The sequence below is a fragment of the Brevibacillus sp. AF8 genome (genome assembly GCF_021270385.1).
In the GTDB taxonomy this organism is placed as follows: Bacteria; Bacillota; Bacilli; order Brevibacillales; family Brevibacillaceae; genus Brevibacillus.
Map to the genome: position 1 here is coordinate 115,343 of NZ_JAGQDN010000013.1, position 51,948 is coordinate 167,290.

Sequence of the window (51,948 nt, forward strand, 5' to 3'; positions counted from 1 at the left end):
GTATTGCGGACGGCTGGCGAAGCAGAAATTGTGCAACAGATCAGGGATGGTTATCTCGATTTCGGGATCATTTTCGATCGCCCTTGTACAGACCCTGAGTTAATCACCCACGTCATTCGTGAGGAAGAATTGGTGATCGTCATCCCACCCACCCATCGATTCACAACAGCAACTGTACTCACTGTCCATGACTTGAGCGGGGAGTCGCTTGTATTGACCGAAGAAGGCTGTACGTATCGGGGCATGCTGCTGGAGGCTTTTGGTGAGGTTGGGATGACCCAACGAATCGCCTGCCAATTCAGCAATCCGGAAGCGATCAAGCAGTGTGTACGCTGTGGTTTGGGTGTGGCATTGCTGCCGCTCATGGCGGTCAAGAGAGAGCTAACAGAAGGGGTGCTCAGAGCCATCCCGTTTCAGTCAAATAAGGCGCCGTTTTCCATTCAGCTTGTTTATCATAAAAAGAAATGGCTATCACCTTCCATGGTGACGCTTGTGGATACGATTACGAGATCACAGAGAGAGGAATCGTGAGCAGGATGCAGCTAGATACTTCACCATTTGTCGCATGTACACCTGAGGAGACAGTCCATCAGGGAGTGCGGCTCTATACCGTTAGCTACTATAGTCAAGACTTGCTGGTAAAAGCTGCATTGGCTGTGCCGGAGGTTTATTTTCAGGAGGGAGCATGTCTGCCGGCTCTCTTGTATTGCCGAGGCGGGATTAAAGGTGTAGGGCGCGTCAGACCAGAGAGAATCAGTCAGATGGCTGCTTTTGGCTACGTGATTCTCGCTCCTCATTACCGTGGCAACGAAGGCGGAGAGGGCCGGGATGAATTCGGTGGGGCAGACAGGCATGATGTGTTTGCCGCATTTGAATTGCTCCGCAGCATGGAGAAGGTGGACGAGGAGCGAATCAGCGTCTACGGCTTTTCACGAGGTGGCATCATGGCCTTGTTTGCCGCAATGGAGTGCAAGGGCATGCTGTCTTGCGTCGTATGGAGTGGTGTCAGCGACATGTTTTTGACCTACGAGGAGCGGGTTGATCTGAGAAGGATGCTGCGCAGAATCATCGGTCATCCGCGAAAGCAGGAGGATGCTTACCGCTATCGGACACCTTTGTATCGGATGGACGAGATTTCTTGCCCTGTGCTGATCATACATGGAACGGAAGATGAGAATGTGGGGGTGGAGCATGCTCATAAATTGGCAGATGCGCTGACACGGGCAGGCAAACCGTATGAAAAATGGCTGGCGCAAGGGGCCAGCCATCTGTTTGTCGGGGAAGATATGGAGATGTATACGCGCAAAATGTTTGCTTGGCTGGATGCGCAAGTCTAATCTTCTTTTGGTGTAAGCGGCAGCGTAATGATGATATCCGTTCCTTTCCCCAGCTTGCTGTTCACGTGCAACTCCCCACCGTGGTTTTCGACCATTCGTCGGGAAATCGGCAGCCCCAGTCCTGTCCCATCCTCTTTTAAGGAGAAAAACGGATCGAATATCCGCACCAGATATTCTTGGGGAATGCCTTCTCCTGTGTCTCTGATATGAATATGGACAGCTTGATTATCCAGGCGGCTTTCAATGGAGAGAATGCCGCCGTCTTTCATGGCTTCAATGCTGTTTTTCATTAAATTAAGCAGGATTTGCTTTAATTGCTCGACATCGACATGAATGCGAATGCCGGGATCACAGCGATCTACGATTTCAATCCCATGCAGCATAGCCTCGGCATTCATCAAGGGAAGAATCGAATGAATGACACCAGTTAGCGCAACCTCGCGATAATCGGGCTTGGATGGTTTGGAGAGCATCAGCAACTCCGTCACGATGCGGTTGACCCGTTCAATTTCCTGCAAGATTAAGGGCAAATAGTACAAATCGCGCTCTTGATTCGATAAACGCTGTTCAAGAAGCTGAATAAAGCCGTAGATGACTGTTAGCGGATTGCGAATTTCATGAGCGGCCCCCGCTGCCAGCTGACCGACCATGGCCAGCTTCTCGGATTGATTCAAGTACTCTTGAATTTGCTCCTGCTCCGTAATGTCCAAGAAGGCGACCATCCACCCGGTTTCCTGATCGTGGTGATGATTGTGTAAAGGGATGTAAGAGACCAGAGCAATGAATGGTGTGTCGTCTTTTTTGTACAAAGTCATTTTGCGATTGACGAACCAGGGAGTCGGCTCATTGCCTGTGGGTGCTTCAAAGGAATCCTTGGACACGGGGTAGCCGTGATCGTCGAGCTTGACCAAATGCTGTGCCAACTGGTTTACATGAAGACCGACTGTCGCGTGGGAGCGAGTAATGATTCCAACAGGCAGAGAGTTTAAGATTTGCTCCCGGATGTTTTTTTCTTCGGTCAAAATTTGCCGTTGCCTTTCATCTTGTGCGAATAGATTGGCGATGCTACTCGACATTTTATTGAACTCCTGGGCCAACTCTAGGAATTCATCTTGATGGGTATAGACAATTTGCTGACCGAATGTTCCCTTCGATACTTCACGAGCTTGTTGCATCAGAGACTGGATCGGGCGCAAAAGCTCATTGCGGAAGTAAAACGTGCAGAATAGCCCAAACAAGATAGAGGCTACGGAAACCGTATACGTCAGGATCAACGAAACCTTGATGCTCTCATTCGAATTCTGAAACTCTTTATTCGTCTGATACTCCAGCTGATTGAGTGAAAAAGACAGATCTCGTTCCAACCGATCGAGCAATGGCTGTACTTCATTGGAAAGGACATAGCTGACGGCAGGAACATTCCCTGCTTGCAGCAACGGATTGATTTTGTTCAAAAAAATAAAGTCTAGTTTTGATATCGATTCAATAATGGTAAACAAGCCACTGTTCGCCTCGGTTTTGGGAAGCGAGGAAAAGCGAGCCGTATCGATCAGATTTGTATAGTACTGGTCCAGGTAAGACTCGTCGCGTGTCAATGTATACATGTTCAACGCATAGGTCTTGGTGTATATCTGGTTTTTGACTTCCAACAAGGCACTCGTTTGCGGTAAGAGGTTTTGCGTCAAATACACTTCATCAGAGGTGACCTTTGTCATTTGATAACTGAACAGGGTCGTTACGCAGCCGATGAGAAGCATCATTACGAGATAGCTGAGCATGATTTTTTTCTGAAATCCGAGATTGCTGAAAAGGGGCATGCTGATTAACCTCCATACGAGCCACGGGAAGGAATGAGATTTTGCAGTTCCCGTTCTAAATCTTCACGTACATCATCTGGAACCATGTGTCCGAATTGACTGAGACGGTTGACCCCTTCTGCAAGGCCGTACATGACTTTTCCATTGGGGAGATCCCCTTGAATAAACTGTTCCATGATGATGCGGTAGCACTGACGAACATCCTGCATCATGGAGGCCAGCACGTATTCCGGAGCGATATAGCGTTGATCGGCAATATATCCGATGGTAAATACTCCTGCCCGCTGCGCTTCTGTAATCACTTCGAGATTGAAGCTGTCGCCTGTGGTGTAGATGACATCCACCCCTTGTGAAATCATGTCGCGAGTCGTGCGAATGGCCCCCGCAATATCATTAAAATCAGGAACCTTTCCCACAACGATAGTGGTTTTAGGCGATGCCTTTTTCACTCCTTCGATAAAGCCTTCTACTTGAGTTAACTCTGTGGGCTTATCTACCATGATGTATCCGACTTTATCCGATTTCGTCATTTTCGCGGCTAGGATACCGACAAGCTTGCCGGCAGGCTTCATATCGTAACGAATCGTCGTCTGATTTGGATGCGGAGCCTCTCCATTAAAGGAAACAAAATGTGATTTCGGATAGCGAAGCGCCACGTCTGTAAAAGGATCAGAGAAGATGAGGCCATGACCGAGTATGAGATCATAGTCGTTGGCTGCATATTTCTCAGCCACCTTTTTGATCTGCTCCGGTTTTATATTATTGGCGATTTCGAGTGAAAAGTTAAATCTTTTTTGCAGTTCTGTCATACTCTCCAGTGCACTGCTGTTCCAGCCCTGATCATAAGTGGGGCCCTCCAGCAATAGGGCGACACGCACTTTGTCAGAAGAATGGCTGCTTTTATTCATGACTTTATCGAGATGCTTCATGCTTGTAACGAATTGACTGGTAATGAGCAGAAGCAGCCCGACTACCAAACCGGTAAATAAGACGGGAAATGGCAGCAGCTTTGGCATGCGGGATTCCTCCATAGAAAAAAAGCATAATCCACTTGAAAATATAGATACACGTCATGCCTATTATATCGGTTCTCTCAGGGTTGTGCATGGAAAAAAGGGATACGGACAGGCTAAGCATATGGAGAACATATCCCCCTACCAAGAGGGAACAGAAGGGAGGCGTAGAAGCGATGGAAAACGATATGGTGGAAATCCCCCAGATTCATATTCCTGATGAGGTTACACAGGTCGATCGACCGGAGATTGGAGAGACCACTCCACACCCAAAACCAGATAGCCCTTTGGCGTCGATCGGGACAGCCGACCCCGCCAACGACAGCGGTTCGAATGAGAGCAGCGAGCGAATCGGATTTATTTCATAATGCCGATCGGATTTGGCGCTATTCGACAAAAGAAGTCATTTTCTCTCGTGGACAAGACTTGCGATTTCTGCAAAAGTAGGAAGTAGAATAGCAAGCGAGATGCGAGGGGATAAGACTGCATGGCCCGATTGCTGATAGTAGATGACGCAGCCTTCACGAGAAGGGTGCTGACGGATATGTTAGGCGAGCAACATGAAGTTTGTGGAGAAGCGAGCAATGGTTTGGAGGCAATTGAAAAGTACAAGGAACTCAAGCCAGATATTGTGACCATGGATATTACCATGCCGCACATGCACGGGATTGAAGCCATGCGTCACATCCTGGATTTTGACTGTGATGCCAAAATTTTGATCTGCTCAGCAGTCGGGCATCGGCAGAAGGTGCTGGAAGCGATGAGGACAGGAGCGAGTGATTTCGTCGTAAAGCCTTTTCAAAAAGAGCAGATTCTCGATGCAATCGCACGACTTTTGTAAACAGGAAAAAGCAAACAGCCGCCAAATCCCGGGTGGGAGGGTGGCTGTTTTTCTGTAAGTCATGATATTTACAAGCTGATTTCTGTTCCAATGCCGTTGGCTTTCGCCCGTTCAAAGACCGTTTTGGCAACCGCTGTGTCCAAATAGGCAATCCCCACAGATTTGTACAGCGTGATTTCTTCATCGTTTTCTCGGCCAGGCTTTTTCCCAATCAGAATGTCCCCCAGCTCAGCGTGCATTTGTTCAAAGCTCCATTCTCCGCGTTCGATCGGAATGAGCAGATCGCCTGCTTCGTGCCGAGCTCCCTCCAGTGTATCCACCACAACTTTGCTGTTTTGTACGGTAGTCAAGTCGACCTCTTGCATATGAGGAAGAAAAGCACCGATGGCATTGATATGCGTACCGGGACGCAAGTGTGTTCCATCAAACAACGGGCTGGTAGCCTTGGTGCTGCAAATCACGATTTCGGCATTTGCCACCGCTTCATTGGCATCATCCATAACCGTGACTTCGCCTTGCCACTCCGGGTAGAGGGAGAGGAGTGTTTGTTTCATTTCGTCTGCTTTCTCACGAGTGCGGTTATAGAGATAAATGTTTGTCAGCGCACGGACCTCCATGACGGCTTGAATCTGTCCGATCGATTGTGCCCCGCAGCCCAATACAGCGCAGCTTTGCGCATTTTTTTTTGCCAAGTATTTGGTGGCAACGCCACTGCTTGCACCTGTGCGCATAATCGTTAACAGGCTTGCGTCCATCATCGCTACATGCTGCCCTGTTTTTGCTTCGGTCAACACGATCACGCTTTGGAGGGCTTTGATATCGTGCTTGTAATTCTCGGGGAAAATGCTGATGATTTTTACCGCTACATAATCGTCCGTTTCCAAATAGGACGGCATATATAGACTGGTTGCTCCGTATTTCGGATGGTCAATGGCAGTACGAACAGGGGTGGTGACGTTCCCCAGCATATGCTCACGGAAGACCTGCTCCACATCTTCCAAGCAATCTTTCATCGTGTAAATTTGTTCAATGTTTTCACGGCTTAATACGAGCATGACATTCTTCCTTTCCATCAGGATTCGTCCAAATCCAAGTCCTTTGTTTCCTTCGTAGCAGAAACCGCAATAAGAGAAATAACCCCGGAAATGACGATGTAAAAAGCGATTGGCACCCAGGAGTTAAAGGAGCTTAACAAGGCAGTAGCGATCAGTGGAGCAGTACCGCCCGCCAAAGCAGCACCGAGCTGGTAGCCGACCGTTACCCCTGTATAGCGTACATTCGTACTGAAAATTTCGGAGAACATCGTACCCAATACGGCTGTGACTGGAGCCCAGAGAATCCCGAGTCCGATGACGGTAGCGACGGTAAGCCAGAGGGCTGATTTCCATGACAGCATATAAAAGTAAGGGAATGCAAACAGCATCATCGCTATCGTTCCCGCGATATACAAAGGCTTTCTTCCCACTTTATCCGACAGTATGCCCATGTACGGAATCGCGATGGTTGTCACCAATGTGGCGATCGTCACGGCATTGAGTACCGTTATTCGGTCGTAGCCCAAGTAGTTCGTCGCGTAGGCAATAATAAACGTCGAGAAAATATAGAACGGCGCCGTCTCTACCACTTTGGCTCCGACGGCAATCAGAACGGCTTTCCAGTGGTAACGAAATGTATCTATGATGGGAACCTTCGCAATGTTCCCCGTCTTTTTTGCTTCTTGAAAAGCAGGTGTTTCATCGATGCCATTGCGAATCCAGAGTCCTAAAAAAACAAGCGCTGCACTCAACAGAAATGGAATTCGCCAGCCCCAAGACATGAATTGATCATCGGGAAGCGCACTCATGAAAGAAATGGCCAACGTGCCGAGCAGCATGCCGATCGTTACCCCCATTTGCGGGATGCTTCCAAAAAAGCCGCGTCTGCCTTTGCCGGAGTACTCTACGGCGAGAAGCAATGCACCTCCCCATTCACCGCCGATCCCCAAGCCTTGAATCAAACGCATCAGCACGAGAAGAATGGGAGCCCAGATGCCAATGGCATTGTAATCAGGCAGCAAACCGATCAGGACGGTAGCGCCTCCCATCAGCGACAACGTCAAGACAAGCGTCTTTTTACGGCCGATTTTGTCCCCAATATGACTGAAGATCACGCCACCCAAGGGCCGGATGAAAAAGGGAAGACCAAATGAGAGATAAGAGAGCAGTAAGCCTACAGTTGGATCAGAAGAAGGAAAAAATAGCTTGTTGAATACGAGCGATGCCATGGTTCCATACAGAAAAAAGTCAAACCACTCAATGGAGCTGCCAATCAGGCTCGCGACCAACGCTTTGTTTTGAACCTTTTTAGAAACGCCCGCTTGTGTTTGTAATGCCATCGGGTAATCCTCCTTTGTCAGTAGATATTGAAGTGTCACTTCAATTCAAGAAAGTGAAGTACTACTTCAATTTTTAAAAATAAAACGATTACAAATCTGATAATAGTAAAGATTATAAAATGCAATATAATTTCGAGCAATAGTAAAAATTGATCCTTATGCTAACTTTACAGCTTTTTTCAGGAAAGAGTATGATAGACCTATCCTTTTTACGGCGAGGTATGCAAATGGAACCTACCATTGGTGTATTGATCAAATCGCTTCGTGTCGGCAAAAAGAAGACACTCAAACAAATTGCGGAAAAAACACAGCTGTCGATCAGCTTTTTGTCCCAAGTAGAGCGTGGGAAGTCTTCCATTACGCTGGAGTCATTGAAAAAAATTTCGGAAGCCTTGGGAGTGAGCCCAGGCTATTTCTTTTCGGGCGAGTCGATTGGAGGAAATGAGCGGGTGCGCAGGGCGAGCAGAGCGCGATCCCAGCTTCAGCGTGCGCCATTTATGTATGAGGACCTGTCCGGTCAATTGGCAAATCCGTCGCTCGTACCGATTCTCGTCACGCTTTCACCGCACGGAGAAAAAGGCACGCCTTTTGCACATAAGGGGCAAGAGTTTATTTACGTCCTCGAGGGTGTGCTGACACTTTTGCTCGGGGAAGAGGAGCATGATTTGTTCCCTGGCGACAGCATTCACATGGAATCCTCCGTACCGCACAACTGGGTGAACCGTACAGGCGAGGTCACTAAATTCCTTTGTGTCAATTCGCATGACAGTGACAGGATTCCGACCGCTCCTCATTAATTGAGCGAGAGCGTTTAGCGAAGTCATGTTTTCTACTATAATAGAAGAACGCGTAGAAAAGAGCGGTAAAGAGGTGAAAGTGTGCCCGTAGAGCCTAATTATTTTCAACAGTATCAGCATGCTGATATCGACGAATTAGCTGATGTCATTGGTGAACTTTTGCAAAATCCGATAACGGTTGAAGATGCCGATCATAAACTGATTGCTTACAGTTCACACGGAGAAAGCACAGACGAAGCGCGCTGGTCTACCATCATGGGGCGACGGGTACCGGAAAAAGTACTGACGCGCCTCTGGAAGGACGGCGTATTCCAGGAGCTGTTAACGAAAGACGACCCCGTACACATCCCGGCCAAGGACGAAATCGGCTTGGGGAAGCGCGTGGCAATTGCCATTCGCAGAGGGAGCGACGTGCTCGGTTACATTTGGGCACAAGAGGTGAATCGACCGATTACCCAGGACGATGACGAAATTCTTCGTCAAGCAGCTCGCGTAGCTGTCTCGCGTCTCATCCAGCGGCAGGGGAAACGCAAGGCGGAGGAACAGCGACGTAAGGAATTTCTGTGGGAGCTGTTGCTGGGGAATCACAGCAGTGAGGCTGTCATTCGGCAAAAAGCGGACACCTTGCAGATGCAGCTTCCGACCTGTTATTTAATCTGTATTATTGAAGCGGCGGGAGCTCGTCTGGATCAGTACTTGTATCCGTTATTAATGCGTGACAAGCTGCTCTGGGTTGTCGACGGCTCGCAAATCATCTTGTTGATCGGTCTATCCGATGCGAAAAAAGAGAAGAGCGACGTGCTCATTCGCAAGGTGGAACAGTTCCTCGCCGACTCGCTCGGCAAGCTCGAAGCACATGTCACGGAAGGACGCCAGGTGATTGCCGGGTACGGGAGAGATTACAAGTCCTATACGGATATTGTGAAAAGCTACAGGGAAGCGCTGCATGCACTCAAGATCAAGAAGCTGTTTCCGCAGGAAAATGAAGGGATTCACGGGTACCACGAGCTTGGGATTTATCGATATTTACTACAACTGAAACAGTGGGAGGAGGAGCAGGGCTATCAGAATGAACGGCTGGAAAAGCTTAGACAGTATGATCGCGACAACCAGACCACGCTCTTGACGACATTGGAGACTTTTTTGGATGCCGCTGGCAAGGTCAACAAGACAGCAGAGCGTTTGCATATCCACATCAATACGTTGAGCTACCGACTGAGACGAATTGAAGAGATCATGCGTGTCGACCTCGACAATATGAACCAGCGGGCTGCCTTATATTTAGAGTTGAAAATAGCCAAATTAGATGGGGAACAGTAGTTTGTTTGTGAATTTTCACAAATGAAAAGACGCTAAAATTAAAGGAATCTCCAAGGAGTATGCCCGAAGATACGCTGTACAATAATAGTAACCGCAAAGAAATTGGCGTTTCCAAGGAGGACATACTTATCATGATCGTTGGAATTCCAAAAGAAATTAAAAATAATGAGAACCGCGTAGCCATTACCCCAGCAGGTGTAGCTGCTCTGGTACAAAACGGACATTCCGTTCGTGTAGAAACAAGTGCAGGGCAAGGCAGTGGTTTTACGAATGAAGATTACAAGGCAGTAGGCGCTGAGATCGTAGAAACAGCAGCAGAGGCATGGGCGTCTGACATGGTAATGAAAGTAAAAGAACCACTCCCTGCTGAATACGGATATTTCCGCGAGGGTCTGATTCTGTTCACGTATTTGCATCTCGCACCAGAGCCTGAATTGACTCGTGAATTGATCGATAAAAAAGTGATTGCAATCGCTTACGAAACCATTCAGCTAGACAATGGCGCTCTGCCTCTGCTGATGCCGATGTCTGAAGTAGCAGGCCGCATGTCTGTTCAAATCGGCGCGCAATTCCTGGAAAAGCAATACGGTGGAAAAGGCGTTCTGCTCGGTGGCGTACCAGGCGTACCAAAAGGCGAGGTAGTCGTAATCGGCGGCGGGATCGTCGGAACAAACGCAGCGAAAATGGCGCTTGGACTGGGTGCAAATGTAACCATTATCGATGTAAACGCAGACCGTCTGCGCCAGTTGGATGACTTGTTCCAAGGCCGCGTTCAGACGCTGATGTCCAATTCCTTCAACATCGCAAACGCTGTGAAAAAAGCAGATTTGCTGGTTGGCGCTGTACTCATTCCAGGTGCTCGTGCTCCGCGTCTGGTAACAGAAGACATGGTTAAAGAAATGTCACCTGGTTCTGTGATCGTAGACGTTGCGATTGACCAAGGTGGATCGATTGAAACCGTTGACCGCATCACGACTCATGACAAGCCAACCTATGAGAAGCACGGTGTGATTCACTACGCGGTAGCCAATATGCCTGGTGCAGTCGCTCGTACATCTACATTGGCCCTGACCAACGTAACCGTTCCTTACGCGGTACAATTGGCAAACAAAGGCTACGCACAAGCGATTCGCGACAACAAAGCATTGGCGAAAGGCGTAAACGTCATCGACGGTAAAGTAGCTTACAAGGCTGTCGCAGATGCGCATAACCTGCCGTATGCTTCTATCGAAGAAGTTTTGCTGGTGAAAAACTAGCTTCAACGGTAAATAGATGATAGAAGAAACTGCTTGTCCGAGCTTACGGCAAGCAGTTTTTTTATTATTTATTCATTCGGCCGAAGCGGGTCAGGGTATTTGACCGAATCCATCTTCATTTTTCCGGAATCACTTAAGTACATATGCACCTGGATTTGGGTCAGGGAATCAGGTGTGAGCTTATTGCGCTTGCGTATTTCATACTTTCGCCAAGCCTGGTAGTCTTGTTTAAACAAAGCTTCCTCCAGGCTATATAGATCAACCCCTGCTTTGACTCCTTTCAGAAACGTCCCGCGAATCTGCTCGGCTACCTGTTCTTCGGAGCTTTTTACTACGAAAGCAGGTGTAACCGTACTCATCATTTCACGAACGAACCCTTTAAGCCGAACATTGACCTGATAACGAGGATGGTCTCCGGTGGTAATCGGAATGATGTCCAATTGGACATGCTCGATACGCATTGTTGCTTTGGGAATGTTGTTTTGTCTCACAACGAGGCCAGCAAATTTTGTGTCAGGATTCATCCACCGAATCCCCATTAAATCACGATTGGGGAAGTAACCCTGCCAATTTCCACGATGAATGGCGTGGATGCCATCGATGGAGAGACGAGAAATAAAACGGTTATTTTCTTTCCAGGAACGCTCGTACAGCGTGATGTTTGGCAATAACACGGTGTTTGCTGGCTCCCAAAAGTCCGAGATAAACCGAAAAAATTGGATCGGCTCGATAAACGAACGTTGCTCATAAACATCCTTTGGCTGATGCAACAGAGAGTCCAATGGAGAAAATCCGACCAAAGAATGAGAGCTTAACACTTTGTCAATCGGCTCCCGTGTTCCGAATACCCATTTGGTGTAACGAATCAGACCGTATCGATTCATAATATCATGGGAGGTGATAATGCCCTTTTGCAAGAGACGCTCATGAAATACAAGGGAGGATACAAAGCCTAGAAATACGGGCACCTGCGCGTTTTTTTGCAGGTTATCAAAGGCAGATTGAAGTGTTTTCCCTCTTCCGATCGAAATGGTCGCAGGTGGTGCTTGAAGGGTAGTTGATGACTCCTGCTTCGCGACGGTAGACAGATCGGTGGATTGGGCATATAGAACATACTCATTGTTGACGTAATCGATGCCCATGGCAGATAAGTAGCGAAGATCCTGGATCGATTTCTGGTCCCAGCAGCCGCTAAGAAGAGTCGTTGCCAACAGCAGCATAGCAGAAGCAATCCGCATGCATTTCATTTGGGATCGCCACCCTTAGCCGATCTCGTCCGTAAAAAACTGGTCATGGACTTGAATAAAACAATGAACAGGGTGGACAAGGAGTTGGATGAACCCATCAAAATATACGATCTGCCAAAGGAGGTCAAGGTGGACAAATAGTATACGATGGCAATCATCCCGAGGATAAAGCCGTACATGCCGATGGTTGCGGAAAGGAAGAAAACAGCGAAACGTGCCACGGTAACGGCTCCGCTTAATGCCTGGTTGACCAGTGTAAAGGAGGCAACGACTGTCAAGGAGCCGATAAACAGCATTGAGGGCGATGTCAGTCCTGCACGAATGGAAGCATCCCCGATAATCAGTGCGCCGACTAATGCTAGCGTCTGCCCGACGTTTTTGGGCAAGCGGGCACCTGCCTCGCGCAGAAATTCAAAGATAAACAAGATGATAAATAGCTCCATTGGCGCGGAAAATGGCAGCCCTTTTCGGCCTTGTGTAACGGTAGCGAGCAATTGAAAAGGAAATTGCTCTACATTATAAGCGGACAGCGCAATCCAGAAGCCAGGCAGAAAAATCGCGATCCAAAATCCACCCAAACGCAGAATGCGTTCCAACCATACATAAGAAACCGGATACTGATCATCTTCGGGAGATTTGATGAGTTCGAGCAAGGTAACCGGTGCTACGATTGCCAAAGGTGAGCCGTCTACCAATACGACCACTTTCCCTTGCAGCAGCATGTAAATTGCATAGTCAGGACGTCCCGTATAATCAACTAACGGAAACAGCGAATGAGTATTGTCACTGAGTAATTTCTCCAGGATAGCGCTATTCAAGATTTTTTTTGACCGACAATTGAGGAGCCTCTCGCGCATCATCTCCACGAGATCCGAAGATACTCCATCTGTGATATACAGCATCGCAACTCTTGTACGCGAGCGTGTTCCGAGAATAAAAGGCTCATAGGCCAGGGTAATGGTTCGCATACGCTTGCGAATGAGAGCTACGTTCGTGGAGAGATCCTCGACGAAGCCGTCGCGTGGACCTTTGATCGATATTTCTGTATTGGCTTCCTCAGGACCGCGCTCTGGCCGATTGGAGATATCCCAGGCGAATGGCGGGGAGTCTCCGATGAAAATCAGCAAATCTCCTGCAAACAGTCGCTCCACCCACAACTCTGGATTCGTAAAAAGCGGGAAAAGAGGCAAGGAACGCAAATCACCAATAGCCAGGAATCGCTCCAATTGCGGCAATGCCGTATCTTGTAATTGACGAACGTCTGCAAGTCCTTCGCAATAAAGCATCAATACAGGCTGGTCCTCGGTTGTGACTGTTCGCATAAAAACGACGTCCGCACAATGCGCGAATTTTTCCCGCAGTTCCTCTTCAAGGGTCATGGCCTATTCCCTCCTGTCTGGATGGCTTGCGCAGAGTAACCAGCATGAGTGCGAGAGTAATCACAACGATAATGACTAGGTAAAGCGGATAGTATACGTGCGTCAGAAATGATACGAACTGCATGTCGCTGTATGGGAGGCTGGTAAAGGCGATCATGCTTCCGCCTAGAAAAATCATCATGAATCTGCGTTCTTTTTGGGTACGGATGGTGAGTAAATCTCCCAAGAGCAGCAAGCAAATCGTGATGCGTATAAAAGCCCCAGCGAGCCATTGGAAAATGGAGAAAAACTCCATGTTCTCGATGTCTTTTCCAATCGTGAGTAGCCGCCATTGCTCAAATGCCGGAAAGCGTTGGCGCGCAGACTCTATAGGTCCAAATTCCGCAATAGCCCCTGTCAACGGACTGAGTGTCAGCAGAAGCGTGATGCCGAGCATGACCAAAAAGTGTACGAGGCGCAAGGGCTTACGTACATGAGGTTGGAGCAATAGCAGCAGAAACATCTCTGAAATACCGCCGCCTACATAGAGCATCCCGTGAAGAAGAGGACCATACCCATGCTGGAAAAGCGGCAACAAAAGACTATAATCCTTTTTAGGAATATTGCCAAAAGCGATGAAAAATCCGAGCAAAACCACGACAGGCAACAAGATTCCTGCTGTGATTCCTACGGAGGTTATTCCCCCGATAGACGCGAGTATGCATAAACCCATTAAGGCTAATGCGGTCACCCACTCGGGTGTTCGAGGCAAGTAGTTGACGGTCGTCCATGTCTGGGTATCGATTAGATTGGTTAGGGCCATCATGTACAGGCAGACCATGATCGGGGTGAGCAACAGATGGCTGACGATTTTTCCTGAGCGTTGCGCAAGCCATTCATGCAAAGACTGTTGCTTCGTACTTCGATTAACCACAAACAGCAAGTACGCCCAGAAGGAAAAAGGGATACCGGCAATCAACACGCTCAACCAAGCATCTCTTCCGGCTTTACTCAATAAGAGGGGGATAACGGTTACGTGGTTCGTAATGCCGATCGTCAGCATCATCACCATAATGGCTTGACCAATCCCGATTTTTCCGTCCACTTTCATGAAAGACTTATCCCCCTGTGCGTGGTGGTGCTGTTAGGATTTGCCTGCTTGGCTGGAAATATGTATCACGTATAAAGGTTACATCCTCCCGAAAAAGTATGGTATTCTACTATGAGGTAAAAAGGTAGAAACGGAGTAAGGAGTGCAGCCGATGTATCAGCTCATAAGAAAATATCTGTTCCAGCAAGATGCGGAAGAGATTCACGAAAAGACAATTGGTGCCTTAAGGCTGGTGGAGGATTCTGCTCCAGGCAAAAGCATCCTGAAGATGATCTATCAGGTAAAAGACCAGCGGTTGGAGAATAAGCTGTGGGGAATGACGTTTCCGAATCCAGTCGGACTTGCAGCCGGTTTTGATAAAAATGCAGAAGTCTACCATGCGTTGGGTGCCCTTGGTTTTGGATTTGTGGAAATCGGGACATTGACGCCGCAGGGGCAGCCAGGCAATCCGAAGCCCCGATTGTTCCGATTGCCGGAACATCAAGCTGTCATTAACCGAATGGGCTTCAACAATCATGGTGCGTATTTGGCTTCCCAGCATTTGGTCGATTACGCATACTCAGATGTTCCGATTGGGATTAACATTGGGAAAAACAAAGTAACGCCGAATGAAGAAGCGGCCGTCGACTATAGCAAATGTATGGACATGCTCTATGCATACGGTCACTATTTCGTCATTAACATCAGCTCTCCGAACACCCCGAATCTGCGTGACTTGCAGGAAACAGAGAGCTTGCGTCATTTGGTGCGTGCAGTAAGGGAAAAGGCAACCGAAATGGAAGCGCGTTCCATCAAGAAAAAGCCGATTTTGTTGAAAGTAGCGCCAGACATGTCAGATGAGCACATGCGCGATGTGGTTCACGCTGCTGTAGAAGAAGGCATTTCCGGAATTATTGCTACCAATACGACACTGTCACGCGAGGCGGTTTCCGGACATCGATTTGCCGAGGAAGCGGGCGGCTTGAGCGGAAGACCTCTTACAGAGCGTTCCACGGCTTGGGTGAAGGAGATTTATCAAGAAGTAGGAGATAAGGTACCAATTATTGGTGTCGGCGGTATTTATAACGGGGAAGACGCCTACGCGAAAATCCGGGCAGGAGCTAGTCTCGTTCAGGTGTATACAGGGATGATTTATCAGGGCCCAGGTATCGCCAAGCAAATCAACAAAAAACTGCTGAAGCTCATGCAACGCGATGGCTTTAAACATATTAGTGAAGTGATTGGCGTAGACGCAAAAGAATAGATAGAACAAAGTATGCATAGGTCGATGGCTCCGTTTGTAAGGGTCATCGACTTATGCGTTTTCGCTTATATTCTTCCGATTTATGTAGTGATCCGGTATAATGATGTGGGACAAACATGAATTGTCAGTCAATTGCATATAGTCGGCGTTAGGTGCCTTTATGTGACGCATAAAGGGTAACAGGGAATCGGGTGAAAGTCCCGAGCGGTCCCGCCACTGTAACCAGGGAGCTCTCTTTGAGAAGGAAACCACTCATTTTCGTATGGGGAAGGACAAGGAGCGCATGGATCTGGAAGCCAGGAGACCTACCTAGTAGCCACACCCACAGAACCTTCGCGGAAAGGAGCGGTGAATACGAGGCAATGAGGCTGTCTAGTCAGTCTGTTGTTTTGTGTGCACATCTCGTCCATTGATGGATGGGATTTTTTTGTTTGGAGGAAAGAACGAAAGTGAGTGAAGGAGGAATGAACATGAATCGATCTCGTCTCGTATCTACTTGTCTGATGATCGCGGGCTTCGTCCTGTATTTTTTGCTCAATGAACCTGAGACAGGACACGCGATGCACATCATGGAAGGGTATTTGCCTTTATCCTGGGCCTTATTTTGGTGGGCTGTCTTCTTGCCATTTTTTATTCTTGGGATTCGCTCGATTAACAAAATTGTAAAAGAACATCCCGAAATGAAGCTCCTAATTGGCGTTGCAGGAGCGTTTGCCTTTGTTTTATCTGCACTGAAAATCCCTTCGGTTACAGGCAGCAGCTCTCACCCGACTGGAACGGGCCTCGGTGCCATTATGTTTGGACCTTTTGCGATGTCTGTGCTAGGGAGCATGGTGCTCTTGTTTCAAGCCCTGCTATTGGCGCATGGAGGTTTGACTACGCTAGGGGCGAATGCTGTATCTATGGCAGTGGTAGGACCAATGGTGGCATACGGAATCTATCGGTTGATCATGAAAGTGGCAGGAAGCCAGCGACTGGCGGTTTTTGCGGCGGCGGCTTTGGCTGATCTCGCTACCTATGTAGTGACTTCGCTTCAACTGGCACTCGCATTTCCAGCTGAATCTGGCGGAGTGTTGGCCTCGTTTGCCAAATTCGCAGGAATTTTTGCATTCACGCAAGTACCGCTCGCCATCAGTGAAGGTCTGTTGACCGTTCTTGTTTGGAACTGGTTGTTATCTTACAACGCAAAAGAGCTTACACAGCTTCGTTTGCTCAAACGGGAGGAATCGCTGTGAAAAAAGGATGGAACTGGCTTTTACTCATTGGAGTAATCGTACTGGCTATTGTCCCGCTGTTGCTGGTTCAGGATTCGGAATTTGGCGGCGCAGATGGCGTGGCAGAGGAAGCGATCAAGGAAATCGCCCCGAACTACGAACCGTGGTTCCAGCCGCTGATAGAGCCGCCAGGGGGAGAGACGGAGAGTCTATTGTTTGCGGTGCAGGCGGCGTTGGGAGCGGGAGTGGTTGGCTACGCCGTGGGCTTGTACAAAGGCCGGTTGGATAAGCGGAAAAAATGAACGGACTGCAGCTTGATTCTCTCTCTTATCAAAACAGGCTGAAACGTCTGCCGCCTGCTCATAAGCTATTACTGGCGAGCGCATTGTTACTGCTCGTCCTGGTAGGACATGTATGGATGCAGATGGCTGTCGCTGTGTGGATGACGGTATGGGTAGTGGTGTATGCCCGGATTCCTGTCCGTATCTATTTTACCTTTATGATCGTGTCGCTCTCGTTTTTCGCTGCGGGGCTTCCTGCTCTACTGGTTGAAGGGGCGAGAGCAGGAGAAGTGCAGGTCCAGGTCGCGGCAGCATGGGAGCTGGGTTCTTATGTGCTCTATGTGCCGATGTCGTCCTTCAGTAAAGCTTGGATCTTGTTTTGGCGTACCATGGCGAGCTTATCCTGCTTTGCTTTCATTTTGTTTACCGTGCCGTTTGCTGAAATTTTGCAGGTGCTTCGCCGGCTACGTATGCCTGTCCTTGTAACTGACTTATTAATGATCATGTATCGGTTTATTTTTGTGTTGGTAACGATTTCTCATCAGCTCTGGATTGCCCAACGTTCGCGCGGAGGTCATCGCGGCTTCCGAGCGACGCTTCGGGATGCAGGGGTTCTCGTTGCGCAATTGTTTGTCAGAGCAATGCGCAAATACGAAGCCTTGCACAAAGGAATGGCGGCTAGGGGCTTTGGGGAGAGCATGCAGGTGCTCTCGTTTCATACCCACTCCCGCTCGCGCCGCTATGAGTGGGAGGCAATCGCAGGCTGTATGCTGCTGGTGCTGCTTGAGTGGTGGACAGGAGGTTGGCGGTTATGACATCACGGTTGTTGGAGTTCATCGATTTGCAGTACACGTATCCGGGAGGGCGGGGACCTGTCCTGACAGGGCTGTCCTTATGGATTCCTGAGGGGAAGAAATGTGTTCTTTTGGGACGGAATGGCTGTGGGAAGTCGACTTTGTTCTTGCATGGAAACGGAATCATCGAGCCACAGCAGGGACAAGTGCTGTGGAAAGGAAAACCGCTTGTCTACAAACGAGCCGCATTGCAAGAGATGACGCAAAAGGTGGGCTTGGTCTTTCAAGATCCCGAGCATCAGTTGATCGCAAGCACGGTCGCAGAAGATATATCCTACGGTTTATGCAATCAGAAGCTGCCTGTGGAAGTAATCCGGGCAAAGGTAGAAAAGGTGCTGGATGCATTCGGGTTGAGAGAGCTGGCAGAAACTCCGATTCATCATTTGAGCCTGGGACAAAAACGGAGGCTGGCGCTCGCGGGGGTCATGGTCATGGAGCCAGAGCTTTTGCTATTGGACGAGCCTACTGCGTATTTGGATCGCTATCAGACCAAAAATTTGCTGCGGGAGCTCGAAGCCATTCACCGGCAAGGAACAACTGTTTTGATGGCAACACACGATATGGATATTGCCTTTGAATGGGCCGAGTGGATTTGCATCATGGATGCAGGCAGGCTTGTGTTCGCGGGAGATCCGCAGGAGGCATTGGAAAACAGAGCCATGCTGGAGAGCCTTCATCTGGGTATGCCGTTGCTCGTTGATGTGTGGGAGGCACTGCCTGAGCAGTGGAAGCGCGAGTTGGGCGGACATATTCCGCGTTCGGTGAATGAACTGCGTGAAATGCTCCGTGTTCAGCGGGTGTGGTGAATGGAGTGGGCGCTTTCGGGTAAGCTAACCCCAAAAAGCCATGGAGGTACGCAGTATGGAACATGACTCTGTCTCGAGTTCATCTGTCCCAAATCATCAGGAAAAAGGAGTCCCTCGCCAAGTAAAGGATGAATTGATGTATCAGGTGTTGGAGAAAGACATGACCACCGCTGAACAGGAAAAGAAGATAAAGGATGATTACCTAAAAGGAAAGGCGTAAATTTGCGCCAAGAAGCCCTTCTCGCCACAAAAAGGCGTGAAGGGCTTTTGGACGTCTTAGGTAAGAGAGGGATTTGATTCTCGCTGAAAAAGTAAGAAGATTTGTACGGATTTTGTAGGGATATGTCATTTCATCACGAATAACGTAAAGAAGGCACTTACTTACAATGGGAGAAGTGATGAGGTTGTGATTTCAACTTTGAATAAGACGCTATGCGTTCAGCAACTCGTAGAAAAGTTAAGAGACAAGCAGCTTCTTCATGTACCAATCGCTGATCTTCGAGAATCCAATAAAGCGTTGTATGAATACGTCAATGAGCTCAATGACTCGATTGCGATCATTCCGACCACGATTAATTCTGTCATTACAGGCGTCATCCGCTTCCAGGAAGGGTATTTTATTACCTTGGGCATGCTCATCTGGAAAGACGCCAACAAAAAAGGGGCATTCAAAGAAGGGACGTTTCTTTTTTACAAGCATGACGCTCATGATTCGATTGAGGATTGCGTTCATGTTACCAATTCCATCGAGAATCACAATCTGATGGAAAGCCTATTCTTTGCGTGCTGCGAGAGCAAGGATGGCGATTCCGTGCTTTCCTATTCGCATATCGAGCATGCGATCACATACGGAGAGCTGTATCGTGATATGAAGACCAAAATCAAAAAAGGGTTTGCGTAATGAGGGAAACTTTACATGCCAAGTTTTGGGTGATATACTACTGAAAATTTATAAAATATTCCAATTGAAGAGGAGTTTTCCTACTTGATGATTATGAAGTAACGTCTTGCTATTCACCAGTTGGCCCGACCCCCTCCACGTAAATGGTTTTGTTTTCCTACAAATAAAAACCACTTACAACCAAATGGAGGAATATCACGATGAGTAAACCTGAAATGAATGTTGCCTTAGTAATTGGTCCGGATACGGATTTGGATAGCCAAGCAATCCGAAATACACTTGAGTATTTTGGAGCTCGAGTCTTTACGTACTGGATTGGTCGACCAAACGATTTGATTGATGTATTGAATGGTACCGACCTTTACCCAAATACCGATATGATTGTTCTGAATTTCCATGGAGATGAGGGTAGCCTCATTATGCCAGAGCTAGGCGAGGACGTTTACGAGGAAGGAGAACCAAAGGGTGACTTTGGCTCTGACGAGGTTAGACGTTTTGCCAAGTTGGATGGAAAAATCGTGTTAGGTAACGGATGCTCGCTTGGTGATCTCGAATTAGCGAAGGCCTTTCTGGACAGTGGTTGCCATACGTATATCGGGCCAGATGATTACCCGGACGGAAATTCTGCGCTGATGTTCGCCCTGCGCTTTTTCTACGAGGTAATTCAAAACAAGAAAAGCGTGGAAGCAGCTTTTCGAATTGCAAAGGCAACGGATGAAGAAACCGGGATGTATCAGCTTTATGTAAAAGAGTAATGGAAACGCAAAGGGAGCCTTGTACGAGGCTCTTTTTGTGTCGAGAATTGTCAGGTTGTTATTCTTGTTGGCAGTCATATTTTGGATTATGGTAGGAGAGACTTATTTCAATTATGGGGGTATTTCTTTGAAAAAATTGGCTTTTTTCATAGTGGCTTTCGCCATCATGTTGGCTGGATGTAGCTCCGGGCAATCAACAGAAACGGCAGCATCTTCACCAACAACGCCAACAGGTACGGTACCAGCAACAACGCCAGCGACGCCAACTGGCACGGCTCCAGCTGAGGCAACCGCGCCAGCAACACCAGCAGCAGAATCGAATGCTCCTGCAACGACAGAGAAAGCAACGATCACGAAGAGTGAATTTGAACAGATTGAAAATGGGATGAGCTTTGAGGAAGTAAAAAAAATAGTGGGCGGGGAAGGCGAACTGCTTGCTGAGGTTGGGAAAGAGGGAGAGGAAGGACACACAATCGTCTACATGTACGAGGGCGAAGGGACGATTGGAGCAAATGCGAATTTTTCTTTCCGAGGCGGAATTCTGCAAGTGAAATCGCAAATCGGACTGCAATAGGATGAAAAAGGGCGCAGGCAAATGCTTGCGTCCTTTTTGTTTAGTAGGTCATGGTACAGGCAAATCATGAGAAAAGCGCATAGAGTAGTGTGTCTAAGGAAAGGGGGAGACAGAATGGGTTTCTTTGATGGCTTTGATGACTTTGCTCTGATCCTGGTCCTTTTCGTTTTGCTGGTAATTGTCGGTTGTGATTGTTAGGGAAACAAAGTAATGCAAAGGGACATACAATCCCTTTGCATTATTCATTTACGAATGGAGGGGAGGGTGAAAAGTGGCTAGAAAAATCCATGGTTTTACCCCTGAGTTTTCTGACTGGCTCAAGTCAAATAAGGTCTCGGTCAGAAAGCTGCAAAAAAATCCTGAATCCCTTGGCCAGTACTATCAAGAGTGGGCAAAAACAAGCCGTAAGACGAGAAAAGAGTCCCGACCGCCAAGGGTTTCCAATCTAAACCTTGATATGGACACCATTTTAAATGGTGTACGCATAGCAAACGAGGTATTCAGAACGTTCCAAGGAACAAATGGGATTGGAAGTATGTTTAAAAGGTTCATGTAGTGGATTACAAATCTTGTCGAGAGTTATTCCAGCAATCCCAGCTCTTGGTAAACCTTGCTGGACACGACACCGTTCGGTATTAATTTTCGATCCCGTTGAAATTTCTTTAGAGCTGCAGTTGTCGAGGATCGAAACTTCCCATCGCATATTCCGTGATAATATCCAGCGCTCTTTAATCGAGATTGAATGAGCTGTACATCTCCACCAACGTCTCCCTCGGCTAAATCTCTAGGATCGTGGCTCGGGTCCCCCAATACATGACCATAAATCGTTACTTTTGTTCCGAGTGGAATCATCGTGAACAGTTCAATGACGTCGTTGTTTCGCATGCGGATACAACCATGGCTCAAATGCTGTCCGATGGAGTGTGGCTTGTTTGTGCCGTGGATGCCATAAATTCCCCAAGGGACGTTTAAACCTAACCATCGTGGACCGAATGAGGGTCCCCAATCTTTTCCTTTGGAAATGATTTTGTATTCTCCAACTGGTGTAGGGGTAGAAGGATTACCAACGGCAACGGGATACGTTTTTACTGTTTTTCCATGCTTTTTGACAATTAACTTGTGTTTTCTGGGATAAACCTCAATTGTAATAATCCCTTGGTCGCTTATGATTGGTAACGAATGCTCGGCGTAAACGACTTTTTGACCGATTTCGATTTCTGCAGGAAAGCTTACGGTTAGGAGAAGAATTGCAGCAAAACAAATGAGCAAGTGAGTTATCGTTCGATTCACCATTGTCAACGTTCATCCGATCATCTGTTTTTTTCACAGTACAACTTTAATTTGTGAATGGAAACAGCATTTTATTCGGGAGAACATGAAAGCCCTCCTCATCAGAGAAGGGCTGTTTCTTTGCTTATAGGTCGTAATACAGTTCATACTCTTTAGGATTCACTGTCCGCTCGACTTGCTCAATCTCACCGCGCTTTTGTGCAATCCAGCCTTCGATTACTTCTTTTGTGAAGACATTCCCTTCGAGCAAGAAATCATGGTCTTGTTCGAGTGCTACAAGTGCTTCTGCGAGAGAACCGGGAGCGCTCTTGATCTCGTGTTTTTCCGCATCGGACAAGTCGTAGATGTTTTTATCCATTGGTCCAAAGCCCAGTTCGCGCGGGTCGAGCTTGCGCTTGATGCCATCGAGGCCAGCCATCAGCATGGCGGCAAATGCCAAGTACGGGTTAGCAGTAGAGTCCGGGGTGCGGAACTCAACGCGGGACGCTTTTGGCGTAACGGCAGCAATCGGAATCCGAACGGCAGCAGAGCGATTGCCTTTGGAGAAGACGAGATTCACTGGTGCTTCATAGCCCGGAACGAGTCTCTTGAACGAGTTGGTGCTCGGATTCGTCAAAGCGATTAACGCAGGTGCGTGGTGCAAAATACCACCAATGTAGTGCAGCGCAGTCTCACTCAGGTTTGCGTAACCGCCTTGCTCGTAGAACAATGGGGTGTCGCCTTTAAACAGACTTTGGTGAACATGCATTCCAGATCCGTTGTCACCAACGATTGGTTTTGGCATGAAAGTAGCCGTTTTTCCGTGTTTCGCAGCTACATTGCGCACGATGTATTTGAACAACAATAGATTGTCTGCTGTACGAGTCAGTGTATCGAAGCGGAAATTGATCTCACCCTGACCGGCTGTTGCCACCTCATGGTGATGGCGCTCGACATGCAAGCCGCATTTTGTCATCAACGTGCACATTTCATTGCGGATATCCATTTGGGAGTCGGTTGGTTGAACAGGGAAGTATCCGCCCTTGTTGCGTACTTTGTAGCCGAGGTTTTGTCCTTCTTTCCCTGTGTTCCAGTAAGCTTCTTCTGAATCGATGTGGAAGAAGGAGCCAGACGGACCAGAGGCATAGCGTACATTGTCAAAGAGGAAGAATTCGGATTCTGGGCCAAAATAAGCAGCGGTAGCGAGGCCGGATTGTTGCAGATAGGCTTCGGCCTTGAGCGCAATGCCGCGAGGATCGCGTGTGTAGACGGTGTTGTCTGGATTGACGATGTTGCAGATGATATTCATGGTTTTGGCTTCTACGAAAGGATCGATGAAGGCGGTTGCCGGATCGGGCATCGCTACCATGTCGCTTTCTTCAATGGACTTGTAGCCGATTAGACTGGAGCCGTCAAATGCGACGCCATTGCGGAATGTTCCTTCGTCTACCGCGTAGGCAGGAACGGTGACATGGTGTTGGCGGCCGAGCAGGTCAACGATGCGAAAATCTACATATTCCACTTTTTCTGCGTCAATTATGGACAAGACTGTTTTCATATCCAACATGATTCACTCCATTCACGAATTAAAGTTAAGAATTCATTATCAACGTTCGGCTTTTCCTTGGTTTCTATATTCCGAATTATATCGACAATTATTATTGTTCGTCAAGAGGTTTTCTTACGTTGAATGTTAAGTTTTCTAACATTATATTGCGGGGTTTAGAAATTGGTTACTTTCTAATAAAATGTAGACAAATCAAGACTTATAAACGCGGAGGCGATATAGATGAAGGTTCTCGTACTGGGAGCGGGGGGCATTGGCGGTTATTTTGGTGGCAGGCTGGTTGAATCGGGAGTAGATGTAACGTTTCTTGTGCGCGAGCGTAGATACAAACAACTGCAGGAGCGAGGCTTGCGCATTCAGAGCATTCATGGAGATTTGCTTTTGGAGCAGCCACAACTGATTCAAGCAGGAGAGAAAGCGGGACCATTTGATGTTGTGCTTTTGTCCAACAAAGCTTACACGCTGGAAGATAGCGTGGATGCCATCGCTCCGTACGTAGGCGAGGACACAGTCGTTATTCCGCTGCTGAACGGAATCGCGCATATGGAACTTTTGTGGAATCGTTTTGGCCGGGATCGCGTGCTCGGGGGTCTGTGTTTTATTGAGACGACGCTGAATGCGGATGGGGATGTCGTGCAGACAAGTCCTATTCATGATGCGGTTTTCGGTGAGTGGGAAGGCGGCAAAAGTGAGCGTGTAGAGCGAATGGAGCAAGCCTTTTCCAAGATCAACGGAACGATGCGCGCAAGCACAAATATTCAACGGGAAGCCTGGCACAAATACTTGTTTATTGCGACATTTTCCGGTATTACCACATTGATGAATTCTGCTGTTGGACCGATCCGGGAATCGGCTTGGGGTGTAGAGCTGACACGTCAGCTTGCAGACGAAATCGCTTCTGTCATGAACGCTTTGGAGGCACCAATTAAGCCGGATATCGTCGACAAACAGATGGAGACTTTCCAAAATCAGCGTCCTCAAACGAAATCGTCCATGCTTCGTGATATGGAAAAAGGTCTTCCGGTGGAAGCGGATCATCTTCAAGGCTACCTCTTGGAGCGAGCGGAACAAAAAGGCTTGTCCACGCCGCTTTTAAAAGTTGTCTACAATAATCTGAAGGTTTACGAACAGAAGCGTGCAGGAGACAAATAAGGTATAATACGGGGTGAAATGTCTTTTGCTCACGCATTATAAAAAGTAGGAGGGGTAAAGATGGAAGTCATCAAGATTTCCCCCCGTGGATATTGTTACGGTGTAGTCGATGCCATGGTCTTGGCACTGCGAACAGCGCAAAACTTTGACTTGCCCCGCCCGATTCATATTTTGGGCATGATCGTACACAATGCTCACGTCGTTGAGGCGTTTGAAAAACAAGGGATAAAAACATTGGATGGTGAGGATCGGCTGGCTCTCTTGGATCAGGTTCATGAGGGAACGGTAATCTTCACTGCCCATGGCGTGTCTCCTGAGGTGCGCAAGAAAGCACGCGAAAAAGGCTTGACTGTCGTCGACGCGACTTGCCCGGATGTAACGAAAACACATGATTTGATCCGCGAAAAAGTAGCGGAAGGCTACCATGTGCTATATATCGGGAAAAAAGGACATCCAGAGCCAGAGGGCGCTATGGGGATCGCGCCGGATCACGTACATCTGGTTCAAAAGCTGGAAGAGCTGGAGGCGCTCGAACTGCCAACAGACAAGCTGATCGTTACGAACCAGACGACGATGAGCCAATGGGATGTCAAGCATCTGATGGACGCCATTCTTAAGCGTTTTCCAGGCGTGGAAGTGCATAATGAAATTTGTCTCGCTACGCAGGTTCGTCAGGAAGCTGTAGCGGAGCAAGTGGGAGAAGCAGATTTGTGCATCGTCGTAGGCGATCCGCGCAGCAACAATTCTAATCGTTTGGCACAGGTCTCGGAAGAAATCGCGAATGTTCCGTCGTATCGAATCGCTGATTTGTCTGAGCTGGACATTGAATGGCTGCGTGGAAAGAAAAATGTTGCGGTTACTTCTGGTGCTTCGACGCCGACTCCATTGACGAAGGAAGTCATCTCCTTCCTGGAGCAGTTCGATGAGTTCAACCCGACTACATGGGACAAAAAGCGGACCGTCAACATGGCGAAAATATTGCCGACGGTAAAATAAATCATGTAGGCATGCCTTGTGTTATGTTTTCTTACACGGTTAATTAACCTCAAAATAGGAGAGTTATATGCCAGAATCACACTCCGGTTTCGGGCTGGGGGGCGCAAAAGGCAGATACGTTAGTCTTTGCGCCCTTTATCTTTTTATTTACTACGGGCTTGGTGCTTTTGCTCCTCTCATTACGCAATACTACGAATCCATCCATCTAACTGGGACTCAAATCGGTCTCATCAGTGCAGTCGCGCCGATCGTTTCCATTGTGGCACAGCCGATGTGGGGGATGATCTGTGATCGCTATCAAATTCGCAAAACTGTGCTGATTCTGACATTGACCATCACCGGGCTGGTGGGACTTCTCTTTACGGGTGTCTCCACCTTTGTCTACGTCTTCTTGCTCTACATCCTGTTGTCGTTTTTTCAAAGTGCCGTCGTGCCCATCTCAGATAGCTTGGCTCTCGGTTATGCCAAGGGACATGGCATTCAGTTCGGCGACATTCGCTTGTGGGGAGCAATCGGCTTTGCGCTAGCGGCATTTATCACCGGTCTTCTCGTTGAGCAGTGGGGGCCACATGTTCTTTTTTACTCGTTTTGCTTGGCGTTTCTGATTGCCATTCTGTTTCTTCAGAAGGTTCCGGAAGAAGTGACAGAGGCTTCGCGGTTTCGTGTCAGTATGCTTGCGGGGATAAGGGATTTGGCGCGAATTCCGCGATTTGCGTTGTTTTTGATTTCATCATTTTGCATGATGGGCTCTGTCAATGCCAATAATATTTGGTTTTCCCTGTTTTATCAGGATATCGGAGGGACTATTGCCGGGATCGGTCTAGCCTTCTTGTTGTTTGCAGGCAGTGAGGCTCCTTTTATGAAGCTGGCGGGTTATATTGTCCGCAGGTGGGGACTGGAGTTGACGCTCTTGCTATCGGCGATTTTTTGCGCGATGCGCTGGTTCTGGTACAGCTCCGCTCCGAGTACCACTGCCGTGATTACGATGTTCTTTGTGCAGGGGATTTCAGTGGGCTTTTATTTGGCAACAGCAGCCCAATTTGTGCGCGAAAATACGCCCGCATCCCTTCAGGTGACGGCACTGGCCATCTTCTTTTCAGTGGGAGGCGGGCTTGGTTCGATGTTTTGCAATTTGGTAGCGGGGTGGATCAAAGATTCGTTTTCGGTGCTAGCCATTTATTTGTTTTTTGGAATCATCACCGCGATCGGGATCATTCCTCTGCTCATAATAAAATTCGGACGGTGGAAGCAAATCTCACCAGACGAAGAGGTGCAAGCTAGTCAATGACGAGCATGCCTTGGAACCCTGTTTCCGGATAGCCCGGTGCGTCTGATACGAAATAATACCGACCACGTTTGGCGGCTGAAAACTGTAAGAGAGTCGATTGAGTCGGCTTTAATTCTGTGGATGTAAGGTTTAGATCACGAATGGATAGATTGTGAGGGCGTGTATCGGTGTTGACGATCATCAACGAGACTCGCTCTCCTTCGTGCGCAGTCAATTGATTGGGCAAAAAGCCAGCGCTAGAAATCGTAACGGTATGTGTCCGCGTCGCGACAGCGTACGAAGCGGGCAGACGATGGTGATGATGTGTCCAAAGTAGCGTTAATGTCACAGCCAGAGCGATGATTGGATAACGAAGCTGCCGATACCAGTGACGAGACATTTTGCTTTCAACTCCTTTGAGGACAATAGCATGGGAAGTTACTATTATCCTGTCCCCGGAGTGAAGGGGATAAACACTTTTTCCCTATTCGATTGAAGTTTCGGGTATGATCTATTTCTTACGATTAATTAACGTTGAAAAAAATACGGAGTCACATACTTCCCCGGAGCTGTCCCAAGCAGAAGCAGCCCAAATCGGTGTCAAAAAACTGGCGTACTATTTGCCAAGACAAATCACACAGCTAGCAATGGAGGGCGCGGCGGTGGAAGACTCAGCAATCAGGCTAGACTTCATTGCCATTACACATGGAGCATTAGTGGAGAGTCACAAGTATAAGGTTTGGGTGGAATAGTCTCTCACTGGAACTGCTTTATGTTTGGCCAGAAATAAACGGAAAACGGACGCCAGCACCCTATCTGGTGTACCAGGTGAGACAATAATGCGACCGGGCTGCCTATTTGTTCAAGACCATCTCAACTTTTTGGGTGGTCTTGTTTTTTTGTGTGAGTAGAAGGAATTTAATACATATTACTTTGTCACACATAGTAATATCTGTTATGCTATAGCTGCGAGGTGAACGAAATGAGTGACAGCATTATCAGCAGTGACATTATCCGCGGTCATATCGATACAATTATTCTCCGTGTCCTGTGTGATGGCGATAACTATGGATACGAAATCATCAAAGCCATTTTCAAAAACAGCGGCGGGCGATACGAACTGAAAGAGCCTTCCCTGTATACCAGCCTGAAAAGATTAGAGTCACACAAGCTGATCGTTTCGTACTGGGGAGATGAGAGCCAGGGGGGCAGACGCAAATATTATCAGGTGACAGAAACAGGGAGAAAAGCGTACGAAAAATCGCTGGCATCCTGGAAATTGGCCAAAGAATTGATTGACCAGCTAATCGAAAGGCGGGGCGAAGTGTGATGGAGAGTTTGCAGCACCATGTCGATCAATTGTTTCAAAAATATAGAGGAAGTAAACAAATCGAGGAGCTCAAGTGGGAAGTATTGAGCAATTTGGAGGCAAAGGTCGCCGACTTAGTTGCAGATGGGCTATCGCTGGGTGAAGCGGTGAAAAAAGCAAAGGCTAATCTGCCATCGATTGATTCGATTGTCGGAGAACGCCGTAAAGTATACATGCTTCCACTTCTGCAAGAGTTGTTGCAGCTCGGATTGCTGTACGGACTCATTGCCTGGATTGTGACTATGCCCTTGCGAATCTGGGGATTGGGTATCTTTTTGAACTATGGTCTGTTTGCGATTTGTATCCTCATCGGGATCGTCTATTTGGTTTTGCTAAGGTTCAACCGACCGGCTTCCTCTCGTCAATTGACCAGCATGAATGTGCAATTTGCCTTTTTGTTGCGAAAAACGGGCTGGATGCTGTGGGCGCTTTATATTGTCGGGGCACTCGTGTTTACGACTGCGCTCTATTTTGGCAGTAATCTATGGTTTTCAACGCCAGTGAATCTTACTGGACCATATCAATTCGCTAACATTGCTGTAGCGTATTCGCTGCCTTTACTCACCATCCTCATACCGCTGTGGCTCCAGGCCATTCCGCGACTTATTTTAAAATACGATGCAGGGGAGGGTGATCTCCATGCGAAATAAAATCATACTTGCTTTGGTTCTCATCGGGGTTGTCCTGTTCATGGCCATTCAGATCATGATTATTCCTCAGAACGAAGCGCAATCCGAGCAATATCAATTGGCTCAGCAAAACCCGCTGACTCACGATTTGGAATCCATTTTGCCATACAAAAACAAGTACATGGGCGCAACTTCGAATCTGGTCATGTTCAATCATCTGCCGTTAAGTGATTTTAAGCGGACCTTTCAGCTCCGTCCGGAGAAGTTTACGATTGAGATCCATTATGAGGACAAGACGACCGATATCGAGGCGAAATTGTTCAAGCAAGCGATGCTGTATAATTCTGTGGCAGCCTTTGCACTGGTAGACAATTTGCAAACTGTCGAATATCGTTTTGCAGATACTACGATTGTTGCCACACGAGGTGCCATACAAGGCCTCTTCGGTGAGGATTTGGCATCGCTTTTGACAAAAGAAAAGTGGCGTACAGGTGTACAGGACAAGTTGCGGGATGATCAATTTGTTGAAGAGGGTATGGTGGAAATAGAGAGTACATAGTAAAAGAGGTAAAACGGAAGAGGAGTAATGAACGATGGTAACAGAGTCTTACTTGGGCTTTTCATTCGGATAAAAGCAAAAGGGGCGAGCCTGTTACTCGTCCCTTTTGCTTTTAGATAAATACATGTAGCAACAAATAGATGGATGCAGCGAGCAAGGCAGAGATCGGCAGCGTAATAAACCAGGTGATCACGATGCGTTTGGCAACGCCCCAATTGACGCTTTTCAGCCGTTTGGCTGCACCGACCCCCATGATCCCGGAAGAGATGACATGGGTAGAGCTCACAGGCAATCCTAACTGCGTAAAGGTAAAAATGATCGAAGATGAAGTGAGATCGGCAGTGGCTCCGTTAATCGGTTCAATCTTGGTGATTTTGCCCCCCACAGTCTTGATGATTTTCCAGCCTCCGATAGAGGTTCCCAAGCCCATCGCGAGGGCACAAATGAACTGCACCCAGAAAGGAATCGTGCTTGTATCTGCATGCAGGTCAGCGGCTACGAGAGCGAACACGATAATGCCCATCGCTTTTTGTGCGTCATTCGTTCCGTGTGTAAAGGATTGCAGGGCCGCCGTGAAAATCTGAAAGAAGCGAAATCCCCGGTTGACCTTGGAAGGGGGAACCATGATCCGACTGAAAATGAAATAAACCAAATTCATCATGAGGTAAGCGGCAACCAGCGCGATAACCGGTGACACAATAAGCGCCTGGAAGATTTTCAAAAAACCAGCCCAGTTGATTTGCGCGCTCCCTGCGGAAGCGAGGACTGCCCCTACGAGTGAGCCGATGAGAGCGTGAGACGAGCTGCTGGGGATACCGTACCACCACGTAATCAAATTCCAAAGGATCGCAGCCAAGAGAGCAGCCATGACCACAAGCACACCGAATTCCAGCTTGGCTGGATCGGCGATATCTCCACCGATCGTTTTGGCGACCCCGGTAAACGTCAGGGCACCGATAAAGTTCATGATAGCCGCCAGGCCAATGGCAATCTTAGGCGGGAGAGCTTTGGTGGATACGGTGGTTGCGATGGCATTGGCAGTGTCGTGAAACCCGTTGATGAAATCAAAGAAAACAGCCAAAATGATAACGGCAATAACAAGGGGAAGGCTCGTATACATGAAAGTAGGTCTCCTTGTTTAAGAGTTGCCCATGATCACGGATTCCATCGCATCCGCGACATCCTCGCAATGATCCATGACATCTTCGAGCACTTCGTAAACCTCTTTGAGCTGCATAATGTGAATCGGATCGCTTGAGGTTTTGAACAATTGCCGGATGCTGCCCCGCACCAATTCATCCCCTTCACTTTCTAAATCGTTAATGCGGATGATGTACTCCTTCATAGCGGACAACTTTTGCTTTTGGAGCAGTTCGATGGCGAGAAGAATTTGTTTGGTAGCTTCTTCGATGAGTTGACCGAATCGCACCATCGTTTGATCTGGTTCCATGATGTCGTACATATAGAGTCGCGAAGCGCAAAACTCCAATCCGTCCAGCACATCATCCAGCTTGACGGCAAGGTCCAGAACGTCCTCGCGCTCGATGGCGGTAATAAATGTCTTGTTGATTTGCACGATGATTTCATGGATGAGCTTGTCGCCCGTTGTTTCGTACTCCTTCATCTCTGTAGCAAAGGTTTTGACTGTCTCTAAAGAAGTGATTTTGTATTCATTAAAATAGATCGCCGTCTGATGCACATTTTTCGCAATCTCATACAAGTCATCCAAGAGTGCATCCGATTTGGTAAAAAGCATTAAACAAACCTCCACTTCAAAACCCGAATAGGAGTATTTTGAGTGGAGGGGATGGGGATTATTCACTTTTTCATGAACTCTTTACGAGATGAGTAATTGGGCTGCCATATAGACGGCCACTCCCCACATAATCACGGCTGAAACCATATTCAGGCCACGCTGCAATTTTCCAGACCGGTCCAATCGTCCTGCCGTACGACCAGCTACAGAAAGGCCAAAAAACCAGATGCAGGATACGAGGATGCAAGCAATCGTAAAACCCCATTTTTCTGTTCCGGTGTAGCTCAGTGAGCTGGTACCAATCACCCCGATCGTATCGAGAATCGCATGCGGATTCAACAAAGAGACAGAGGCAGCAAACATGATTTGCTTTTTGGCAGAAAAGCGCTCTTTCTCTCCAGCCTCCGTATTCGGACGGCTACGCCACGTTAAATATCCCATGTACACCAAAAAGAAGAAGCCGACCACATACAGAACCGTTTTCAGCCATGTGACTGTCAATACGACCAAAGAAACTCCTAATACCGCCAATAAAATGAGCAGGGTATCGCAGAGTGCCGCGGTCAGTACGACGGGCATGGCGCGAAGTAATGTAGGTTGTAGAGCCCCCTGATTAAAAACGAAAACATTTTGTGCGCCGAGCGGTAAAATAAGTCCAAAAGCAAGCACAAAACCGTGCAAAATCGCTTCCAGCATGATCATTTCCTCCCCGTTTCTCTCTCGATGCAAAGACCATTTGCATTACTGTCATTATTCATGGTTGTGAATCCGTTGTCTCCAGCCAATTGGTTTACATCCAAACCAACCAATTTGTACAATGATAAGGAGAGGGGGAATGTGCCTGTGCTGACGATAGACTGGAAGCCTGACAAATCATCAGATATACCGATCTACGTGCAGATCGTGGCTTATATGAAGGGGAAAATAGCAGGCGGAGAGTGGCCGATCAATAGTAAATTGCCAACACAAAGAGCATTGGCACAAGCCTTTGATGTAAACCGCAGCACGGTAGTGACGGCTTTGGAAGAGCTAAAAGCGGATGGTTTCATTGAAGCAACAGTAGGCAGTGGCTCCGTCGTTAGCAACAATACATGGTCCTTATTGACGACCGCACCACCACCAAATTGGCTGGGCTACGTACAGGCCGGAGCTCATCTCCCCAATTCGCCAACGATTCAGGATATCAATCGTTATGAGCCAGACCCGAGGTACATTCGTTTGGGGACAGGTGAGCTGTCGCCGAGCTTGATTCCTGTTGCGGAGATGGAAGAGGTCATGGCTAGCTTGCAGGGCAAAATGACTCAGCTCGGATATTCGGAGCCAAAAGGGCTGTTGCCTTTGCGCCAGGCGATCAGCAATCATTTGCGGAGCAGGGGGATCGAAGCTTCACCAGCATCTATTTTGGTCGTGTCGGGAGCCCTTCAAGCCTTGCAGTTGATATCGATTGGCATCCTTCACCGTGGATCTGCCATCTTGCTCGAACAGCCTTCGTATTTATTCTCACTGCCTTTGTTTCAATCATCGGGAATGCGGCTGGTTGGTGTACCGATGGATGCGGAAGGAATCTCTCCCCAAGTGCTAACGAGACAAAAACAGGCGCATAACGCGGCGCTTCTCTATACAATTTCGGCATACCACAATCCCACAGGAATTAGTATGTCAGAGAACCGAAGGGAGCAGGTGTTGGCGGCATGTGAGCGGGAGAGACTGCCTGTGTTGGAAGACGATGTTTACGGAGAATTGTGGTTAGATGAGCCGGGACCATTGCCGTTGAAGGCGAGAGATCAGAGCGGGTTGGTGTTGTATTTGGGCAGCTTGTCCAAAACACTCAGTCCGGGACTGCGGATTGGCTGGATTGTAGGTCCTGAGCCTGTCATTGAACGCCTTGCGGATGTGAAAATGCAGACGGATTACGGAGCGAGTGCTATTTCTCAATGGGTGGCGACAGAATGGCTCACAAGCGATAGATATTCCCGGCATCTGGATCAGCTTAGAGAAGCTCTGCGACATAGAAGGGACAGGATGTGCGAATGCCTTGCTCGCTGGTTTGGCGATTTGGCAGATTGGCGTATGCCGCATGGTGGTTTTTACATTTGGCTGCGTCTGCATCAGGCGGTTTCCATGCGCAAGCTTTTTACGGAAGCACTGGCAAAAGGGGTTCTGTTAAATCCCGGCTTTGTTTATGATCAGACGGATAGTCATCATCTTCGCTTGTCCTACGTGTACGCAGAGGAAGCAGATATGGAAAAGGCGCTATTTGTAATATCGCAGCTCCTGCGTGGAAAGGGATAAAAGAAAGAAGACACCTGTTTGGGTCAGGTGTCTGGCTGCTGTTTAATGATAAGGGAACTGCGTGGAGTACCCGCTAAACTGCTGATAAGCTTGCTGAAGTTGTTGCTGCTCGGCAGCCTCCAGCTTGTACCATCCCTTTTGAAACATGAGATTAAAAGCATCGCGGGCTGATTGATGGGTTTCATTCAAAATTTGCAGCATGTCATCATAAAGCTGTTGGTGGCTGGCTTCACGAACGGCAATGTTAAAGTTATCTGTCAAGTATTTGCAGGTAGCCAAACAATCGTTGAGATAATCACGATCGTTCATTTGCGGACCTTTTACTTGTGGCAGCTGACCGGATTGCGGATTGGCGATCTGATTTTGGTTTGGCATCCCGATTCCTCCCTTACTGCATTTGTTGTTGCTGTTGTGATTGCTGTTGCTGGGACTGCATCTGCGGAATGGTCGCCATCACTGCGGTGTTGTTGTTTTGCAGGTGACTCAGCAGCTTTTGGTAGTGTCGCTGGTGCATTTGTCCTTGCTGTTCCAGACATTGCTTGACCTGGGGATCAGTAGCTTGCTGTGCAAAAGCATGCAGCTTTTTGAAAGCGATCAGTTCCCAAGACAAAGCATCTTTGAGATAGCTCAAGTCCTTTGTCGAAATGACCTTCGGCGGTTCGGGAATCGGAGCTTGTGTAAAGGGCTTGGAAGACAGGATGGATGGCATCGGGTTGCTCCTTTCAGATGGAATCATGTATAGGATGAGCAACAAGTCAGGATGTAACCCCTGAGGATTGCAGCCAAAAAAAAATCCGGTCGCAAAGGACCGGATTAGGTTAGCTCCAGAGAAGAAACGACAATGTCGATGCTGGCGGGAGCGATATTGAGACAATATTGAGCTTCTTTGTACAACGTAGATTGAAGGGCATGGATAAGTGCTGGAATATTTGTCATGTAAGGCAGTTTAAGAGCAATCGAAACCTGAAACCGAGGCAAATCCTCAAAGCTGGAGACGATCTTGACCACATGATGGACCTCGTCAAACTGGTCACAGGTCGCTTCCACGATTTTTCGCAACACCTGAGGATGAATCATGATGCGTCCACCTGAAAACGGAGGATGAACCACGGTTGTTTCCCCAATGACTTCTTTTTTCGAGCTGAAAATCTGTTGGGCTGAAGAGATGAGGCGCTGAAGGAAATCTTTTTCTACTTCCACACGCGGAATCGGTATCGTGTGCTTGCCCATTGTTTCCCGAATGTAGCGGGCAGCCTCGATTTCCTGCGGAGGCTTGATGGATTCAATCGGGATGAAGTCCACCTGAAAAGGCAAATGCAGCGCTTCGACGATACGACCAATCATCCGCTGCGAAGTTCCTAACACGAGTAGTCGGCTTGGTTGAATCTGGCCAAGACTTCGCCGTACTTCTTCAGCGTGCTCCGTATAATGAAAAATTGCTCGTTTGACCGCCTGAATTTTTGTCTTCTCATATTTGGCAGAGGTTCCGGCCACCTTGCGTCCCTGGTAAATCAGGATGCCATCATCAATAATGGCGTCGATGTTCATTCGGTGAGCAAGTTCTAATGCACTGGTGCTTTTTCCTGTTCCACTGGTGCCGTACAAGGCGTAAATTTCCATGGGACCTCCTTCGTCATTTCTCTCGATTATGCTTGATCTTTTTTATTATACATGACAAGAAGGGGGGACAAAACGACTTTACTGGTATTGTGCCCCCATCTCCCGCGATCTTTCGGCAGCACGCAAGATGGCTGCAGTAACGGCCTCCTGAAACTGATAGGCCTCCAATACTTCCAGTCCTGCCTGAGTCGTTCCACCCGGACTCGTTACTTTTTGCCGGAGAATAGAAGGCTCTTCGCGTGTATCGAGTAGCATATGTGCCGCCCCAATCACGGTTTGCAGCGTCAATTGGCGTGCCATTTCCCGATCCAGTCCCGCTGTGGCACCCGCCCCCATCATGGCTTCTACTAAATAGTAAATATAAGCAGGACCGCTTCCAGACAATCCAGTAATGATGTCCAGCTCTTCCTCGGCGACTTCATATACGGTACCAATTGCTTCGAAAAGCTTGGTAGCCAGCTCGCGGTGCTCTTCCTGGACAAACGGATTCGCGGACAGTCCGGTAGCGGACAAACCAACGGCAGACGATGTATTGGGCATCGTGCGGATGATCGGGCACTCTGCGCCGAGCCACTCTCCGATCAAGCTGGTGGAGACGCCAGCGACCACTGAAATGATCAATTGGTCGGAACGAACGACCCCACGCAAATCCTGCAAAGCCTCTGCTGTATCCTTCGGCTTGATGGCCAAAATCAAAATATCGGAAGAACGGACTACTTCAAATTTGTCCTGGGTAGCAGTTACCCCGTAGTCATTTGCCAACTGCTCCAAACGCTCCATGTTGTTGCGGTTGGTGACGGAAATACGCTCAGAAGGGAGTAAGCCTTTCTTTACGATACCGGAAAGCATGGCCTCCACGATCGAGCCTGCACCGAGAAAACCGATCCGTCCTTCTGTAATCGCTGTTGCTTGGTTACCCATGGTGATTCCCTCCCTTTTGACTATCGAATTTGACCGTTTCCGCGTACGACATACTTGTAAGAAGTGAGCGCTGACAAGCCCATTGGCCCACGAGCGTGAAGCTTTTGCGTGCTGATGCCGATCTCAGCACCGAAGCCGAATTCTCCCCCATCTGTAAAGCGGGTAGAGGCGTTGTGATAAACCGCTGTGGCATCGATCGCAGTCAAAAACTGACGGGCAGCGACTTCATCTTCCGTTACGATTGCCTCGGAATGGCCGGAAGTATGCGCTGTAATATGTTCAATGGCCACGCTCAGGCTATCGACAGTGCGAACCGCCAGAATCAGAGAAGAGTATTCCGTATCCCAGTCTTCTGATGTTGCATGGTGCAACTGAGAGGCTAGGTCGGAATGCAGCTCTATCGTACGCTCACAAACGCGGAGCTCAACGCCCTTCGCCAGGAGCTTTTGGAGCAAGGCACGTTGATTTTCCTGTGGCCAACTGCGGTGCATGAGTAGTGTTTCGGCAGCATTGCATACGGCAGGCCGACTTGTTTTGGCATTGATCACGATGTTTTCAGCCATGTCATAGTGAGCCGCCTCATCCACATAAATGTGGCAATTGCCGACGCCTGTTTCGAGTACGGGAACACTTGCGATTTGCAGAACCCGCTGGATCAGTCCTGCGCCACCCCGAGGGATGATGACATCGACGAGACCATTGGCGGTGCACAAGTAATCGACTGAGGCATGCTCGGCAAAAGGCAAGTACTGCACCGCTTCCGCGTCAAGTCCGGTCGCAGTAAGCGCCTGACGAATGCTGGTCACCAACGCGAGGTTGCTATGAACAGCGCTGTGGCTGCCGCGCAAGACGATCGCATTGCCTGTTTTGATGGCGATAGCTGCTGCGTCAACGGTGACGTTCGGTCTGGCTTCGTACACCATTCCAATGACGCCGAGAGGGACGCGGATTTGTTCGATGAAAAGTCCGTTTGGCCGCGTCCATGAGTCCATCCGTTCCCCGACCGGATCATCGAGAGATACCAGCTGCGCCAGGCTATCTACTAGCTGTGCCATTCGCTCCGGCGTCAACAGGAGACGATCCAGGTAGGAGGCAGGCTGACCGTCTGCTTCCGCGATGGCGATGTCCTTGGCGTTTTCGGAGAGAATGACGGCCTCATCAGCGAGCAACTGGTTGCCGATTGCGACGAGTACCTCGTCTTTTTCTTTGCGTGAGAGTATTGCCATTTTTCGTGAAGCCTGTTTGGCCAGGCTTATTTGTGTGTGCACTTTTTCCTTCAAGTTTTCCATGGTTTCTCCAACTCCTATCTTTCTATCTACATGGATTCGTTTAGATGACAGGTGTCCATTCATCCCGATGTATAACAGTACCGCTGTGTCGCGTTACGTTATCAGGGGAAAGAAAGTCACTTAGCTGTGCTGCAGTGAATCTGCTGATGCCGCGACCAATCAACGTACCCTCACAGTAAACCTCGATAACTTCACCTTGCTCGAACATGCCGGATACATCGCGGACACCTGCCAAGAGCAAGCTTTTGCTGTTTTCCAAAATCGCTTCTGCTGCACCGCTATCCACCGTAATTTTTCCGCGGGTAGGGGAGTGAAGCGCAATCCATTGCTTACGTGTAGGAACGCCGTTCGTTGCAGGTGCTTCTGGATGATAGTTGACGTAGGTGCCATTCCCGTTGCCAGTAAGGACATCTAGCAAATCAGTGGGATTCGTCAATTTTCCGATAAAGCCGGGAATTCCTAATGATTGGGCGGTTTTGGCTGCGATCAGCTTGGAGCGCATACCGCCTGTTCCCAGTTGGGAAGCTCCGCCTGCAAGTGCCTCGATTTCGTCCGTCACACATTCGAGCCAGCCCATGTGTTTGGCATCCGCATGATAACGCGGGTCTTTGTCATACAGGCCATTCGTATCAGTCAGGATCATGTACAAATCGGCATGGATGAGACCAGCGACGAGTGCGCCCAGCATATCATTGTCGCCGAAAGTCAATTCCGCTACAGATACCGTGTCGTTTTCATTGATGATTGGCAAAATGTTTTTATCTAAAAGCAGTGACAGCGTGGAGAATGCGTGCTGATACCGTTCCTTGTGAGAAAAGTCACCGCGTGTGAGCAAGATTTGCGCCACGCTGAAGTTATGGGCGCCGAACATTTGCGTATAGGTTTGCATCAACAAGCTTTGCCCGATGGCTGCCGCTGCCTGCTTGGCTGCCAAGGATCGCGGTCGCTGCTGGTAGCCGAGACTTTGATAGCCGCTGGCGACAGCTCCCGAGGAGACCAAGACAACCTGATGACCCGCTTCGCGCAACTGGCTGATAGCAGAGACGAGCAGCGACATTTTCGCCGGATCAACACCGCCTGTAGCTGCTGCAATTGAACTGCTCCCCACCTTTACTACCAAACGCAACTTACCCTTTTTCATGTTCAAAACCCCCTTCTTGCATACAAAAAAGCCCTCTCGTCTCTTTGATAAGGACGAAAGGGCTTGAAGACCTCACGCGGTACCACCTTATTTGACGTTTTGGACTGAAGGCATACTTCAGCCATGAAACGCCCGGCTCTCTTTCTTTGATAACAGGTGAAAGAAACCTGTCCAGGTCTTCCCTGGATGCTCTGGGGTGGGTTCAAACCGATTCAAGGACGAAACCTCTCAGCCGGTGGATTTCGCTCTCTGGACCTGAAGGGCGGTTTTACTATTCCCCGTCATTGCCGCTCACTATGTGCTTATTAATTCACTATTATTCGCTGGGTCCATAAGAAATGTCAAGAGGCTTATTGAAATTGTTCATTTCCATAAGCGCCCATCCGTGATTTGATTTCGAACCGTTTTGTCTTTTGATCGCGTACGAGTCGGTAGCGCAGCGTGCGGTCAGAAGCAAAGGAGGAATCGGTTACATCTTCTACAGTCACACTGAGTTCTCCATTGTTTTTTTGAACAGTCGTGTTTCGTACAGAGATCAAAGTCGGATAGTCGACGCGTGGGATAGCTACGTATACTTTTTCCTTCACCAGCTTGGTTGTCATGTTGTCGTACATGGCTTCTGCCAGTGGACGGCTCCAAAAACGACCGAAGTACCCCGTTATCTTGTCTTTACTGTCGAAGCGCTTAGGCAATTCCCGAAAGACGAGACCATCCTCAATCACAGATTTGCCCTTCGCATTGTCCGCAGCAGCGTAATATACATTTTCCAGCTGATGCTCGGCTTGTTTCAAAAAAAGGACGACATCCATCTTGTTGTCGCCAAGCTTTTGGATGGCAGACTGCTTGGCAGGCTTACTCTGTGTTTTGGCCTTGATTTTTGCCTGCTGATCCTGCTTTACTTGCGTCAGGCATCCTGTGACGAGTAAAGAAAGAGCGAGAATAAACATCCAATTTTTCCAGTTAACTTTCATGGCGCACCTCACTTGGGAGCAGTGGTTTAACGTTAGCGTGTGTGTCAAAAAAGACAAATAGCCTAGTAAATATATGGATAGGGGTTGTCTGACTCTCGGATTATGTCTATCATGGAGAGAGTTGGACAGATCGAACGATTGAGGTGGAATATATGTTTGGGTTTGGCAAAAAAGCAAAAAAACCGGACGGTATTGATGTGTTGATTATCAAAACCGATGAAGCGAAAAATCGCAACTTTTATCAGGTTGCTTTTCCGAGCGTGGTAGCGAATGATATTTTGTCCATGCTGCAAAAATTGGAGAAATCAAAAATGAACAAGCCAGAGTTCCTGGGGGAAATTGGCGGTTTCCGTATCGTGACCCACTTGGAAGCCTTGACTGGTTTTGTAATTTTGGATGATGCGGATACGGAAGGACAACCGGTACAAATTCAAGATTTTGCCAATATGCTGCTGCGTCGTTTGGAAGCATTGGAAGAAAGTGGCAAATTGGACGAAAACGAAGATTTAGCATTCATCATGGGCGAATTGACTATGCTGCGTGATGGTAGCTTTGTACCACAAAACTAATCATGAGAGCTGTTGGGATAACCGACGGCTCTTTTTTTATTTCCTCTGGTTACAGGCCTTATGGCAGGAGGCCTAGTCGTTCTACAGTTTTTCGCTAGGGACATCCTTGTTAGGGACCGCTCTTGGGATTATCGTCCTGTTCACCCTCATCAACATTTTCTTATCTCGGCTGCTTGTGACCAAGGGACCAGGCTGGTCAGAGCAGATTGAAGGATAGTCAGCGCATAGAGAAAAAGGATATAATTGGGCCGCTCATACAAAGTGCGGCTCTTTTTCATTTATTTTGAAAAAGTATAACAAAGTTCGGTCTTCCTCCCGATACAAGAAAAGGAGAGATCAGACCCAGGAAAATAGACCAATATGGCAGGAATGGATGCTACTGGGGTCGAATTACCAAAAAAAGGGAGTAGGGAAACGATCATGAAAAGAAAGGAGTCATCGTAAGTCATGGTAAAGCGTTTTGCTATCGTTTTTCTCTTGGCACTGCTAGTAGTGCAAAGCGTTTTTTCAGGGAGTGCGAATGCGGCTACGCCTGGTATGTATACGGACATACAGGGACATTGGGCACGTGAGCAGATCGACAAAATGGCGGATTTGGGCATCATAAAGAGACAGGGATATCAGCCTTTTTACCCAAACAAGCCAGTTACTCGAGGCGAAGCTTTGGCTATGCTGAATCGCGTATTTGAAACCGTATACGGACCGATAGAAAAGCCAGTACGCAAGCCAAACCTGGATCATCGCTATCTACTCCGGGGGGAAGTAGAGCAACTGCTGAGCAATCTAAAGACCATGATGAAAATCGAAACGGACGATCTGGGCAAGTTTGATCCAGGAGACCGGATGCTGTACTATCTATATTTGGCTGAAACCGGGCACTTGATGAAAAAGCAAGAAAAGGAAAATCCGGACTGGTGGATGTCCAGTGGCGGGATGCAGTGGCCACTGACAAGAGAAGAGGCCAGCTTGATCATGTTTCATATGCTCGCACCACAAAAATTCCGAACGGCCAATATAAAACCACAAGATACAGTCTCTTTCTTTAACAGCTATTATGAATGGAAGCGCGACCGATTCTATCGGGATACATATTCGCCATACCCACTGGCGATCCGGGAATTCAATCTGTTTCTGACGGACAAGAACTTTTCTCCAAACAAGATCCTGACGCGTGCAGAATACATCGTTGTGATGGATCGACTGATTGATTATTACCGGACGGATGTAGCTTTGCAGTTCCGTGGTTCACCTGCGAATCAGCAGCACATCGCGCAGGTGTATTTACGAGCTGCGAATTTGGCGTACGAAACCAAAAATCAGAAACAGCTGTCTGCGCTCTTTACAGACGATGCGATAAAAAGCATGGCAAAGCTGGAGCAAGTCCCTGCATACAACGGACCGGTAAAAGTATCGGTCAAGGCAGACGAAAACAATTCGAAAACCCTCTGGGTGATTGCTCATTATCCAGACCCGAAAAACGGAGACTTCCAGATTGAATACCGATTGGAAGAAGACGCGTCCAACGCTTACGGACGTAAGATCACAGCGCTGATTTATTCGCAGAAGTAGCACAGAAAAGGGGGCACTGGACAACCGTGTGCCCTTTTTCATTTCTTTCGTGAAGTGACGATTGCAACTGACAGAATTTTCGATTACAATAAAAACTGAACGGTGATTCAGTTGGTGGGAGCGTAGCATCTCCGGGCTTGTAAGACAGCCAAAAAGTGGGATGTCATTTTTTAACCCACATACTGAATGAACATTCATTCAACACAAGACATGTGTTGAGGCACACAGGAATATCTATGGAGAAAGTAGAAGTTTTAAAAATACTCTGCTAGTCTGAATATTAGGTATTCACTGTTGCGAGGCCATTCTTTTGACCATGAATAAGCCATGACTAGGGTTTTAAAAAGGAGGATTTGGAGATGGAACGCAAAATTCGCAAGGCGGCAGTTCTCGGTTCAGGCGTCATGGGCGCCGGGATCGCAGCACACTTAGCCAACGTCGGTATTCCCACTTATTTACTGGACATCGTGCCGCGTGAATTGACAGCAGATGAGAGTAAAAAGGGACTTTCTTTGTCTGATAGCGTGGTGAAAAACAGGATAGCACAAGCGGGCCGTGACCGACTTTTGAAGGAGAAGCCGGCGCCGCTCTACGATAAAAAGAACATCGACCTGATTACAGTTGGTAACTTCGAGGACCATCTTACTTGCTTGAGCGAGGTCGATTGGATTATTGAGGTAGTTGTCGAGAACATCGAGGTGAAGAAAAGCGTCTTCGCTATGGTAGAAGCGCATCGCAAGCCGGGAACCATCGTGTCTTCCAATACGTCTGGGGTTTCTATCAACGAAATGGCAGAGGGACGCTCTGATGACTTCCGCAAGCATTTCCTCGGCACACACTTTTTTAACCCACCGCGCTACTTGAAACTGTTGGAGCTGATCCCAGGTCTTGATACAGACCCCCAAGTCATCTCTTTCATGAAGCATTTTGGTGAGCACGTGCTCGGTAAAGGAATGGTCGTTTGCAAGGACACGCCTAACTTCATCGCCAATCGCATCGGTACATATGGGTTGCAGGTGTCGATCCACGAAATGGTGCGACTAGGGCTTGGAGTAGATGAGGTAGACGCATTGACAGGTCCGGTCATCGGCCGTCCCAAAAGCGCGACTTTCCGCACGCTCGATGTCGTCGGACTGGATACGTACGTGCATGTGGCGGGTAACGTCAGGAACAAAAGCACGGATGAGCAGGAGCGCTCCGTTTTTGAAGTGCCAGAATTTGTTCTGCAAATGGTGGAGAAAAGATGGATCGGGCAAAAGGCAGGTCAAGGCTTTTTCAAGCAGGTGAAAACGGAGAAAGGCAAAGAGATTTTGGCATTGTCGGTTGACACGCTGGAATACCGTCCAAGTGTAAGGCCGAAGTTCCCTTCCCTGGAAGCGGCCAAAACAGCCAAGACTTTGCCTGAGAAGTTGAGAGCGCTCGCATATGGCAAGGACAAGGGCAGTGAGTTTGTCTGGAATGTCTTCAAAAAGGTACTGCTGTACTCTGCGGAAAAGGCTTATGAGATCGCTGACGATATCGTCTCTGTTGACCAGGCCATGAAGTGGGGCTTCGGGTGGGAAATGGGGCCGTTTGAAACATGGGATGCCATTGGTCTCGAAAAGTCAGTGGCAAAAATGCGTGAAGAAAACGAGAAGATTCCGGCACTTGTCGAGGAGCTGCTCGCGAGCGGGAAAACTTCCTTTTATCAAAAAGAGCAAGGGAAGCGCAGCGTGTTTTCCATCGGAGGCACATACAAGGACATCGAAGAGAGCAAGGAAAACATCAACTTGGCAGCCCTTAAGGAACAAGGCAAGCTGATCAAGAAAAATGCGGGTGCCGCTTTGATCGATTTGGGCGATGGAGTCGCATGTCTGGAATTCACCTCCCCGCACAATGCACTCGGAATGGATGTCTTGCACATGGCAAGTCAGGCCGCAGAGGAAGTGCAGAAAAACTTCGCCGGTCTGGTCATCGGTAATCAAGGCAAAAACTTCTGCGTCGGGATGAATCTCGCGATGGCGTTGATGGAAGCACAGGATGAGAATTGGCTGGAGCTCGATATGCTTGTCACGAACTTCCACAAAACCGCACGGGCACTGCGCTATATGCATCGTCCAGTCGTCGCAGCACCGTTCGGCATGACGCTGGGCGGCGGTGTGGAGGTGGTCTACCTCGCGGATCGTGTGCAGGTATCGGCAGAGACGTATCTCGGACTGGTAGAGGTGGGAGTAGGACTTCTGCCAGGTGGCGGAGGAACGAAGGAGATGCTGTTCCGAGCAATGGAAAACGTTCCGGAGGGGGGCAGCATGCCAGTTGATCCGTTCCCGTTCGTTGCGAAGGCGTTTGAAGCCATTGCCATGGCAAAGGTATCTACGAGTGGTCAGGAAGCCATCAATCTGGGGTACCTGCGACCGACCGACCGCATCAGCGTGAATGCTGATCATCTGCTATACGATGCGAAGCAACTGGTGCTTACGATGGATAAAGAAGGCTACACACCGCCTGCGCCACGCAAAATTCGCGTTATCGGCGAAACGGGTTATGCGAACCTGCGCCAAAATATTTACGCCATGAAAAAGAGTGGATATATTTCAGACCATGATGAGCTGATCGCAAGCAAAGTTGCCTATGTTATGTCCGGTGGTAACGTGCCAGCAGGTACAGAAGTGACAGAGAGCTACATTCTCGAGCTGGAAAAGCAAGCGTTCCTCGAACTGATCAAAACGCCGAAAAGCCAGCAACGTATGCAGCACATGCTGACTAAAAACAAGCCTTTGCGTAACTAGGGAGAGGGAGGGATAACGATGAGAGAAGCAGTTATTGTCGCGGGCGCCCGCACCGCTATCGGTAAATCGAAAAAAGGAAGTCTCAAGGATTTTCACCCAGTCGATATGGGAGCCGCAGTTGTAAGCGACCTGTTGCGCCGCGTTCCACAGCTCGATCCGGCTGATATCGAGGATATCATCATGGGAACGGCTGTACCGGAAGCTGAGCAAGGCATGAATATGGCTCGCTTGATCGGACTGCGTGCCGGATTGCCGACCAATGTATCGGGGATCACGATCAATCGCTTTTGTTCCTCCGGTTTGCAGACGATTGCTTACGCTGCTCAGCAGATCATGGTCGGCAGCTCCGATGTGATTGTCGCTGGCGGGGTGGAGAGCATGAGTCTGGTGCCGATGCTCGGTCACAAAATCGCACTCAACCCGACTCTCGTAGAAACGAAGCCGGAAGCGTACATGAGCATGGGGCATACGGCTGAAGAAGTAGCGAAGAGGTACAACATTTCTCGTGAGGATCAGGACGCTTTTGCTCTGCAAAGCCATCAGCGTGCGACGGCTGCGATTACTTCAGGGAAATTCCAGGATGAAATCGTACCATTGACAATCAAGCAGCATTTTGTGGATGAAGCAGGCAAGCTTCACGTCCAGGAACGTGTTTTCGACAAGGATGAAGGAGCACGCGCGGACACGACGATGGAGGCACTCGCCAAACTGAGACCAGTCTTTCACGTGCAAGGCAGCGTAACAGCAGGAAACTCCTCGCAAACGAGCGACGGTGCGGCAGCAGTTCTCGTGATGTCTGCCGAAAAAGCAGCCGAGCTGGGTGTCGAGCCGATTGCCAAGTTCCGTTCCTTTACGGTTGGCGGCGTAGACCCTGATGTCATGGGGATTGGTCCAGTTGTTGCGATTCCAAAAGCATTGAAGCTGGCGGGGATCAGCTTGGAGGATGTCGATCTGTTTGAGCTAAACGAAGCGTTTGCTTCTCAATCGATTGCCGTCATTCGCGAGCTGGGACTCGATCCTGAAAAGGTCAATGTAAATGGTGGAGCTATCGCATTAGGGCATCCACTCGGTTGCAGTGGTGCCAAGCTGACCGTCCAGCTTTTGAATGAAATGAAGCGCAGAGGCGGCAAGTACGGAGTCGTTACGATGTGTATCGGCGGGGGAATGGGAGCCGCTGGTGTTTTTGAGATGATCTAATTTTAAAATAAGGAGAGGGATAGTAATGGCAGAAACAAAAGATTTGATCCGCGGTGGAAGCTTTTTGATCGATGCAGGTTCAGCTGATGATGTATTCGTGCCAGAAGAGTACACTGAAGAGCAAAAGATGATTGCCAAGACGACGGAGGATTTCGTCAACAATGAAGTTCGTCCTCATCTGGAAGAGCTTGAAAACCACCAATTTGATATTTCGGTTCGGCTGTTGAAGGAAGCAGGGGAGCTCGGTTTGTTGGCTGGTGACGTTCCGGAGAAATACGAGGGATTGGGGCTGGATAAAGTCAGCACTGCACTCGTCACAGAGAAGTTCTCGCTGGCTCGCGGCTTTGCGCTCAGCTACGGCGCCCATGTCGGTATCGGGTCACTGCCAATCGTGTACTTCGGAAACGAGGAGCAGAAACAGCGCTATCTGCCTGATCTGGCGTCTGGAAAACGAATCGCTGCCTACTGCTTGACAGAGCCAGGCTCTGGCTCAGATGCATTGGGTGCGAAAACGACAGCGACGCTCTCCGCAGATGGCACGCACTATATTCTCAACGGAGAGAAGCAATGGATCACGAATGCTGGCTTTGCTGATGTGTTCATCGTATACGCGAAAATTGATGGCGAGAAATTTACTGCCTTTATCGTCGAGCGTACATTCCCAGGTGTTTCGTTTGGACCGGAAGAGAAGAAGATGGGGATCAAATGCTCCTCGACGCGCACGGTCATTTTGCAAGATGTACCTGTGCCGGTAGCCAATCTGCTCGGTGAGCCTGGAAGAGGTCACGTGATCGCGTTCAACATCTTGAACGTTGGTCGTTACAAGCTCGCGGTGGGCGCAGTCGGCTCCTCGAAAAAAGCGGTGGAACTCGCGACGAACTACGCAAAAGAACGCAAGCAGTTCAAAACGCCCATTGCCAATTTTACTTTAATCAAAAACAAACTGGCGAACATGGCGGTGAAAACGTATGCGGCTGAAAGCTCCGTCTATCGGACAGTTGGTCTGTTCGATACAGCGCTGACTCGCTTGGGTGAAAAAGCGGATGATGGGGCCGAGGTTGCGAAGGCGATTGCGGATTATGCAATCGAATGCTCGATCAATAAAGTATTTGCCACCGAGGTTTTGGATTACTGCGTGGACGAAGGCGTGCAAATCCACGGCGGATACGGATTTATGTCCGAGTATGAGATCGAGAACATGTACCGTGACTCACGGATTAACCGCATTTTCGAAGGAACGAACGAAATCAACCGCATGCTCATCCCGGATACGCTCGTGAAAAAGGCGATGAAAGGCGAACTGCCGCTCATGCAAGCAGCGAGCAGTCTGCAAGCAGATCTGATGAGCTATTATCCAGAAGAGATTGAAGATGCACCTTTGGCAATGGAGAAGCATCTGATCAACATCACGCGCAAAATCATTTTGATGGTGGCAGGATCTGCGTTGATGAAATACCAACAGGAAATGTCCAAAGAACAGGAGCTCTTGGCATTTGCGGCTGATATGCTGATCGAGCTGTATGCTATGGACAGCATCGTGAAGCGGACAGAGAAAGCAATGGCGGCAAATGGCATCGAAGCTGAGCAGCAAAAGCTGGAAATGACCGCTGTCTATGTGCATGAAGCATTCGATCGAATCGAAGGCTGGGCAAAAGAAGCATTGGCGGCGATGGAAGAGGGCGACGAGCTTCGACTGCGCCTCTCGATCCTCAAAAAGCTGACCCGCCGCACACCGATCAACACGGTGGCACTCAAACGTTCGATTGCTGATCGCGTGATCGAAGCAGGAGCATATGTAGTGTAGTTTCAAAAAGGAAATGAGAAAAAGAGCAAAGCTCAATGCTTTGCTCTTTTCGCATTTCACGCACTTGCTTCACCTTCGAAATTCCGCCCCGTGAATCGTCACTTTGACGTTCACCGCCTCCAGAGAAGATGGCTAAAGCGGTAGTACTCCATTTAGCTGCCATTCTTACGGTTATTTGCGATTTGCAGGGTATTGGGATTTATTCGATTCAGCGGCAAGATGTGCCAAGTTGCATGCATATTTTGGGAGGCTCTCACGAACGCTAATGGAACATACTTCGGAAAAGGGCGGGAGCTGTAGCAGATGGCGATGAGAGGGTGGCTGAGAAGAAAAAAGACATCTGTCAAAGACAGGATGAGCCACTCGAGTGAGCCTATCCGTGTCCGTGAGATCAGTGAGCGATTAAGTGATAACCTTGCGGAGCTGAATGCAATATTTACGCTGACACCCGATTTGGTCATTCGGACGTTTGCGTGCCAGCATATAGAGGGGATGGTTGCTCTCGTCTACCTGAATGGCTTGGTTGACAAAAACTCTATAAACAACAATGTGCTTCGTCCGCTTTTGTCACACCCAGAGGGTGAGAAATCGACTGTTTTTGACCTGTTATCTGTCGGAAAGGTATCCGTTGCTTACGACTTTCGGAAAGTAGAAACCGAGATTTTGCTTGGGAGCAGTCTTTTATTTATCGAGGGTCGAAAAGAAGTGCTTGTGATTGAAACGAATGGATGGCCGCAGCGGGCGATAGAAGATCCACAGTTGGAGGCTGCGCTTAAAGGCGGACACCAAGGATTTGTCGAAACGGACACGCATAACATTGCCCTTATTCGCCGCTATATTCCCAACCGTGAATTAAAAATAAAAGAAATGTGGTTGGGAGAACGAGGCCTTACAAAGCTCTCGCTCATGTACTTGGCTGATGTGGCGAATCCGGAAATATTACAGGAGCTGGAGGATCGGCTCAAGATGATCAAGGTTGACTCGATTCTCAACGCGTCTGAACTGGAGGAGTATATCGAGGATAATCCTTACTCACTGTTTCCGCAGTTTTTGACCTCAGAGCGGCCGGATACAGTCGCCTCTCACATCTTGCAAGGGAAGATTGCTGTCGTTGTGGATCGCTCCCCGAGCGTATTAATCGGTCCAGCTACTTTCGCCTCCTTTTTTCAAAGTGTGGATGATTATGGTACTCGCTGGCCTGTTGCCACGTTTATTCGTTTGCTTCGATATTTAGCTTTTTTGATTGCTACTTTTTTACCTGCGATTTATATTGCGTTGATTTCTTTCAATTATGAGGTTATCCCACTCGATTTGATTTTGTCAGTCGGAGAGTCCCGCGAAAGGGTTCCATTCCCACCCTTGTTAGAGGCATTTATTATGGAGCTCACACTGGAAATGCTCCGGGAATCGGGTATTCGCTTGCCGGCTCCTATTGGACAAACTGTGGGTATCGTGGGAGGTATCGTGATTGGTCAAGCGGTTGTGCAAGCAGGGATTGTGAGCAATATTATGGTGATCGTCGTTGCATTTACAGCGATCTCATCCTTTATTATTCCGAACTACGATATGGCCTCGGCAGTCAGGCTTATTCGTTTTTTGATGATGATCCTCGCTGCGATGTTTGGGTTCGTTGGAATTATTGTGGGATTAATGGCACTGATTGGCCATTTGATTACGCTGGAATCATTAGGCGTTCCTTATGGAGGCCCTCTTGCTCCTGTGCGCTTCGGCGATTGGAAGGATTTGTTTATCCGCCTGCCACTGTGGAAAATGAAAGAGCGTCCCCTGTCAACCCATACGATTGAAGAGGAAAGACAAGGCGATAATCGGCCAAGGGAGGACGGGTGATGAAAAAGTACACGTACAACCAATTGAGCGTCCTTCAGTACATTCTCCTCATTCATGGGGCACAAGTAGGGATCGGCGTGTTGACGATTCCCAGAGATTTGGCGGAGAAGGCGAGCACCGATGGATGGATATCGCTTTTGATCGGATGGCTTGCGGCAACGCTAGTCAGTCTCGTCATCACGAACATGATGAAGCAGTATCCCGAGAAGACGATCATCGATATATTCCCATTGATCCTGGGGAAGTGGCTCGGTCGAGTCGCTATTGTTCTCATGTTCATTTATTGCGGGGTTGCAGCGTTCGTTTTGCTGATAAATGCCACGGGAATCATTAATGTTTGGCTCCTGTCTCAGACACCCGCCTATGTCGTCGTGTTCCTTTTTACGCTGCCAACTTATTTTGTTCTCCAGGGAGGGGTTCGCGCCATCGGAAGGTACGCCGAGCTCGTATTCTATCTTACGCTTTGGATACCTTTTGTTCTCACGACGGCTTATCGAGAGGTTCATTGGCTAAACTTGCTGCCAGTGATCAAGGAGGGCTGGCACCCGATATGGGAAGCGAGCAAATCGACCGTACTCTCCTTTCTTGGATTTGAGTTTGGTTATTTTGCCTACCCTTTTCTTCAAAAAAAGCAATATGCGCCTCTTGGCATTGTCATTGCGAATACATTGACGTTGTTCGTGTATCTGTCTGTCGTTGTCGTTTCCTTTGCATACTTTAGCCCCGATGAAATCACGCAGTATACATGGCCTACGCTCAATTTATGGAAAGCCATTGAGTTCCGCTTTTTAGAACGTGTCGATATTCTTTTTCTCTCTACTTATATGTTTATATTGTCAACGACTGCATTGCCGTACATCTATTTCTGTGTCTTTTCATCCAGTCAGTTATTCGGCATGAAGGATCACCGCAAGCATTTGCGCCTGTTCCTTCTTCTGGTTCCAGTGGCGCTATGGTTTTATACGCCATCCTTTATTGATCTGAAGAAATCGATACAAATTTGGAGCTTTGCAGGCTTGGTTTTTGCTTATGCACTTCCTTTATTGGCTTGGGGGCCGATCAGGCTATCGAAACGAGCAGAAGGGGGGAAAAAAGCATGAGGGCATTTGCTCAGGTACTGTTATTGAGCTTGCTGGTAACCATGTTGGCAGGTTGCAGGGATCAAATCAATTTGGAGGATACTACTTTATCGCTGATGGTCGGAATTGATTTGAACGAAAAAAACGAGCTTCTCTTTTATATCTCAAGCCCGGTGTTCAATCGTGAGGCAAAGGAAAAATCTGAGGAATACGGCATTCGGTCATCTACGATTAGAGAGTCAAGAATGGGGTTTGATGAGCGAGTAACAGGCTTGACCCAAGCAGGCAAAATTCAGGTGCTCGTGTTTGGGAAAAAGCTACTGGCTCACCCGGACTGGTTTCGGTTGCTGGATGTCGTTTTTCGGGATGCAAAGTTCAGTGTCAACGCCCGCGTGGCTATGCTTGATGGTCCGTTGCATGAGTTGTTTGATTATAAACCAAAGGACAAGCCTCGTCTGTCCATTCATGTAACAACGCTGATTGACACAGCCAATAAAAGAAATCTGACAGTAAAGACGAGGGCGCAGGAGCTCCATCGACAAATGTATGAAAAAGGGATGACACCTAGCTTGACTGAGTTGAAGAAAGAAAAGCGGGCGGTCAAGGTAATGGGGACAGCTTTGTTAAAAAAAAATGGAACGTACGTAGACTCGATAGAACCGCGGGATACGATTCTTTTGCAAACGCTGATCCATGAAAAACAAGGGGAATTGTCTGTCACCATCCCGATTAAAGAGACGGACGATCAAAAACAAATTACGAAAGACAGGATCAGTTTTTTTATCAAGGGCGTCAAAAAAAAAGTAAAAACAACCTATCAGAACGGTCGGTTTCATTTTGACGTTCATTTCAGGTTGCGAGTTTCCATATCGGAGCGCATGTTTCCGTTCAACATGGAAAAGGACTACAAAAAGATGGAGCGAATGATCAGTGACGAGTTGCAGAAGGATTACATGAAGTTAATCAAGAAATGCCAGGAAACCGGTATAGATCCGTTTGGGTTTGGTCTCTATGCGCGTGCTCATGAATATAAGGAATACAAAAAGGTAGAGGATGATTGGACGAAGGCGTTTTCCAATGCCGTTGTTGAAATCAAGCCAGACGTATCGATCAAGGGAAATGGTGTCATAAAATGAAGGGTGAAAGACAAAACCCCCTGGCATGGTCATAACCCTGTCAAGTAGACTGCCTAAAAACCCATAGTTACGCGGCGATCG

At 48.3% G+C, this 51,948-nt stretch carries 54 protein-coding genes and 1 riboswitch (1 of these 55 running past the window's edge); of the genes, 34 read left to right on the top strand and 20 right to left on the bottom strand.

Translation table 11 applies throughout. The features are described from left to right. Both KB186_RS17550 and KB186_RS17555 read left to right on the top strand, forming a co-directional pair. Positions 1 to 531, top strand: the 3' portion of a protein-coding gene (locus KB186_RS17550; protein ID WP_232774072.1) for a LysR family transcriptional regulator. The gene continues 357 nt to the left of window position 1, outside the view; the window shows 531 of its 888 coding nt (coding positions 358–888); the start codon falls outside the window, past its left edge; it ends in the stop codon at positions 529 to 531. Positions 532 to 536: 5 nt separating this feature from the next. Next, complete coding sequence (locus KB186_RS17555) at positions 537 to 1,337, top strand: alpha/beta hydrolase family protein (protein ID WP_232774086.1); 801 nt, start codon at positions 537 to 539, stop codon at positions 1,335 to 1,337. Here the strand turns inward: KB186_RS17555 and KB186_RS17560 are convergent. Both KB186_RS17560 and KB186_RS17565 read right to left on the bottom strand, forming a co-directional pair. Continuing rightward, positions 1,334 to 3,154 (bottom strand): sensor histidine kinase, encoded by a 1,821-nt coding sequence (locus KB186_RS17560; protein WP_221867836.1) that lies wholly within the window; start codon positions 3,152 to 3,154, stop codon positions 1,334 to 1,336. The genes KB186_RS17555 and KB186_RS17560 overlap by 4 nt on opposite strands. Before the next feature lie 5 nt (positions 3,155 to 3,159). Further along, positions 3,160 to 4,170, bottom strand: coding sequence for a BMP family ABC transporter substrate-binding protein (locus KB186_RS17565; protein ID WP_173609939.1), 1,011 nt, complete (start codon positions 4,168 to 4,170; stop codon positions 3,160 to 3,162). Between the two features lie 173 nt (positions 4,171 to 4,343). On the opposite strand from KB186_RS17565, the gene KB186_RS17570 reads away from it, so the two are divergent. Continuing rightward, a complete protein-coding gene (locus KB186_RS17570; RefSeq protein WP_173609940.1) occupies positions 4,344 to 4,535 on the top strand; it encodes a hypothetical protein in 192 nt (63 codons plus the stop codon). A gap of 119 nt (positions 4,536 to 4,654) precedes the next feature. Then, positions 4,655 to 5,008 (top strand): response regulator, encoded by a 354-nt coding sequence (locus KB186_RS17575; RefSeq protein WP_173609941.1) that lies wholly within the window; start codon positions 4,655 to 4,657, stop codon positions 5,006 to 5,008. Positions 5,009 to 5,076: 68 nt separating this feature from the next. Here the strand turns inward: KB186_RS17575 and KB186_RS17580 are convergent, their stop codons facing one another. Together KB186_RS17580 and KB186_RS17585 are read right to left on the bottom strand one after the other, a co-directional pair. After that, entirely contained in the window at positions 5,077 to 6,063 is a 987-nt protein-coding gene (locus tag KB186_RS17580; RefSeq protein WP_232774087.1) for an ornithine cyclodeaminase family protein, read from the bottom strand. Between the two features lie 17 nt (positions 6,064 to 6,080). Next, on the bottom strand, positions 6,081 to 7,382 hold the full coding sequence (locus KB186_RS17585) for an MFS transporter (RefSeq protein ID WP_232774073.1): 1,302 nt from the start codon (positions 7,380 to 7,382) through the stop codon (positions 6,081 to 6,083). A gap of 227 nt (positions 7,383 to 7,609) precedes the next feature. Between KB186_RS17585 and KB186_RS17590 the strand changes: the two genes are divergently transcribed. The 3 genes from KB186_RS17590 to ald all read left to right on the top strand — a co-directional run bounded on the left by KB186_RS17590 (position 7,610) and on the right by ald (position 10,755). Next, positions 7,610 to 8,179 carry a helix-turn-helix domain-containing protein gene (locus KB186_RS17590; protein ID WP_221867838.1) on the top strand — a complete coding sequence of 190 codons (570 nt, stop codon included), beginning with the start codon at positions 7,610 to 7,612 and terminating at the stop codon, positions 8,177 to 8,179. Between the two features lie 81 nt (positions 8,180 to 8,260). Then, the gene (locus KB186_RS17595) at positions 8,261 to 9,499 is read left to right on the top strand and encodes a PucR family transcriptional regulator (protein WP_173609945.1); all 1,239 of its coding nucleotides are present in this window, start codon (positions 8,261 to 8,263) and stop codon (positions 9,497 to 9,499) included. A gap of 131 nt (positions 9,500 to 9,630) precedes the next feature. Further along, complete coding sequence (ald, locus tag KB186_RS17600) at positions 9,631 to 10,755, top strand: alanine dehydrogenase (RefSeq protein ID WP_047073211.1); 1,125 nt, start codon at positions 9,631 to 9,633, stop codon at positions 10,753 to 10,755. Positions 10,756 to 10,823: 68 nt separating this feature from the next. Here the strand turns inward: ald and KB186_RS17605 are convergent, their stop codons facing one another. The 3 genes from KB186_RS17605 to KB186_RS17615 are packed head-to-tail and all read right to left on the bottom strand — an operon-like array spanning position 10,824 to position 14,471. Beyond that, a complete protein-coding gene (locus tag KB186_RS17605; protein WP_221867839.1) occupies positions 10,824 to 12,002 on the bottom strand; it encodes a Ger(x)C family spore germination protein in 1,179 nt (392 codons plus the stop codon). After that, entirely contained in the window at positions 11,999 to 13,381 is a 1,383-nt protein-coding gene (locus KB186_RS17610; RefSeq protein WP_221867840.1) for a spore germination protein, read from the bottom strand. The genes KB186_RS17605 and KB186_RS17610 overlap by 4 nt, the downstream gene beginning before the upstream one ends. Continuing rightward, entirely contained in the window at positions 13,371 to 14,471 is a 1,101-nt protein-coding gene (locus KB186_RS17615) for a GerAB/ArcD/ProY family transporter (protein WP_221867841.1), read from the bottom strand. The genes KB186_RS17610 and KB186_RS17615 overlap by 11 nt, the downstream gene beginning before the upstream one ends. A 151-nt stretch (positions 14,472 to 14,622) precedes the next feature. On the opposite strand from KB186_RS17615, the gene KB186_RS17620 reads away from it, so the two are divergent. The 11 genes from KB186_RS17620 to KB186_RS17670 all read left to right on the top strand — a co-directional run bounded on the left by KB186_RS17620 (position 14,623) and on the right by KB186_RS17670 (position 21,655). Then, complete coding sequence (locus KB186_RS17620) at positions 14,623 to 15,714, top strand: quinone-dependent dihydroorotate dehydrogenase (RefSeq protein ID WP_173609949.1); 1,092 nt, start codon at positions 14,623 to 14,625, stop codon at positions 15,712 to 15,714. Between the two features lie 133 nt (positions 15,715 to 15,847). Then, positions 15,848 to 16,041: riboswitch (cobalamin riboswitch) on the top strand. A gap of 143 nt (positions 16,042 to 16,184) precedes the next feature. Then, a complete protein-coding gene (locus KB186_RS17625) occupies positions 16,185 to 16,949 on the top strand; it encodes an energy-coupling factor ABC transporter permease (protein WP_016742902.1) in 765 nt (254 codons plus the stop codon). Continuing rightward, entirely contained in the window at positions 16,946 to 17,230 is a 285-nt protein-coding gene (locus tag KB186_RS17630) for an energy-coupling factor ABC transporter substrate-binding protein (RefSeq protein ID WP_173609950.1), read from the top strand. The genes KB186_RS17625 and KB186_RS17630 overlap by 4 nt, the downstream gene beginning before the upstream one ends. Next, entirely contained in the window at positions 17,227 to 18,024 is a 798-nt protein-coding gene (gene cbiQ, locus KB186_RS17635) for a cobalt ECF transporter T component CbiQ (RefSeq protein ID WP_232774074.1), read from the top strand. The genes KB186_RS17630 and cbiQ overlap by 4 nt, the downstream gene beginning before the upstream one ends. Beyond that, a complete protein-coding gene (locus KB186_RS17640; protein WP_232774075.1) occupies positions 18,021 to 18,869 on the top strand; it encodes an energy-coupling factor ABC transporter ATP-binding protein in 849 nt (282 codons plus the stop codon). Before cbiQ ends, KB186_RS17640 begins: the two co-directional genes overlap by 4 nt. Positions 18,870 to 18,924: 55 nt before the next feature. Then, positions 18,925 to 19,089, top strand: coding sequence for a hypothetical protein (locus KB186_RS17645; protein ID WP_173609953.1), 165 nt, complete (start codon positions 18,925 to 18,927; stop codon positions 19,087 to 19,089). 186 nt (positions 19,090 to 19,275) lie between these two features. Next, entirely contained in the window at positions 19,276 to 19,770 is a 495-nt protein-coding gene (locus tag KB186_RS17650) for a hypothetical protein (RefSeq protein WP_232774076.1), read from the top strand. A gap of 200 nt (positions 19,771 to 19,970) precedes the next feature. Then, entirely contained in the window at positions 19,971 to 20,525 is a 555-nt protein-coding gene (locus KB186_RS17655; RefSeq protein ID WP_232774077.1) for a delta-aminolevulinic acid dehydratase, read from the top strand. A gap of 127 nt (positions 20,526 to 20,652) precedes the next feature. Beyond that, a complete protein-coding gene (locus KB186_RS17660; protein ID WP_232774078.1) occupies positions 20,653 to 21,099 on the top strand; it encodes a hypothetical protein in 447 nt (148 codons plus the stop codon). A 114-nt stretch (positions 21,100 to 21,213) separates the two neighbouring features. Then, entirely contained in the window at positions 21,214 to 21,297 is an 84-nt protein-coding gene (locus KB186_RS17665; RefSeq protein WP_106785930.1) for a YjcZ family sporulation protein, read from the top strand. 73 nt (positions 21,298 to 21,370) lie between these two features. Further along, positions 21,371 to 21,655, top strand: coding sequence for a hypothetical protein (locus KB186_RS17670; protein ID WP_173609957.1), 285 nt, complete (start codon positions 21,371 to 21,373; stop codon positions 21,653 to 21,655). A gap of 23 nt (positions 21,656 to 21,678) precedes the next feature. Here the strand turns inward: KB186_RS17670 and KB186_RS17675 are convergent, their stop codons facing one another. Then, positions 21,679 to 22,392, bottom strand: a complete 714-nt coding sequence (locus tag KB186_RS17675) for a L,D-transpeptidase family protein (protein ID WP_173609958.1) — start codon at positions 22,390 to 22,392, stop codon at positions 21,679 to 21,681. A 121-nt stretch (positions 22,393 to 22,513) separates the two neighbouring features. After that, positions 22,514 to 23,932 carry a type I glutamate--ammonia ligase gene (gene glnA, locus KB186_RS17680; protein ID WP_173610240.1) on the bottom strand — a complete coding sequence of 473 codons (1,419 nt, stop codon included), beginning with the start codon at positions 23,930 to 23,932 and terminating at the stop codon, positions 22,514 to 22,516. A gap of 225 nt (positions 23,933 to 24,157) precedes the next feature. On the opposite strand from glnA, the gene panE reads away from it, so the two are divergent. The 3 genes from panE (at position 24,158) to KB186_RS17695 (ending at position 27,371) form a co-directional block, all read left to right on the top strand. Further along, positions 24,158 to 25,087, top strand: coding sequence for a 2-dehydropantoate 2-reductase (panE, locus tag KB186_RS17685; RefSeq protein ID WP_221867847.1), 930 nt, complete (start codon positions 24,158 to 24,160; stop codon positions 25,085 to 25,087). Positions 25,088 to 25,147: 60 nt separating this feature from the next. After that, the gene (locus KB186_RS17690) at positions 25,148 to 26,083 is read left to right on the top strand and encodes a 4-hydroxy-3-methylbut-2-enyl diphosphate reductase (RefSeq protein WP_232774079.1); all 936 of its coding nucleotides are present in this window, start codon (positions 25,148 to 25,150) and stop codon (positions 26,081 to 26,083) included. A gap of 67 nt (positions 26,084 to 26,150) precedes the next feature. After that, positions 26,151 to 27,371 (top strand): MFS transporter, encoded by a 1,221-nt coding sequence (locus KB186_RS17695; RefSeq protein ID WP_173609961.1) that lies wholly within the window; start codon positions 26,151 to 26,153, stop codon positions 27,369 to 27,371. On the opposite strand, the gene KB186_RS17700 is transcribed toward KB186_RS17695, so the two are convergent. Further along, a complete protein-coding gene (locus KB186_RS17700) occupies positions 27,361 to 27,750 on the bottom strand; it encodes a cupredoxin domain-containing protein (protein WP_173609962.1) in 390 nt (129 codons plus the stop codon). The genes KB186_RS17695 and KB186_RS17700 overlap by 11 nt on opposite strands. A gap of 106 nt (positions 27,751 to 27,856) precedes the next feature. On the opposite strand from KB186_RS17700, the gene KB186_RS17705 reads away from it, so the two are divergent. The 4 genes from KB186_RS17705 to KB186_RS17720 all read left to right on the top strand — a co-directional run bounded on the left by KB186_RS17705 (position 27,857) and on the right by KB186_RS17720 (position 29,907). Beyond that, the gene (locus KB186_RS17705; protein ID WP_232774080.1) at positions 27,857 to 28,102 is read left to right on the top strand and encodes a hypothetical protein; all 246 of its coding nucleotides are present in this window, start codon (positions 27,857 to 27,859) and stop codon (positions 28,100 to 28,102) included. A gap of 230 nt (positions 28,103 to 28,332) precedes the next feature. Then, positions 28,333 to 28,680: a PadR family transcriptional regulator gene (locus KB186_RS17710; protein WP_173609963.1), complete on the top strand. Its 348-nt coding sequence runs from the start codon at positions 28,333 to 28,335 to the stop codon at positions 28,678 to 28,680. Continuing rightward, the gene (locus KB186_RS17715; protein WP_232774088.1) at positions 28,680 to 29,369 is read left to right on the top strand and encodes a permease prefix domain 1-containing protein; all 690 of its coding nucleotides are present in this window, start codon (positions 28,680 to 28,682) and stop codon (positions 29,367 to 29,369) included. The genes KB186_RS17710 and KB186_RS17715 overlap by 1 nt, the downstream gene beginning before the upstream one ends. Continuing rightward, positions 29,359 to 29,907 carry a DUF4825 domain-containing protein gene (locus tag KB186_RS17720; RefSeq protein WP_173609964.1) on the top strand — a complete coding sequence of 183 codons (549 nt, stop codon included), beginning with the start codon at positions 29,359 to 29,361 and terminating at the stop codon, positions 29,905 to 29,907. The genes KB186_RS17715 and KB186_RS17720 overlap by 11 nt, the downstream gene beginning before the upstream one ends. A gap of 112 nt (positions 29,908 to 30,019) precedes the next feature. Here KB186_RS17720 and KB186_RS17725 read toward each other — a convergent pair whose 3' ends face one another. The 3 genes from KB186_RS17725 to KB186_RS17735 form a co-directional block, all read right to left on the bottom strand. Then, the gene (locus tag KB186_RS17725) at positions 30,020 to 31,027 is read right to left on the bottom strand and encodes an inorganic phosphate transporter (protein ID WP_173609965.1); all 1,008 of its coding nucleotides are present in this window, start codon (positions 31,025 to 31,027) and stop codon (positions 30,020 to 30,022) included. Positions 31,028 to 31,045: 18 nt separating this feature from the next. Then, on the bottom strand, positions 31,046 to 31,663 hold the full coding sequence (locus KB186_RS17730; protein ID WP_173609966.1) for a DUF47 domain-containing protein: 618 nt from the start codon (positions 31,661 to 31,663) through the stop codon (positions 31,046 to 31,048). A gap of 81 nt (positions 31,664 to 31,744) precedes the next feature. Next, the gene (locus tag KB186_RS17735; RefSeq protein ID WP_173609967.1) at positions 31,745 to 32,359 is read right to left on the bottom strand and encodes a LysE/ArgO family amino acid transporter; all 615 of its coding nucleotides are present in this window, start codon (positions 32,357 to 32,359) and stop codon (positions 31,745 to 31,747) included. Positions 32,360 to 32,506: 147 nt separating this feature from the next. Here KB186_RS17735 and KB186_RS17740 point away from each other — a divergent pair, with 147 nt between their 5' ends. After that, a complete protein-coding gene (locus tag KB186_RS17740) occupies positions 32,507 to 33,955 on the top strand; it encodes an aminotransferase-like domain-containing protein (protein WP_232774081.1) in 1,449 nt (482 codons plus the stop codon). Between the two features lie 42 nt (positions 33,956 to 33,997). Here the strand turns inward: KB186_RS17740 and KB186_RS17745 are convergent, their stop codons facing one another. The 7 genes from KB186_RS17745 to KB186_RS17775 all read right to left on the bottom strand — a co-directional run bounded on the left by KB186_RS17745 (position 33,998) and on the right by KB186_RS17775 (position 39,897). Then, a complete protein-coding gene (locus KB186_RS17745) occupies positions 33,998 to 34,330 on the bottom strand; it encodes a spore coat protein (RefSeq protein ID WP_173609969.1) in 333 nt (110 codons plus the stop codon). A gap of 13 nt (positions 34,331 to 34,343) precedes the next feature. Then, a complete protein-coding gene (locus tag KB186_RS17750; RefSeq protein WP_142497014.1) occupies positions 34,344 to 34,664 on the bottom strand; it encodes a ferritin-like domain-containing protein in 321 nt (106 codons plus the stop codon). Positions 34,665 to 34,768: 104 nt separating this feature from the next. Next, positions 34,769 to 35,575: a hypothetical protein gene (locus KB186_RS17755; protein WP_173609970.1), complete on the bottom strand. Its 807-nt coding sequence runs from the start codon at positions 35,573 to 35,575 to the stop codon at positions 34,769 to 34,771. Between the two features lie 78 nt (positions 35,576 to 35,653). Continuing rightward, complete coding sequence (gene proC / locus KB186_RS17760) at positions 35,654 to 36,496, bottom strand: pyrroline-5-carboxylate reductase (protein ID WP_173609971.1); 843 nt, start codon at positions 36,494 to 36,496, stop codon at positions 35,654 to 35,656. 20 nt (positions 36,497 to 36,516) lie between these two features. Next, positions 36,517 to 37,785: a glutamate-5-semialdehyde dehydrogenase gene (locus tag KB186_RS17765; RefSeq protein WP_232774082.1), complete on the bottom strand. Its 1,269-nt coding sequence runs from the start codon at positions 37,783 to 37,785 to the stop codon at positions 36,517 to 36,519. 40 nt (positions 37,786 to 37,825) lie between these two features. Then, entirely contained in the window at positions 37,826 to 38,926 is a 1,101-nt protein-coding gene (gene proB / locus KB186_RS17770; protein ID WP_173609973.1) for a glutamate 5-kinase, read from the bottom strand. Positions 38,927 to 39,276: 350 nt separating this feature from the next. Next, on the bottom strand, positions 39,277 to 39,897 hold the full coding sequence (locus KB186_RS17775; protein WP_173609974.1) for a hypothetical protein: 621 nt from the start codon (positions 39,895 to 39,897) through the stop codon (positions 39,277 to 39,279). A gap of 152 nt (positions 39,898 to 40,049) precedes the next feature. Between KB186_RS17775 and KB186_RS17780 the strand changes: the two genes are divergently transcribed. From KB186_RS17780 to KB186_RS17815, 8 genes are all read left to right on the top strand, one after another. Further along, positions 40,050 to 40,466: a hypothetical protein gene (locus KB186_RS17780; RefSeq protein WP_173609975.1), complete on the top strand. Its 417-nt coding sequence runs from the start codon at positions 40,050 to 40,052 to the stop codon at positions 40,464 to 40,466. 447 nt (positions 40,467 to 40,913) lie between these two features. Then, complete coding sequence (locus KB186_RS17785; protein WP_232774083.1) at positions 40,914 to 42,035, top strand: S-layer homology domain-containing protein; 1,122 nt, start codon at positions 40,914 to 40,916, stop codon at positions 42,033 to 42,035. 359 nt (positions 42,036 to 42,394) lie between these two features. Next, positions 42,395 to 44,803, top strand: a complete 2,409-nt coding sequence (locus KB186_RS17790; RefSeq protein ID WP_232774084.1) for a 3-hydroxyacyl-CoA dehydrogenase/enoyl-CoA hydratase family protein — start codon at positions 42,395 to 42,397, stop codon at positions 44,801 to 44,803. 18 nt (positions 44,804 to 44,821) lie between these two features. Further along, on the top strand, positions 44,822 to 46,000 hold the full coding sequence (locus tag KB186_RS17795) for an acetyl-CoA C-acetyltransferase (protein WP_173609978.1): 1,179 nt from the start codon (positions 44,822 to 44,824) through the stop codon (positions 45,998 to 46,000). Between the two features lie 25 nt (positions 46,001 to 46,025). Beyond that, positions 46,026 to 47,804, top strand: a complete 1,779-nt coding sequence (locus tag KB186_RS17800; RefSeq protein WP_106785262.1) for an acyl-CoA dehydrogenase family protein — start codon at positions 46,026 to 46,028, stop codon at positions 47,802 to 47,804. 303 nt (positions 47,805 to 48,107) lie between these two features. Next, a complete protein-coding gene (locus KB186_RS17805) occupies positions 48,108 to 49,652 on the top strand; it encodes a spore germination protein (RefSeq protein WP_173609980.1) in 1,545 nt (514 codons plus the stop codon). Next, a complete protein-coding gene (locus KB186_RS17810) occupies positions 49,652 to 50,752 on the top strand; it encodes a GerAB/ArcD/ProY family transporter (RefSeq protein WP_173609981.1) in 1,101 nt (366 codons plus the stop codon). The genes KB186_RS17805 and KB186_RS17810 overlap by 1 nt, the downstream gene beginning before the upstream one ends. Further along, positions 50,749 to 51,867 carry a Ger(x)C family spore germination protein gene (locus KB186_RS17815; RefSeq protein ID WP_173609982.1) on the top strand — a complete coding sequence of 373 codons (1,119 nt, stop codon included), beginning with the start codon at positions 50,749 to 50,751 and terminating at the stop codon, positions 51,865 to 51,867. The genes KB186_RS17810 and KB186_RS17815 overlap by 4 nt, the downstream gene beginning before the upstream one ends. The last annotated feature ends 81 nt before the right edge of the window (positions 51,868 to 51,948 follow it).

Excerpts from the sequence above, each read along its gene's own strand:
- KB186_RS17730 (WP_173609966.1), bottom strand. The coding sequence starts at position 31,663 with ATGCTTTTTACCAAATCGGATGCACTCTTGGATGACTTGTATGAGATT.
- proB (WP_173609973.1), bottom strand. The coding sequence starts at position 38,926 with ATGAAAAAGGGTAAGTTGCGTTTGGTAGTAAAGGTGGGGAGCAGTTCA.
- KB186_RS17755 (WP_173609970.1), bottom strand. The coding sequence starts at position 35,575 with ATGGAAATTTACGCCTTGTACGGCACCAGTGGAACAGGAAAAAGCACC.
- ald (WP_047073211.1), top strand. The coding sequence starts at position 9,631 with ATGATCGTTGGAATTCCAAAAGAAATTAAAAATAATGAGAACCGCGTA.
- cbiQ (WP_232774074.1), top strand. The coding sequence starts at position 17,227 with ATGAACGGACTGCAGCTTGATTCTCTCTCTTATCAAAACAGGCTGAAA.
- KB186_RS17780 (WP_173609975.1), top strand. The coding sequence starts at position 40,050 with ATGTTTGGGTTTGGCAAAAAAGCAAAAAAACCGGACGGTATTGATGTG.
- KB186_RS17720 (WP_173609964.1), top strand. The coding sequence starts at position 29,359 with ATGCGAAATAAAATCATACTTGCTTTGGTTCTCATCGGGGTTGTCCTG.
- KB186_RS17705 (WP_232774080.1), top strand. The coding sequence starts at position 27,857 with ATGATCTATTTCTTACGATTAATTAACGTTGAAAAAAATACGGAGTCA.
- KB186_RS17700 (WP_173609962.1), bottom strand. The coding sequence starts at position 27,750 with ATGTCTCGTCACTGGTATCGGCAGCTTCGTTATCCAATCATCGCTCTG.
- KB186_RS17675 (WP_173609958.1), bottom strand. The coding sequence starts at position 22,392 with ATGGTGAATCGAACGATAACTCACTTGCTCATTTGTTTTGCTGCAATT.
- KB186_RS17690 (WP_232774079.1), top strand. The coding sequence starts at position 25,148 with ATGGAAGTCATCAAGATTTCCCCCCGTGGATATTGTTACGGTGTAGTC.
- KB186_RS17565 (WP_173609939.1), bottom strand. The coding sequence starts at position 4,170 with ATGCCAAAGCTGCTGCCATTTCCCGTCTTATTTACCGGTTTGGTAGTC.
- KB186_RS17615 (WP_221867841.1), bottom strand. The coding sequence starts at position 14,471 with ATGAAAGTGGACGGAAAAATCGGGATTGGTCAAGCCATTATGGTGATG.
- KB186_RS17800 (WP_106785262.1), top strand. The coding sequence starts at position 46,026 with ATGGCAGAAACAAAAGATTTGATCCGCGGTGGAAGCTTTTTGATCGAT.
- KB186_RS17625 (WP_016742902.1), top strand. The coding sequence starts at position 16,185 with ATGAATCGATCTCGTCTCGTATCTACTTGTCTGATGATCGCGGGCTTC.
- KB186_RS17610 (WP_221867840.1), bottom strand. The coding sequence starts at position 13,381 with ATGACCCTTGAAGAGGAACTGCGGGAAAAATTCGCGCATTGTGCGGAC.
- KB186_RS17585 (WP_232774073.1), bottom strand. The coding sequence starts at position 7,382 with ATGGCATTACAAACACAAGCGGGCGTTTCTAAAAAGGTTCAAAACAAA.
- KB186_RS17765 (WP_232774082.1), bottom strand. The coding sequence starts at position 37,785 with ATGGAAAACTTGAAGGAAAAAGTGCACACACAAATAAGCCTGGCCAAA.
- KB186_RS17735 (WP_173609967.1), bottom strand. The coding sequence starts at position 32,359 with ATGCTGGAAGCGATTTTGCACGGTTTTGTGCTTGCTTTTGGACTTATT.
- KB186_RS17785 (WP_232774083.1), top strand. The coding sequence starts at position 40,914 with ATGGTAAAGCGTTTTGCTATCGTTTTTCTCTTGGCACTGCTAGTAGTG.
- panE (WP_221867847.1), top strand. The coding sequence starts at position 24,158 with ATGAAGGTTCTCGTACTGGGAGCGGGGGGCATTGGCGGTTATTTTGGT.
- KB186_RS17560 (WP_221867836.1), bottom strand. The coding sequence starts at position 3,154 with ATGCCCCTTTTCAGCAATCTCGGATTTCAGAAAAAAATCATGCTCAGC.
- KB186_RS17605 (WP_221867839.1), bottom strand. The coding sequence starts at position 12,002 with ATGAAATGCATGCGGATTGCTTCTGCTATGCTGCTGTTGGCAACGACT.
- KB186_RS17665 (WP_106785930.1), top strand. The coding sequence starts at position 21,214 with ATGGGTTTCTTTGATGGCTTTGATGACTTTGCTCTGATCCTGGTCCTT.
- KB186_RS17750 (WP_142497014.1), bottom strand. The coding sequence starts at position 34,664 with ATGCCATCCATCCTGTCTTCCAAGCCCTTTACACAAGCTCCGATTCCC.
- KB186_RS17620 (WP_173609949.1), top strand. The coding sequence starts at position 14,623 with ATGTATCAGCTCATAAGAAAATATCTGTTCCAGCAAGATGCGGAAGAG.
- KB186_RS17640 (WP_232774075.1), top strand. The coding sequence starts at position 18,021 with ATGACATCACGGTTGTTGGAGTTCATCGATTTGCAGTACACGTATCCG.
- KB186_RS17655 (WP_232774077.1), top strand. The coding sequence starts at position 19,971 with ATGAGTAAACCTGAAATGAATGTTGCCTTAGTAATTGGTCCGGATACG.
- KB186_RS17815 (WP_173609982.1), top strand. The coding sequence starts at position 50,749 with ATGAGGGCATTTGCTCAGGTACTGTTATTGAGCTTGCTGGTAACCATG.
- KB186_RS17795 (WP_173609978.1), top strand. The coding sequence starts at position 44,822 with ATGAGAGAAGCAGTTATTGTCGCGGGCGCCCGCACCGCTATCGGTAAA.
- KB186_RS17710 (WP_173609963.1), top strand. The coding sequence starts at position 28,333 with ATGAGTGACAGCATTATCAGCAGTGACATTATCCGCGGTCATATCGAT.
- KB186_RS17775 (WP_173609974.1), bottom strand. The coding sequence starts at position 39,897 with ATGAAAGTTAACTGGAAAAATTGGATGTTTATTCTCGCTCTTTCTTTA.
- KB186_RS17645 (WP_173609953.1), top strand. The coding sequence starts at position 18,925 with ATGGAACATGACTCTGTCTCGAGTTCATCTGTCCCAAATCATCAGGAA.
- KB186_RS17590 (WP_221867838.1), top strand. The coding sequence starts at position 7,610 with ATGGAACCTACCATTGGTGTATTGATCAAATCGCTTCGTGTCGGCAAA.
- KB186_RS17575 (WP_173609941.1), top strand. The coding sequence starts at position 4,655 with ATGGCCCGATTGCTGATAGTAGATGACGCAGCCTTCACGAGAAGGGTG.
- KB186_RS17745 (WP_173609969.1), bottom strand. The coding sequence starts at position 34,330 with ATGCCAAACCAAAATCAGATCGCCAATCCGCAATCCGGTCAGCTGCCA.
- KB186_RS17715 (WP_232774088.1), top strand. The coding sequence starts at position 28,680 with ATGGAGAGTTTGCAGCACCATGTCGATCAATTGTTTCAAAAATATAGA.
- KB186_RS17695 (WP_173609961.1), top strand. The coding sequence starts at position 26,151 with ATGCCAGAATCACACTCCGGTTTCGGGCTGGGGGGCGCAAAAGGCAGA.
- KB186_RS17805 (WP_173609980.1), top strand. The coding sequence starts at position 48,108 with ATGGCGATGAGAGGGTGGCTGAGAAGAAAAAAGACATCTGTCAAAGAC.
- KB186_RS17580 (WP_232774087.1), bottom strand. The coding sequence starts at position 6,063 with ATGCTCGTATTAAGCCGTGAAAACATTGAACAAATTTACACGATGAAA.
- KB186_RS17570 (WP_173609940.1), top strand. The coding sequence starts at position 4,344 with ATGGAAAACGATATGGTGGAAATCCCCCAGATTCATATTCCTGATGAG.
- KB186_RS17790 (WP_232774084.1), top strand. The coding sequence starts at position 42,395 with ATGGAACGCAAAATTCGCAAGGCGGCAGTTCTCGGTTCAGGCGTCATG.
- KB186_RS17555 (WP_232774086.1), top strand. The coding sequence starts at position 537 with ATGCAGCTAGATACTTCACCATTTGTCGCATGTACACCTGAGGAGACA.
- proC (WP_173609971.1), bottom strand. The coding sequence starts at position 36,496 with ATGGGTAACCAAGCAACAGCGATTACAGAAGGACGGATCGGTTTTCTC.
- KB186_RS17725 (WP_173609965.1), bottom strand. The coding sequence starts at position 31,027 with ATGTATACGAGCCTTCCCCTTGTTATTGCCGTTATCATTTTGGCTGTT.
- KB186_RS17810 (WP_173609981.1), top strand. The coding sequence starts at position 49,652 with ATGAAAAAGTACACGTACAACCAATTGAGCGTCCTTCAGTACATTCTC.